Source organism: Streptomyces sp. NPDC052301 (assembly GCF_044593395.1).
Taxonomy (GTDB): domain Bacteria; phylum Actinomycetota; class Actinomycetes; order Streptomycetales; family Streptomycetaceae; genus Streptomyces.
Genome location: NZ_JBIUBE010000010.1, coordinates 228314 through 285245 on the forward strand (window position 1 = coordinate 228314; position 56932 = coordinate 285245).

48 protein-coding genes (2 of these 48 cut by a window edge) are annotated in these 56932 nt (G+C 71.4%); 19 read left to right on the top strand and 29 right to left on the bottom strand.

Annotated elements, in window-relative coordinates; translation table 11 throughout:
* From hflX to miaA, 6 genes are all read right to left on the bottom strand, one after another.
* Positions 1-1467 carry the 5' portion of a GTPase HflX gene (gene hflX, locus ACIHEJ_RS27650; protein WP_400139432.1) on the bottom strand. The gene continues 24 nt to the left of window position 1, outside the view, so 1467 of the gene's 1491 nt are visible here — the first part of the coding sequence; its start codon is at positions 1465-1467; its stop codon lies off the left edge, out of view.
* A gap of 158 nt (positions 1468-1625) precedes the next feature.
* Positions 1626-3119 carry a M1 family metallopeptidase gene (locus tag ACIHEJ_RS27655; protein ID WP_400139434.1) on the bottom strand — a complete coding sequence of 498 codons (1494 nt, stop codon included), beginning with the start codon at positions 3117-3119 and terminating at the stop codon, positions 1626-1628.
* A gap of 85 nt (positions 3120-3204) precedes the next feature.
* Positions 3205-5451, bottom strand: coding sequence for a RelA/SpoT family protein (locus ACIHEJ_RS27660; protein ID WP_400139436.1), 2247 nt, complete (start codon positions 5449-5451; stop codon positions 3205-3207).
* A 284-nt stretch (positions 5452-5735) separates the two neighbouring features.
* Entirely contained in the window at positions 5736-6605 is an 870-nt protein-coding gene (dapF, locus tag ACIHEJ_RS27665) for a diaminopimelate epimerase (protein WP_400139438.1), read from the bottom strand.
* A 52-nt stretch (positions 6606-6657) separates the two neighbouring features.
* Positions 6658-7251 carry a hypothetical protein gene (locus tag ACIHEJ_RS27670; protein WP_400139526.1) on the bottom strand — a complete coding sequence of 198 codons (594 nt, stop codon included), beginning with the start codon at positions 7249-7251 and terminating at the stop codon, positions 6658-6660.
* Positions 7252-7358: 107 nt separating this feature from the next.
* A complete protein-coding gene (gene miaA, locus ACIHEJ_RS27675; protein ID WP_400139440.1) occupies positions 7359-8297 on the bottom strand; it encodes a tRNA (adenosine(37)-N6)-dimethylallyltransferase MiaA in 939 nt (312 codons plus the stop codon).
* Positions 8298-8479: 182 nt separating this feature from the next.
* Here miaA and ACIHEJ_RS27680 point away from each other — a divergent pair, with 182 nt between their 5' ends.
* Both ACIHEJ_RS27680 and ACIHEJ_RS27685 read left to right on the top strand, forming a co-directional pair.
* On the top strand, positions 8480-8767 hold the full coding sequence (locus ACIHEJ_RS27680) for a hypothetical protein (protein ID WP_400139442.1): 288 nt from the start codon (positions 8480-8482) through the stop codon (positions 8765-8767).
* A 24-nt stretch (positions 8768-8791) separates the two neighbouring features.
* Complete coding sequence (locus tag ACIHEJ_RS27685; protein WP_400139444.1) at positions 8792-9067, top strand: antitoxin; 276 nt, start codon at positions 8792-8794, stop codon at positions 9065-9067.
* Between the two features lie 318 nt (positions 9068-9385).
* Here the strand turns inward: ACIHEJ_RS27685 and ACIHEJ_RS27690 are convergent, their stop codons facing one another.
* Together ACIHEJ_RS27690 and miaB are read right to left on the bottom strand one after the other, a co-directional pair.
* A complete protein-coding gene (locus tag ACIHEJ_RS27690; protein WP_400139446.1) occupies positions 9386-10117 on the bottom strand; it encodes a class III extradiol dioxygenase subunit B-like domain-containing protein in 732 nt (243 codons plus the stop codon).
* 224 nt (positions 10118-10341) lie between these two features.
* A complete protein-coding gene (miaB, locus tag ACIHEJ_RS27695) occupies positions 10342-11871 on the bottom strand; it encodes a tRNA (N6-isopentenyl adenosine(37)-C2)-methylthiotransferase MiaB (protein ID WP_400139448.1) in 1530 nt (509 codons plus the stop codon).
* Positions 11872-12034: 163 nt separating this feature from the next.
* Here miaB and ACIHEJ_RS27700 point away from each other — a divergent pair, with 163 nt between their 5' ends.
* From ACIHEJ_RS27700 to ACIHEJ_RS27710, 3 genes are all read left to right on the top strand, one after another.
* Complete coding sequence (locus ACIHEJ_RS27700) at positions 12035-12394, top strand: DUF6204 family protein (RefSeq protein ID WP_400139450.1); 360 nt, start codon at positions 12035-12037, stop codon at positions 12392-12394.
* 103 nt (positions 12395-12497) lie between these two features.
* Entirely contained in the window at positions 12498-12935 is a 438-nt protein-coding gene (locus ACIHEJ_RS27705) for a MarR family winged helix-turn-helix transcriptional regulator (protein ID WP_400139452.1), read from the top strand.
* A 241-nt stretch (positions 12936-13176) separates the two neighbouring features.
* Positions 13177-14622: a hypothetical protein gene (locus ACIHEJ_RS27710; RefSeq protein WP_400139454.1), complete on the top strand. Its 1446-nt coding sequence runs from the start codon at positions 13177-13179 to the stop codon at positions 14620-14622.
* Positions 14623-14796: 174 nt separating this feature from the next.
* On the opposite strand, the gene ACIHEJ_RS27715 is transcribed toward ACIHEJ_RS27710, so the two are convergent.
* On the bottom strand, positions 14797-15225 hold the full coding sequence (locus ACIHEJ_RS27715) for a MazG nucleotide pyrophosphohydrolase domain-containing protein (protein ID WP_400139456.1): 429 nt from the start codon (positions 15223-15225) through the stop codon (positions 14797-14799).
* Positions 15226-15373: 148 nt separating this feature from the next.
* Here ACIHEJ_RS27715 and ACIHEJ_RS27720 point away from each other — a divergent pair, with 148 nt between their 5' ends.
* Complete coding sequence (locus tag ACIHEJ_RS27720; protein ID WP_400139458.1) at positions 15374-16372, top strand: TAXI family TRAP transporter solute-binding subunit; 999 nt, start codon at positions 15374-15376, stop codon at positions 16370-16372.
* On the opposite strand, the gene ACIHEJ_RS27725 is transcribed toward ACIHEJ_RS27720, so the two are convergent.
* Together ACIHEJ_RS27725 and ACIHEJ_RS27730 are read right to left on the bottom strand one after the other, a co-directional pair.
* Positions 16369-17784, bottom strand: coding sequence for a sensor histidine kinase (locus ACIHEJ_RS27725; protein WP_400139460.1), 1416 nt, complete (start codon positions 17782-17784; stop codon positions 16369-16371). The two genes, ACIHEJ_RS27720 and ACIHEJ_RS27725, sit on opposite strands and share 4 nt — an antisense overlap.
* Positions 17785-17793: 9 nt before the next feature.
* Positions 17794-18480 (bottom strand): response regulator transcription factor, encoded by a 687-nt coding sequence (locus ACIHEJ_RS27730; protein WP_400139462.1) that lies wholly within the window; start codon positions 18478-18480, stop codon positions 17794-17796.
* Between the two features lie 291 nt (positions 18481-18771).
* Here ACIHEJ_RS27730 and ACIHEJ_RS27735 point away from each other — a divergent pair, with 291 nt between their 5' ends.
* From ACIHEJ_RS27735 to ACIHEJ_RS27770, 8 genes are all read left to right on the top strand, one after another.
* Complete coding sequence (locus tag ACIHEJ_RS27735) at positions 18772-19548, top strand: amino acid ABC transporter ATP-binding protein (protein WP_400139464.1); 777 nt, start codon at positions 18772-18774, stop codon at positions 19546-19548.
* 79 nt (positions 19549-19627) lie between these two features.
* A complete protein-coding gene (locus tag ACIHEJ_RS27740) occupies positions 19628-20461 on the top strand; it encodes a glutamate ABC transporter substrate-binding protein (protein ID WP_400139466.1) in 834 nt (277 codons plus the stop codon).
* Positions 20462-20584: 123 nt separating this feature from the next.
* Entirely contained in the window at positions 20585-21250 is a 666-nt protein-coding gene (locus ACIHEJ_RS27745) for an amino acid ABC transporter permease (RefSeq protein ID WP_400139468.1), read from the top strand.
* Positions 21247-22149: an amino acid ABC transporter permease gene (locus ACIHEJ_RS27750; RefSeq protein WP_400139470.1), complete on the top strand. Its 903-nt coding sequence runs from the start codon at positions 21247-21249 to the stop codon at positions 22147-22149. The genes ACIHEJ_RS27745 and ACIHEJ_RS27750 overlap by 4 nt, the downstream gene beginning before the upstream one ends.
* A 177-nt stretch (positions 22150-22326) precedes the next feature.
* On the top strand, positions 22327-23931 hold the full coding sequence (locus ACIHEJ_RS27755; protein ID WP_400139472.1) for an FAD-dependent monooxygenase: 1605 nt from the start codon (positions 22327-22329) through the stop codon (positions 23929-23931).
* A 78-nt stretch (positions 23932-24009) separates the two neighbouring features.
* The gene (locus ACIHEJ_RS27760; RefSeq protein WP_313960178.1) at positions 24010-24096 is read left to right on the top strand and encodes a putative leader peptide; all 87 of its coding nucleotides are present in this window, start codon (positions 24010-24012) and stop codon (positions 24094-24096) included.
* A 75-nt stretch (positions 24097-24171) separates the two neighbouring features.
* Positions 24172-24726 (top strand): cysteine dioxygenase, encoded by a 555-nt coding sequence (locus tag ACIHEJ_RS27765; protein ID WP_400139474.1) that lies wholly within the window; start codon positions 24172-24174, stop codon positions 24724-24726.
* Positions 24723-25136: a rhodanese-like domain-containing protein gene (locus ACIHEJ_RS27770; RefSeq protein ID WP_400139476.1), complete on the top strand. Its 414-nt coding sequence runs from the start codon at positions 24723-24725 to the stop codon at positions 25134-25136. Before ACIHEJ_RS27765 ends, ACIHEJ_RS27770 begins: the two co-directional genes overlap by 4 nt.
* Positions 25137-25236: 100 nt before the next feature.
* Here ACIHEJ_RS27770 and ACIHEJ_RS27775 read toward each other — a convergent pair whose 3' ends face one another.
* The 3 genes from ACIHEJ_RS27775 to recA all read right to left on the bottom strand — a co-directional run bounded on the left by ACIHEJ_RS27775 (position 25237) and on the right by recA (position 30025).
* Positions 25237-27765, bottom strand: a complete 2529-nt coding sequence (locus ACIHEJ_RS27775; RefSeq protein ID WP_400139477.1) for an ABC transporter permease — start codon at positions 27763-27765, stop codon at positions 25237-25239.
* A 277-nt stretch (positions 27766-28042) separates the two neighbouring features.
* Positions 28043-28894: a recombination regulator RecX gene (recX, locus tag ACIHEJ_RS27780; protein WP_400139479.1), complete on the bottom strand. Its 852-nt coding sequence runs from the start codon at positions 28892-28894 to the stop codon at positions 28043-28045.
* 3 nt (positions 28895-28897) lie between these two features.
* Positions 28898-30025: a recombinase RecA gene (recA, locus tag ACIHEJ_RS27785; protein ID WP_400139481.1), complete on the bottom strand. Its 1128-nt coding sequence runs from the start codon at positions 30023-30025 to the stop codon at positions 28898-28900.
* Positions 30026-30362: 337 nt separating this feature from the next.
* Here recA and ACIHEJ_RS27790 point away from each other — a divergent pair, with 337 nt between their 5' ends.
* Positions 30363-31106: a hypothetical protein gene (locus tag ACIHEJ_RS27790; protein ID WP_400139483.1), complete on the top strand. Its 744-nt coding sequence runs from the start codon at positions 30363-30365 to the stop codon at positions 31104-31106.
* Between the two features lie 42 nt (positions 31107-31148).
* Here ACIHEJ_RS27790 and ACIHEJ_RS27795 read toward each other — a convergent pair whose 3' ends face one another.
* Together ACIHEJ_RS27795 and ACIHEJ_RS27800 are read right to left on the bottom strand one after the other, a co-directional pair.
* On the bottom strand, positions 31149-32399 hold the full coding sequence (locus tag ACIHEJ_RS27795; protein ID WP_400139484.1) for an AI-2E family transporter: 1251 nt from the start codon (positions 32397-32399) through the stop codon (positions 31149-31151).
* Positions 32400-32522: 123 nt separating this feature from the next.
* A complete protein-coding gene (locus ACIHEJ_RS27800) occupies positions 32523-32717 on the bottom strand; it encodes a DUF3046 domain-containing protein (protein WP_400139486.1) in 195 nt (64 codons plus the stop codon).
* A gap of 80 nt (positions 32718-32797) precedes the next feature.
* Between ACIHEJ_RS27800 and ACIHEJ_RS27805 the strand changes: the two genes are divergently transcribed.
* A complete protein-coding gene (locus tag ACIHEJ_RS27805) occupies positions 32798-33742 on the top strand; it encodes a hypothetical protein (protein ID WP_400139488.1) in 945 nt (314 codons plus the stop codon).
* Between the two features lie 34 nt (positions 33743-33776).
* On the opposite strand, the gene ACIHEJ_RS27810 is transcribed toward ACIHEJ_RS27805, so the two are convergent.
* The 3 genes from ACIHEJ_RS27810 to ACIHEJ_RS27820 are packed head-to-tail and all read right to left on the bottom strand — an operon-like array spanning position 33777 to position 35850.
* Positions 33777-34085, bottom strand: coding sequence for an AzlD domain-containing protein (locus tag ACIHEJ_RS27810; RefSeq protein ID WP_400139490.1), 309 nt, complete (start codon positions 34083-34085; stop codon positions 33777-33779).
* Positions 34082-34882 (bottom strand): AzlC family ABC transporter permease, encoded by an 801-nt coding sequence (locus ACIHEJ_RS27815; RefSeq protein WP_400139528.1) that lies wholly within the window; start codon positions 34880-34882, stop codon positions 34082-34084. Before ACIHEJ_RS27815 ends, ACIHEJ_RS27810 begins: the two co-directional genes overlap by 4 nt.
* A 50-nt stretch (positions 34883-34932) precedes the next feature.
* Positions 34933-35850, bottom strand: coding sequence for an AraC family transcriptional regulator (locus ACIHEJ_RS27820; RefSeq protein ID WP_400139491.1), 918 nt, complete (start codon positions 35848-35850; stop codon positions 34933-34935).
* Positions 35851-35982: 132 nt separating this feature from the next.
* Here ACIHEJ_RS27820 and ACIHEJ_RS27825 point away from each other — a divergent pair, with 132 nt between their 5' ends.
* The 3 genes from ACIHEJ_RS27825 (at position 35983) to ACIHEJ_RS27835 (ending at position 42730) form a co-directional block, all read left to right on the top strand.
* Entirely contained in the window at positions 35983-40974 is a 4992-nt protein-coding gene (locus ACIHEJ_RS27825; RefSeq protein WP_400139493.1) for an ATP-dependent helicase, read from the top strand.
* 70 nt (positions 40975-41044) lie between these two features.
* Positions 41045-41890: an Fpg/Nei family DNA glycosylase gene (locus ACIHEJ_RS27830; RefSeq protein ID WP_400139494.1), complete on the top strand. Its 846-nt coding sequence runs from the start codon at positions 41045-41047 to the stop codon at positions 41888-41890.
* Between the two features lie 75 nt (positions 41891-41965).
* Positions 41966-42730: an SDR family NAD(P)-dependent oxidoreductase gene (locus tag ACIHEJ_RS27835; RefSeq protein ID WP_400139495.1), complete on the top strand. Its 765-nt coding sequence runs from the start codon at positions 41966-41968 to the stop codon at positions 42728-42730.
* Here ACIHEJ_RS27835 and ACIHEJ_RS27840 read toward each other — a convergent pair.
* The 10 genes from ACIHEJ_RS27840 to ACIHEJ_RS27885 form a co-directional block, all read right to left on the bottom strand.
* Positions 42678-42956 carry a hypothetical protein gene (locus ACIHEJ_RS27840; RefSeq protein WP_400139496.1) on the bottom strand — a complete coding sequence of 93 codons (279 nt, stop codon included), beginning with the start codon at positions 42954-42956 and terminating at the stop codon, positions 42678-42680. The two genes, ACIHEJ_RS27835 and ACIHEJ_RS27840, sit on opposite strands and share 53 nt — an antisense overlap.
* Before the next feature lie 111 nt (positions 42957-43067).
* Positions 43068-43538, bottom strand: a complete 471-nt coding sequence (locus tag ACIHEJ_RS27845; RefSeq protein ID WP_400139530.1) for a Dps family protein — start codon at positions 43536-43538, stop codon at positions 43068-43070.
* A 208-nt stretch (positions 43539-43746) separates the two neighbouring features.
* Positions 43747-44121: a helix-turn-helix domain-containing protein gene (locus tag ACIHEJ_RS27850; RefSeq protein ID WP_400139498.1), complete on the bottom strand. Its 375-nt coding sequence runs from the start codon at positions 44119-44121 to the stop codon at positions 43747-43749.
* A 109-nt stretch (positions 44122-44230) separates the two neighbouring features.
* Positions 44231-44776, bottom strand: a complete 546-nt coding sequence (locus ACIHEJ_RS27855; protein ID WP_400139500.1) for a CinA family protein — start codon at positions 44774-44776, stop codon at positions 44231-44233.
* Positions 44773-45543 (bottom strand): CDP-diacylglycerol--glycerol-3-phosphate 3-phosphatidyltransferase, encoded by a 771-nt coding sequence (gene pgsA, locus ACIHEJ_RS27860; protein ID WP_400139502.1) that lies wholly within the window; start codon positions 45541-45543, stop codon positions 44773-44775. The genes ACIHEJ_RS27855 and pgsA overlap by 4 nt, the downstream gene beginning before the upstream one ends.
* The gene (gene rimO, locus ACIHEJ_RS27865; RefSeq protein WP_400139504.1) at positions 45540-47012 is read right to left on the bottom strand and encodes a 30S ribosomal protein S12 methylthiotransferase RimO; all 1473 of its coding nucleotides are present in this window, start codon (positions 47010-47012) and stop codon (positions 45540-45542) included. Before rimO ends, pgsA begins: the two co-directional genes overlap by 4 nt.
* Positions 47013-47107: 95 nt before the next feature.
* On the bottom strand, positions 47108-47950 hold the full coding sequence (locus tag ACIHEJ_RS27870) for a helix-turn-helix domain-containing protein (RefSeq protein WP_400139506.1): 843 nt from the start codon (positions 47948-47950) through the stop codon (positions 47108-47110).
* Between the two features lie 278 nt (positions 47951-48228).
* Positions 48229-50985, bottom strand: coding sequence for a DNA translocase FtsK (locus tag ACIHEJ_RS27875; RefSeq protein ID WP_400139508.1), 2757 nt, complete (start codon positions 50983-50985; stop codon positions 48229-48231).
* A 124-nt stretch (positions 50986-51109) separates the two neighbouring features.
* Entirely contained in the window at positions 51110-51790 is a 681-nt protein-coding gene (locus ACIHEJ_RS27880; RefSeq protein ID WP_400139510.1) for a two-component system response regulator, read from the bottom strand.
* A gap of 274 nt (positions 51791-52064) precedes the next feature.
* Positions 52065-56932, bottom strand: partial view of a HAMP domain-containing protein gene (locus tag ACIHEJ_RS27885; RefSeq protein ID WP_400139512.1) — the 3' portion only. Its footprint extends 592 nt past the window's final position; 4868 of the gene's 5460 nt are visible here — the last part of the coding sequence; its start codon lies beyond the right edge, outside the window — the gene reads right to left on this strand; its stop codon occupies positions 52065-52067.

The window sequence follows — 56932 nt, forward strand, 5'->3', positions numbered from 1 at the left end:
GGGCGCCAGGTCGGCCGCAAGCTCCTCGTGCACCCGGACCTTGAGCAGGGTGCCCTCCGCGGTGTGCTCCTCGGAGATCACCTCACCCTCGGTGTGGGCGCGGGCCACGAGCTTGCCGTGGGTGTACGGCACGAGCGCCTCGATCTCGACCGAGGGACGGGGCAGCTCGTTGTCGATCAGGGCGAGCAGCTGGTCGATGTTCCGGCCGGTGCGGGCCGAGACGGCGATCGAGCGCTTCTCGACCCTGAGGAGTCGCTGGAGGACCAGCGGGTCGGCCGCATCCGCCTTGTTGATCACGACGATCTCGGGCACGTCGGTGGCGCCCACGTCCCGGATCACCTCGCGCACGGCGGCGAGCTGCTCCTCCGGGTTCGGGTGCGAGCCGTCCACCACGTGAAGGATCAGGTCGGAGTCACCGACCTCCTCCATCGTGGAACGGAACGCCTCGACCAGGTGGTGGGGCAGATGCCGGACGAAGCCGACGGTGTCCGCCAGCGTGTACAGCCGGCCGCTCGGGGTCTCCGCCCGTCGGACGGTCGGGTCCAGGGTCGCGAACAGGGCGTTCTCGACCAGGACCCCGGCGCCCGTGAGGCGGTTGAGCAGGGAGGACTTTCCGGCGTTGGTGTAGCCCGCGATGGCGACGGACGGCACCTTGTTGCGCCGGCGCTCCTGACGCTTGATCTCGCGGCCGGTCTTCATCTCCGCGATCTCCCGGCGCATCTTCGCCATCTTCTCGCGGATCCGTCGCCGGTCCGTCTCGATCTTGGTCTCACCGGGGCCACGCGTGGCGAGACCACCGCGACCGCCACCCATCTGCCGGGACAGCGACTGACCCCAGCCTCGCAGCCTCGGCAGCATGTACTGCATCTGCGCGAGCGCGACCTGCGCCTTGCCCTCTCGGGACTTGGCGTGCTGGGCGAAGATGTCGAGGATCAGGGCCGTACGGTCGATGACCTTGACCTTGACGACGTCTTCGAGCTGGATCAGCTGGCCGGGGCTCAGCTCACCGTCGCAGATGACGGTGTCCGCGCCCGTCTCGAGGACGATGTCCCGCAGCTCGGCGGCCTTGCCGGAGCCGATGTAGGTGGCCGCGTCGGGCTTGTCGCGGCGCTGGATGACGCCGTCGAGCACCAGCGCGCCGGCGGTCTCGGCGAGGGCGGCCAGCTCCGCGAGGGAGTTGTCGGCGTCCTGCGCGGTGCCGGTGGTCCACACGCCGACGAGCACGACCCGCTCCAGGCGGAGCTGACGGTACTCGACCTCGGTGACGTCCTCCAGCTCGGTGGAGAGGCCCACGACGCGGCGCAGCGCGGCGCGCTCGGAACGGTCGAACTGTTCGCCGTCACGCTCGCCGTCGATCTCGTAGCTCCAGGCGACGTCCTCTTCCATCAGGGCATCGGCCCGAAGGCCCTCGGGATAGGCGTGCGCGAGGCGCTTGGCGTCCTGGGAAGGGGAAGAAGAGGAGGTCATTGGATCCTTACGTCGATGGGAATGCCGTGGCGGCGCCGGGACGACGGTCACCGGGACCGCTCGTCCTGTTCAACGCACGAGTACCCCGGGAGATTCCCGTGTCCCGTGTTGCGCCGACCCGAAGATGGTCGCACGGGTCGGCACACCCCGTCACCGTCTTATTCACGGGCCGGGGCCTTGGCGGGCTGCGTGCTCTTCCAGTCCGGGTGGCCCGGCATGGGCGGGGTCTTCGCGCCGTAGAGCCAGCCCTGGAAGAAGCCGCTCAGGTCACGGCCGGACACCATCGAGGCCAGCTGCACGAAGTCGTCGGTGGTGGCGGTGGAGTCCCGGTGTTCACGGACCCAGATCCGCTCCAGCCGCTCGAAGGCGGGACGGCCGATCTCCTGCCGGAGGGCGTAGAGGACGAGCGCGGCACCGTCGTAGATGTTGGGCCGGAAGATGCCGATCTTCTGGCCGGGCGCGGGAGGCTTGGGCCGGGCGGGCGGCCCGTCGGCCTCGCGCCAGCGGTCGGAGGCGCCGTAGGCGGCCTTCATCCGGTCCTCCATGGGCCGGTGCGCCTTCTCCTCGGCGTACAGCTCCTCGTACCAGGTGGCGTGCCCCTCGTTCAGCCAGACGTCGGACCAGGTGCGGGGGCTGACGCTGTCGCCGAACCACTGGTGGGACAGCTCGTGCACCATGACCGACTCGATGTACCACCGGGGGTAGGCGGGGTCGGTGAACAGGTTCTTCTCGAACAGCGAGAGGGTCTGGGTCTCCAGTTCGAAGCCGGTGGAGGCCTGGGCCATGAGCACGCCGTAGGTCTCGAACGGGAACCGGCCGACCTTGCTCTCCATCCAGGAGATCTGGCCGGGTGTCTTCGCCAGCCAGGGTTCGAGGGCCTTGCGGTCGCTGCTGGGCACGACGTCACGCATCGGCAGCCCGTTCGGTCCCTCGCGGTGCACCACGGCGGAGCGGCCGATGGACACCTGGGCGAGCTCGGTGGCCATGGGGTGTCGCGTGCGATAGGTCCAGGTGGTGGTGCGTCCGGCCCGGTCCGCTCCGGCGGGCAGGCCGTTGGCGACGGCGGTGTAGCCGTTCGGGGCGGTGATGTGGAAGGTGAACATCGCCTTGTCGGACGGGTGGTCGTTGCACGGGAAGACCAGGTGGGCGGCGTCGGCCTGGTTGGCCATGGCGAGGCCGTCGGAGGTGCGCACCCAGCCGCCGTCCTGGTCCCGGCCGGTGACGGGGTCGCTGGTGTGCCGCACGGTGATCCTGGTCCAGCGGCCCTCTCTGAGGGGACGGGCCGGGGTGACGACCAGGTCCTCGCCGGCACCGGCGAAACCGGCGGGACGGCCGTCGACCGCGACGGACTTCACGGTGCCGTGCGCGAAGTCGAGGTTGATGCGGTCCAGGTCGGCGGTGGTCCAGGCGTCGATGGTGGTGACGGCCTGCAGCGGCTTGTCATTGCTGCCGGGGTAGGTGAGGGAGAGGTCGTACGACGCCACGTCGTAGCCGGGGTTGCCCAGGTGGGGGTAGAGCCGGTCGCCGACGCCCAGGGGCTCGGCCGGGGCCGCGGCGGCGAGGAGGCAGACGGAGACGGCGGAGGCGAGCAGGGCCGCCTTCCGATGCCGGGAGATCCCGGGCTTGAGCCGGGGGCGCGGGGTGAGCAGCATGGACCACCGCTACCAGTGCGCACCCGCGCTACGGCGGCGACGCGCGCCCGGCCCACTCGAACGGGTTGGCCCGAGGAGGCCGTCTTCAGGAGGCCGGTGCCTGGTGCTGGGCCCGGCTCACGTCGTACACGCCGGGCACGTCCCGCATGGCGCGCATCAGGGCGGGCAGGTGGGCCGCGTCGGGGAGCTGAAGGGTGTAGGTGTGCCGGACCCGCTGCTGGCTGGGCGGCTCGACGGTGGCGGAGACGATGTCGCCTCCTGCTGAGGCGATCGCCTCGGTGAGGTCGGCCAGCAGATGCGGGCGGCCGAACGATTCAGCGACCAGTGTGACCCGGCACCCGGTGGTCTCGCCCCAGCGCACGCCGACCTCCGCGCGCCCCCGGCTCTTCATGTGCGCCACCGCGGCGCACTCCGCCCGGTGCACGGTCACCACTCCCCCGCGGACCGCGAAGCCCGTGATCTCGTCCGGTGGCACGGGCGTGCAGCACCCGGCGAGCCGTACGGCGGCCCCGGACCGGTCCACGATCACCTCGGCGCCCCGGGGCCGGGAGGCGGGGGCCGCGGGGCGGCCGGAAGCATCGCTCTCGCCGGTCCCGCTCACCGCGGCACGCGCGGGCGCCGTGCCTGCGGCGGGGGCGGGGCGGGGGCCGCTGCCCCCGGCGGGTTCGCGGCGGGGGTCGCTCGCCTCGTCGGTGTCGGTGCCGCCGCCGGGGTGGGTCGCCAGCCAGCGCTGGATGGCGATGCGGGCGGCCGGGGTGTGGGCGTGCTCCAGCCATTCCCGGGAGGGCTCGGATGCGGGGTCCTGGCCCATGAGGAGCTGCACGGTGTCACCGTCCTTCAGGACGGTGCTGAGGGTGGCCAGGCGGCCGTTGACCCGGGCGCCGATGCAGGCGTGCGCGTCCTCCCCGTACTGGGCGTAGGCCGCGTCCACACAGGTGGCGCCCTCGGGCAGGCCCAGGGTGCCGCCGTCGGGGCGGAAGACGGTGATCTCGCGGTCCTGGGCGAGGTCCTCGCGGAGGGTGGACCAGAAGGTGTCGGGGTCCGGCGCGGCCTCCTGCCAGTCGAGGAGACGGGAGAGCCAGCCGGGGCGGGTGGGGTCGGCGCGCTCTCCGTCGGCGGGGTCGTCGCAGGCTGGGGTGTCGGACGCGGGGGCGTACGGGTTGCCCAGCGCGACGACGCCGGCCTCGGCGACCTTGTGCATCTGGTGGGTGCGGATGAGGACCTCGACGACCTGGCCGTCGGCCCGGGCGACGGCGGTGTGCAGCGACTGGTAGAGGTTGAACTTCGGTACGGCGATGAAGTCCTTGAACTCCGAGACGACCGGCGTCATACAGGTGTGCAGTTCGCCGAGCACGCCGTAACAGTCCGCGTCCTCTCCCACCAGCACCAGCAGGCGGCCGAAGTCGGTGCCGCGCAGCTGTCCGCGTTTGCGGGCCACGCGGTGGACGGAGACGAAGTGCCGGGGACGGATGAGGACTTCGGCCTGGATGCCGGCCTCGCGCAGCACCCCGCGCACCTCGTCGGCCACCTCGGCGAGCGGATCGTCGGGGCGGGCGGCGTTCGCGGCGATGAGTTCCCTGGTGTGGTCGTACTCCTCGGGGTGGAGGATGGCGAAGACCAGGTCTTCCAGTTCGGTCTTCAGGGCCTGCACGCCTAGACGCTCGGCGAGCGGGATGAGGACATCGCGGGTGACCTTGGCGATCCGCGCCTGTTTCTCCGGGCGCATCACGCCGAGGGTCCGCATGTTGTGCAGACGGTCGGCGAGTTTGATCGACATCACGCGCACGTCGCTGCCGGTGGCGACGAGCATCTTGCGGAAGGTCTCCGGTTCGGCGGCGGCTCCGTAGTCGACCTTCTCCAGTTTCGTGACGCCGTCGACCAGATAACGAACCTCCTCCCCGAACTGTTCCCGCACCTGCTCCAGCGTCACATCGGTGTCCTCGACCGTGTCGTGCAGCAGGGAGGCCGTCAACGTGGTGGTCTCGGCGCCCAGTTCGGCGAGGATCAGGGTCACCGCGAGCGGGTGCGTGATGTACGGCTCGCCGCTCTTGCGCATCTGGCCGCGGTGCGAGGACTCCGCGAGCACGTAGGCGCGGCGCAGCGGGTCGAGGTCCGCGTCGGGGTGGTGTGCGCGGTGCGCCTCGACGACGTGGCTGATGGCGTCGGGCAGTCTGCCGCGGCCGGCGGGGCCGAGCAGCGCGGCCCGGCCGAGGCGACGCAGATCGAGCCGGGGGCGGGACTTCCGGCGGACCGTCACCGGCAGCGCGGCCGCAGCGGACGCCGCGGGCGCTACCGGGCCAGGCGTCGCAGGGTTCGTGGCCTCCGCACTCATGGGCACCTCCGGCTCGTGGACCGGCGGACGGGGCCCCAGGGCGCAAGCGGCTCAGGGATGGCGACGTTCCCCCGTCCGTGCCGGTGCTTGATGCTATCGAGCCCACCACGTGCGGTAGACCGCCTCTCGCCGAGCGTGAAACGGATCACCCATTCGAGCGACGGGAAAGAGGTTTAGGCTTTGCGCCACGCGCGCTGCGCTCGGCCGGGGTTTCGAACGGCCCCAGTGACGCATCACCGCTGATCCGGACGCCCGAAGCCGTTGTCCGGAGCGCCTGCGCCGGCTCAGCCGATGGCGTTTTCCAGCCAAGCGCCGTCGATCTCGCCCTCGGCGACGATCACGGCGGGTCCGGTCATCTCGATCTCGCCGTCGGGCCGTTCGGTGATGACCAGGCGTCCGCCGAGCACGTCGACCGTGTACGTGACCGGGGTGCCCGTCACGGCCGGGTCGACGCCGTCGCGGCGGGCGGCGGCCACGGCCACCGCGCACGTACCCGTGCCGCACGAGCGGGTCTCGCCGGCACCACGCTCGTGCACCCGCATGGCCACGTGGCGGGGGCCGCGGTCGATCACGAACTCCACGTTGACCCCGTCCGGGTAGGCCTCTGCGGGGCTGACCGGCGGCGCGGCGTACAGGGTGCCCGCGTGCGCGAGGTCGTCGACGAAGGCGACCGCGTGCGGGTTGCCCATGTTCACGTTGCGCGCTGGCCAGCTGCGCTCGCCGACCCGCACCGTGACGTCGCCCTCCGGGAGGCGGGCACGGCCCATGCCGACGGTGATGTCTCCGTTCTTGGCGATGTGGACGGTCCGCACGCCCGCGCGCGTGGCGATCGCGAGGTCGCCTTCGGCCACATGCCCGGCGTGCTGGAGGTAGCGCGCGAACACACGGACGCCGTTGCCGCACATCTCGGCGATCGAGCCGTCGCCGTTGCGGTAGTCCATGAACCACTCGGCCTCGGCGGCCATCTCCCGGGCCTCCGGATGCCTCGCGGACCGCACCGCGTGCAGCACCCCGTCGCCACCGATGCCCGCCCGGCGGTCGCACAGCGCGGCGACGGCGGCCGGGGTCAGCTCGAGGGCGTTGTCGGGGTCCGGGAGGATCACGAAGTCGTTCTCCGTGCCGTGCCCCTTGAGGAAGGCGATCCGCGTGCTCATTCCTCGATCGTACGGGAGCGCTCCGCCCGGGGGCCGGTGGGAGGTGGGTGCCTCAGCGGAGTCTCGCGACGCGCCAGACGGCGAGAACCACCACCACGGCGACCAGCAGCACGTACCCGAGCACCACCCGCCAGTCCACCCGGCGGCCGGAGCCGCGCGGGGGCAGCCCCGGCCAGGTGTGACCGACCCTGCGGGCGGCCATCATGCCCCAGCCCGCGGCACAGGAGCAGATCAGCAGGCCGAGCATGGCGATCACAGCACCGCTGTCGCCGAAGTCGAAGGCGAGCGGGAAGGCGAACATCAGGGAGCCCACGGCGGAGAGCCCCACGATCGGCGCGAGCTGCCAGATCCGCAGCCGGCGCTGCGGACGCAGCTCGACCTCGACCTCCAGCCCGTCCGGGTACATCTCCTCGGGCGCCGGGCCGTCGGCGGTCACGCCGCTCGGGATCTCGTCGGGGCCGTCGTCGGTCAGACGGTCCTCGGCCAAGCGGTCCTCCGTCGGACGGTCCGTGTCCAGTCCGTCGGAACCCAGTCCGCCGGTGCCCAGCCGGTCCGCGGTCATGCGGTCGTCGGCCCGGTCCGGGTCGTCACTGTCGGTGGTGACGTGTTCGGCACTTCGTGCGGTGTCGCGAGGGCCGGCCTCCATCGCCACGCGCCCTCCCAACTAGGCTCCACTTGGTCGATCGAAGCTCGATGATGGCACGGCCCCGGAGGCCGGGATGACCGGCGGCGCATCCCGATGCCATCACGTGATCAGGCTGTAACCGGTCGCTCGACCAACGTCAGGGCCTGGTCCGGAAGTTCCCCGCGGTCCGCCGCGGCCCCGCTGAGCCAGTGCACCCGGGGATCGCGCCGGAACCACGAATCCTGGCGGCGCGCGAAGCGCTTGGTGGCACGTACGGTCTCCGCGCGGGCCTCCGCTTCGCTGCACTCCCCGGCGAGCGCCGCGAGCACCTGCTGGTAGCCCAGCGCGCGCGACGCCGTACGCCCTTCGCGCAGGCCCTGCGCCTCCAGCGCGCGCACCTCGTCCACGAGACCCGCTTCCCACATCCGGTCGACGCGCCGCGCGATGCGGTCGTCCAGTTCCGGACGCGCCACGTCGACACCGATCTGGACGGTGTCGTAGACGGAGTCATGGCCGGGGAGGTTCGCGGTGAAGGGCTGACCGGTGATCTCGATGACCTCCAGGGCCCGGACGATACGGCGGCCGTTGCTGGGCAGGATGGCGCGGGCGGCATCGGGGTCGGCGGCGGCCAGGCGCGCGTGCAGCGCGCCCGAGCCGCGCAGCGCCAGCTCCTCCTCCAGGCGGGCCCGGACCTCGGGGTCGGTGCCGGGGAACTCCAGGTTGTCGACGGCTCCGCGCACGTAGAGGCCGGAACCGCCGACCAGAATCGGCCAGCGGCCCGCGGCGAGCAGGGCGTCGATCCGGGCGCGGGCCAGCTTCTGGTACTCCGCGACCGAGGCGGTGACCGTCACGTCCCAGATGTCCAGCAGGTGGTGCGGGACACCGGCGCGCTCCTCCGGCGTCAGCTTGGCGGTGCCGATGTCCATCCCTCGGTACAGCTGCATGGAGTCCGCGTTGACGACCTCCCCACCGAGTTGCTGGGCCAGGAAGACACCCAGATCGGACTTACCGGCCGCGGTGGGTCCGACGACGGCGATGACGCGGGGGGCGGGGAGTGCACTGCTCACCGCACCAGTCTCGCAAACCTCCGGGCGGGGTCTCGAACGAGTTACGTGACAGTGCGCGCGCCTGGTCGTTGCCCGTGGCGAGATACCGCCCCTGGTCCACCGGAGGCGGTGACCCCGGCGGCGCAACCGTACGCACCGGGTGACGCGGGAATTCGCCCGCACGAGTACCGTATGGAGTGGATATGGGCGTGTTTGCACGACTTCTCGGCAGGTCGAAGGCGGCTCAGGAGGCGTCGGCCACCGAGGCTCAGGCCGGCACGGAACCGACCGGGGCCGAGGCGGAGGCAGCGGAGTCGGCGGAGGGAGCCGGGACGGCGGAGGCTGAGGCATCGGCCGAGGACGAGCGCGAGGACGTGACGGCTCGGTCGGACGCCGGTACGGACGAGGCCTCTGAGGGCACCGGGATCCCGAAGCAGCAGTCCGCCGGGGAGGCCGCCGACAGCGAGGCCGGCGAGGGCGCCCGCAGGTAACGGTCCGGCGAGGGAAGGTGGACCATGGGTCTGTTGGACAACATGAAGGCCAAGCTCGGCCCGGCCCGGGACAAGGTGTCGGACCTCGCGCGGCAGCACGGGGACAAGGTCCAGCACAGCATCGACAAGGCCGCGAAGGCCGTCGACGATCGGACCAAGCACAAGTACAGCGACAAAATCCATGCGGGTACGGGCAAGGCCAAGGAGGCGATGGACCGCCTTGCGCACAAGGAGGGTCCGCAGACGGCCACCGACCCGACGCCCCCGACACGGCCGGAGGGTCCACCGCCTACGTCATGAGGCTCTCGGCAGGATGATCGGCGGACGGCCGCGGAGCGGAACGGCTCCCGGCCGTCCGCCGTTTCAGCCGTCCGCCGTCCGCCGTCCGTCCGGCCGTACGTGTGTCGTTCAGGGTGTCCGCCGTTTCAGGCCTTCACCGTTCTGGGTATCCGCCGTCCGGGCTTTCGCCGCCCTGGGCATCCGCCGTCCCGCCGGGCCCCGTTCTGCCGGGCCTCGTTCTGCCGGGCCACGTTCTGCCGTACGCCGTCCGGGCGTACGCCGTCCGGGCGTGCGTGGTTTCACGTGCCCACCCGCCCCGCCGCCGGGTGCACGGCGCGGCTACGACCAGGTCGCCACCAGGTACCCCACGCCGTACGGCGCGTCCTCGTACAGCAGGGCGCCGCTCAGGCCGGCGCCCTCGGCAGCCCCGGCCAGGACCTGCCAAGGAGCCCGGCCCGCGGCCTTCAGCTCGGCCGCCAGGTCGGCGTCCAGCGCCTTCACGGCCGCCACGTCCGCCGCTCCCAGCGCACGCGCGACCTCCGCGTCGAAGGGTGCCGCCCGCTCGTCCAGATACCCCGGCGCCTTGACCGAGCGGCATGCGCTGGCGTCTCCCATCACCAGCAAGGCCACCCGTCCCGCCCGGGCGGCGATCTCCCTTCCGCTGTGGATGCACCGCTCGGGCGCGAGAGGTTCCCCCACGCCGAGTCCCTCGATCGGGGCATCCGCCCAGCCGGTGCGCTCCAGCAGCCAGGCGCCGACGGCCAGCGAGGTCGGCAGCTCGCTCCCGGCGGCGTGATCAGGGGCATGATCAGTGTCGAGGGCCGAGCCCAGGCGTACGGTCAGGTCCACGCCGAATCCGCGGAAGCCGCCCGGCGTCCCCTGCGCGAACGGCCCGCGCCCGGTCTGTTCGGCGGGTCCGACGACCACCAGCAGGTCCGGGCGTGCGGCGGCGAGCACGCCGAGCGCGTCCACGCAGGCCGCGCGCGCGGCGTCCAGTTCGGGCGCGGCACCGGCGGCGACCTCGGGCACGAGCAGTGGGGGGCAAGGGCAGACTGCGGCGGCGACAAGCATGATCGGCAGGGTAACGCCGTCGCCCCGGGGGACGGCACTCCGGGGCGACAGGGGCCGGCACTCCGGAACCGGTACTCCGGGCGACGGGACGCGGCACTCAGCGGCGGCCGGAACGAACCTCGGGCGAGCGGTCCGGACGTCCCTGGCAGCGCGACGAGACCCTCCGGCACGGCGGGCGGTCCCTCACCGCCGCGCCCGCGCCCGGTGTGCCCCTCGTGTGCTGGTCAGTCGCAGCCGCAGCCGGTGCCCGTGGCGGCCGGCAGCGGAGCCGGTACGCCGATCTTCGGCAGGCCCAGCATGACACCCGCCGGCTTGGCGTTCTGGGCGGCGTTGCGCTTCTCCCATGCGTCACCCGCGCGCGTACGGCGCACGTCGAGGACGGAACCCTCGGCGAGGAGGTGGTGCGGGGCGGCGTACGTCACCTCGACGGTGACCACGTCACCGGGGCGCACCTCCTGCTCCGGCTTGGTGAAGTGGACCAGCCGGTTGTCGTGAGCGCGGCCGGACAGGCGGTGGGTGGCACCGTCCTTGCGGCCCTCGCCCTCCGCGACCATCAGCTCCAGCGTGCGGCCGACCTGCTTCTTGTTCTCCTCCCAGGAGATCTCCTCCTGAAGGGCGACGAGCCGCTCGTAACGCGCCTGGACGACCTCCTTGGGGATCTGGTCGTCCATGGTCGCGGCCGGGGTGCCGGGGCGCTTGGAGTACTGGAAGGTGAAGGCCTGCGCGAACCGGGCCTCACGGACGACGTGCAGGGTCTGCTCGAAGTCCTCCTCGGTCTCGCCCGGGAAGCCCACGATGATGTCGGTGGTGATCGCCGCGTGCGGGATGGCGGCGCGGACCTTCTCGATGATGCCGAGGTACCGCTCCTGCCGGTACGAGCGGCGCATCGCCTTCAGGACCGTGTCCGAGCCGGACTGCAGCGGCATGTGCAGCTGCGGCATGACGTTCGGGGTCTCGGCCATGGCGGCGATGACGTCGTCGGTGAAGTCGCGCGGGTGCGGGGAGGTGAAGCGGACCCGCTCCAGGCCCTCGATGCCGCCGCAGGCCCGCAGCAGCTTGCTGAACGCCTCGCGGTCGCCGATGTCGGAGCCGTAGGCGTTGACGTTCTGCCCGAGCAGCGTGATCTCCGAGACGCCCTCGGCGACCAGCGCCTCCACCTCGGCGAGGATGTCGCCGGGCCGGCGATCCTTCTCCTTGCCGCGCAGGGCCGGGACGATGCAGAAGGTGCAGGTGTTGTTGCAGCCGACGGAGATCGACACCCAGGCCGCGTAGGCGCTCTCGCGCCGGGTCGGCAGGGTGGAGGGGAACGCCTCCAAGGACTCGGCGATCTCGACCTGCGCCTCCTCCTGCACGCGCGCGCGTTCCAGCAGGACCGGCAGCTTGCCGATGTTGTGCGTGCCGAAGACGACATCCACCCAGGGCGCCTTCTTCACGATGGTGTCGCGGTCCTTCTGCGCCAGGCAGCCGCCGACCGCGATCTGCATCCCCGGCCGCGACGCCTTCCTCGGCGCGAGCCGGCCGAGGTTGCCGTACAGGCGGTTGTCGGCGTTCTCCCGGACCGCGCAGGTGTTGAACACGACCACGTCCGCGTCCCCGTCCGCGCCCTCGGGGGCCCGCACGTATCCGGCGTCCTCGAGCAGCCCCGCCAAGCGCTCGGAATCGTGGACGTTCATCTGGCACCCATAGGTGCGGATCTCGTAGCTCTTGGGTGCGTGAACGTCCACTGCGGGGCTCCGGTCGCTGCTGCTGGTCATGCCTCAAGGGTAGGCGGTCCCCGAGAGGCCTCTGTCCCGGCTGCCGGGGGGGGCGCACGCCCGGTACGACAGGGGCCGGGTCCCCGGGACGGGCCTGTCGGGGGGCCGGCGGCCTCCCGAAACCCGGTGGAGGACCTGCGCCCGCTGTGCCTAAGGTCGCGAGATGAGTACTCGCACCTTCCGGATCACTGTCCGAGGCGCCTTCGACGGCCTCACCGACGAGCAGCGGGCCGCGCTGCTGGCCGACGCCGCCCAGCACGACGTGCTGCGCGCCGCTTTCACCACCGAGGGCACCCTCACCTACGACATCGCCGCCCGGCCGGCCTTCGTCTTCCGCTTCGCCGCCGCCGGTGAGGAAGAGGAGGACATCCTCGAAGCCACCGAGCACGCCGAGGAGGCGGCGCGGGCGTGGCTGAACGAGCGGGGCTACGGCTTCAAGAACCTCCGCTCCACCGCCGAGGACCTCTCCCGGGCACCGCTGGGCAAGCGGCAGCGGCGGGCAGCACGCGCGACCGGCTTCTGACCTCGGCCATAAACTTGAGTAGTCAAGGAGTTGACAATGAAAGCAGTGAAGGCAACGAACAGGACAGGGGAATCAACGTGACGGGGGAGGGTGAAGGCCGGCCATGAGCGAGGCCCTGGACGCTTCTCTGCGGTTGATGCGGGCCCAGGCCGCGCTCGTACGGCGATTCGACGCCAGGCTGAGCGGTCTGCACGGGGTCAGCCTCGCCGACTTCACCCTGCTGCTGCGGCTGAGCCAGGCTCCCGGCGGGCGGATGCGCCGGGTCGACCTCGCGGAGACATTGGGACTGACTGCCTCGGGGGTCACCCGGGGGCTGGCCCCACTGGAGCGGATCGGGCTGGTGAGCCGCGAACCGGACGCCCGGGACGCGCGCGTGGCCTACGCGTCGCTGACCGGCACGGGCCGGGAGCTGCTGCGGGAGATGCTGACGACGGCGGAGGAGACCGCGGCGGAACTCTTCGCGGCGCCGGGCTGGAGCACACAGGACATCACGGGGTTGGCGAGCCTGCTCAGCCGTCTCGGCGGCACCGGCCTCTTTTGAGCACCAGGACGAGCACACGGATTCCGGTCACCGCCCGAGCACCAGGATTGCGGTCACCGTCACCCACGGCTTGAACTCGGCGTGGTTCAGGTCACGTTGAGTTGTGGCTGGAATGTGAGGGGCCTATGCGCATGCACGTGGCATGCTCATGGCCCATCACCGAGTTACCGATCGGTTCTACCTGTGAGTAGCCCGATCGTCGGTGCCTCTCTGCCACCCCCCACCTTCTTCAGGACCGACCTTGCGCAGACGCACGAGGCACAGGCGTACCCTGCTGCCCGCCTTCGCCGTGACCACCCTCTTCCTCGCCGCGGCCTGCTCCTCGCCCGCGCCGCACGCCGAACAGTCGACGGCCGCTCAGCAGGTGCGGACCACGGCCTCTCCCTCCGACGGTACGCATCACTCGCTCACCGTCGCCGCCGCTCCCGCCGCGACCGCGACCGCCACGGCAGGTCCGACCGGCTCCGCACGGCGGGCGCACCGGACCACGCTCACCGTCAGTTCGTACGACGGCCGCACCCGACGGGCCGTCATCGCCAACAGGCCTTCTCATCAACCCGGTCGGACGAACTCACCCACCCCTCCCGCGCCCTCCCCCACCTCCTCCGGCCCCTCGCACCAGGCCACCGTGGGTGACGTGATCGCCAGCGCCCCCGCGCCGGGGGCGCCGCACGGACTGCTCGCCAAGGTCACCAAGGTGCTCGGCGAGACGGACCACGGCACCGAGGTGCAGACGGAACCGGCCACCCTCAACGCGCTGTTGGGCGACGACACGGCGAAGGGGGCCGTACCGGTCGACCCCTCGTCCTTCGCCGTCGACAAGCTGTTGCCCGATGTGAAGGTGTCCTGGTCGAAGGCCGGTGACGTGCACATCGGCCCCAAGGGGGCGAAGGTGCCGCTCGGCAGCCTGCGGCTCGACGTGCGTGCCCAGGTGCCGACGGCGGCGGACACCCCGGCCTCGGCCACTGCCTCCGTGGACGGCTTCGTCCAGGTCGCCCCACAGGTCGACTTCGCCTACGGCGGCACCGGAACCGACGCGGCGCCCGGCTCCGCGTACCTCGGTGTGTCCGGCAAGTGGACTTCCGGCTGGGCGGTCAAGGGCCGGGCGGCGGCCACCGGCACTCCGCTGCGTATCCCGTTCGCCAAGCTGCACGCCGACCCCGTCCTGCAGGTCGGCCCCGTCCCCGTCGTCGTCAACCTCGACCTGACCTGCTACGTCCAGTTCAGCGGCGACGGGAAGGTCACCGTCGACGTCGAACAGAGCCTCAAGGGCGGCTTCACCGCGGGCGGCACCTTCGCCCCGACCAAGGGCTGGACTCCGGTCAGCTCCTCGGACCTGTCGAGCACGCCCGTACACGCCTCCGTCACCAGCGCCGGGAGCGTGAAGACGGCACTCGGTGCCGAGGCCTCGGTGGGCCTCTACGGCACCGTGGGCGTCACCGCCGACCTGGCCCCGTACCTGCGCGGCGAGGCCTCCGCCTCCGTCTCCTCGGACGGCGGCGGGGCCGACGCCAAGGCCGACTGGGCCGTGTACGGCGGCCTCGACCTCTCGGGCACCCTGCGCATCCAACTGTCCGTCTTCGGCACCCCGATCATCCAGCGGAACGTCCCCCTGGGCGCCCTGCACCGCGAGTGGAAGCTGGCGGGCGGCACTTTGTCGGGGCAGGCAGCACGAGGGAGCCGGTAGGCCGGGAGGCGCGGTCCCGCCCGGGCGCGTGCGTCACGTCCGGGCGGGCGGCGTTTCCCAGTGGGAGGTGCCTCCCGCGTGCGCCGGTGGAGAGGCCTTCTGCGGGCGCGCATTGAAGGCGCAGTCCGAGGCCCGGGCCGCCAAGCCCCGGCACGCAGACCCCGGCGCGCACCCCTAGCCGCGCCCGGTCGAGGCACCCTGCTGCGCCGCCGGTGTCCAGCCCTGTCGGCGCAGTACGGCCGACACGTCCGGGGCCCGGTAGTGCTCGCCCTTGAGGACCTTGCCATCGGCCCGGCGGGCGACCTGTCCGTCCGGGCCGAGCTTGCTCATGTTGGCGCGGTGGATCTCGGCGATCACCTCGTCCAGGTCGACGCCGTGGACCAGGGCGGTGCCGTACGCCACGTAGACCACGTCCGCCAGCTCGTGCGCGAGCCGGTCCAGCGGGCCCTCGACCGAGACCTCGGCGACCTCCGCGGCCTCCTCGGCGAGCAGCTCCCCGCGGTGCGCGGCGAGTTGGGGTGCCACCTCCGTCGGCGTACTGCGGGCGTCGAGGCCGAAGGCGAGGTGGAACTCACGGACGAGGTCGGCGGGCGAAGAACTCATACGGCGACTCTAACGGCCACCACTGACACCCCCCGCCGCCCCGCGTCCCTGCCACTGCCCCTCACATGCCCGCTCCCCGCCCATCGGGCACCCCGACGAAGTGACCCCGGCCCTGTTCAGCGCAGCGTCGCGCTGGCAGGATCACCGCATGTCCAAGGTGTTCCCCCGTGTCAGCAGGCGTCGAGCGCTGCAGTGCGCGTCCGTCGGTGTGGTGGCTCTCGGGCTGCTGATGTGGTGGCTGCTGCCCCTGGGCGAGAGGCCGCCGAGCGGGACGATCGTCTTCAGCACGGGCTCGCCCCGGGGGGTCTACCAGGAGTACGGCGAGCGGCTGCGCAGCGAGCTGCGCAGGGACATGCCCGGTCTCAAGGTGAAGCTGCTCGACAGCGCCGGCTCGCAGGAGAACGTCCAGCGCGTGGCGACCGGCAAGGCCGACTTCACCATCGCGGCGGCCGACGCGGTGGAGGCGTACGAACTGGCGCACGGCGCCGGCGCCGGACGGCTGCGCGGTGTGGCCCGGCTCTACGACGACTACGTGCACCTCGTCGTACCGACGGATTCGGACGTCCGCAGCGTCGCCGACCTGCGGCACAAGCGGGTGGCGACGGGGTTGCCCGACTCCGGGGTGCGGCTGATCGCCGACCGGGTGCTGAAGGCCGCCGGCATCGACCCGAAGAAGGACATCACACCGGTCGCGGACGGCATCGACACCGGTCCGGACCAGCTGGAGCAGGGGAGGATCGACGCCTTCTTCTGGTCGGGTGGGCTGCCCACGAAGGGGTTGGTGGCGCTCGCGAAGAAGGCGGCCTTCAAGTTCGTACCGATCGACGGGGACGTCGTCACCCGGCTGCACGGCCAGGGCGAGGAGGCGCGCTACTACCGGGCCGCCAACATCCCCGAGTCGGCCTACCCCGCCGTACAGCAGGGCACCGAGGTGCCGACGATCGCCGTGTCCAACGTGCTGATGACCCGCACGGACGTGGATCCACGGCTGACGGAATGGATGACCCGTACGGTGATCAAGAGCCGCGACGGCATCGGCGCCCACGTCCACTCCGCCCAACTGGTCGACGTACGCACCGCCATCTACACCGACCCGCTCCGCCTGCAGGAGGGCGCCCGGCGCTACTACCGGTCGGTGAAGCCCTAGTCCGCGGGATCGCTCTGCGCGTGTCGGGGCACGCTGACCGTCACGCGCAGCCCCTTCGGCTCGTGGTGGGCGTAGGCGATGGAGCCGCCGCCCGCCGCGAGCAGGGCGCGGGTGATGGACAGGCCCAGACCCGAGCCCTTGATGTTCTGATGGCGGCCGCTGCGCCAGAAACGGTCGCCCACGCGCGCGAGTTCCTCGTCGGTGAGACCGGGCCCGGTGTCCGTGACGACGACGGTCGAGGCGTCGCCGTCGGAGGCGACGGTCACCGTGACCGTGCCGTCCTCGGGGGAGAACTTCACGGCGTTGTCGATGACCGCGTCCAGCGCGCTGGACAGGGTGATCGGGTCCGCCCAGGCGGTGGTCGGCGGGCAGTCACCGGTCAGCCGGACGCCCTGCGCCTCGGCAGTCGGTGCCCAGGCGGCGACCCGCTCCCCGGCCAGCGCGCCGATGTCGGTGAGCCGGAGGTCCGCCTCGGCGTGCTCGGCCAGCGCCAGGTCGAGCAGGTCGTCCAGGACCTGCGCGAGGCGCTTGCCCTCGGTGCGGACCGAGGCGATCTCCTCGTTTCCCTCGGGGAGTTCGAGGGCGAGCAGTTCGATGCGCAGCAGGAGCGCCGCGAGCGGGTTGCGCAGCTGGTGCGAGGCGTCGGCGACGAAGGCGCGCTGCTGCTCCAGCACGTCCTCGACGTTGTCCGCCATCTCGTTGAACGAGCGGGCGAGCCGTCTGAGTTCCGGCGGTCCGCCGGCTGCGGCGACCCGGGACTTCAATCGGCCGGTGGCGATGTCGTGGGTGGTGGCGTCCAGGACCCGCACGGGCCTGAGCACCCAGCCGGTCAGCCGCAGCGCCGCGCCGACGGCGAGGAGCATCGCCGCGCTCTCGCCGGCCGCTATCAGCAGCCAGCCGCGCAGCATCTGTGAGCGCATCTGTCCGGTGGGCGAGTCGGTGACCACGACCGCCACCACGTCCCCGTCCCGGATCACCGGCGAGGCGACGACCAGCCGGCTGCGCTGCCAGGGCCACACCTGCCGCGGGTCGTGACTGCGCCGGCTGAGCAGCGCCTCGTCGAACGCCTCGCGCACCTCGCCCTTGTGCGGTACGAACCAGTCGCCGGGTGCGTTGGCCATGGCTGAACCGTTGCGGTAGAAGACGCCCGCGCGGATGCCGTAGACGCCGTAGTAGCTCTGCAGTTCGCTGCGCAGCGCCTCCCAGCGCTCGTCCGTGCTGGTGCGCCGGGGTCCGCTGGGACCGTCGGTGACGAACTGGGCGAGCGCCGCGAAGCGTGCCGTGTCGTCGATCCGGTCGACGACGACCTTCTGCTGCTGGGCGGCGGCCACACTGAGGGCGAGCGGGACGCCCAGGGCGAGCAGGACGGCCGCCAGCAGGACGATGAGCAGCGGCAGGAGGCGTGCGCGCACCCGTCCCCGCTAGGCGGCCGGGGCGACGAGCCGGTAGCCCACGCCGCGTACGGTCTCGATCAGCGCGGGCATGCGCAGCTTGGCGCGCAGGGAGGCGACGTGCACCTCCAGGGTGCGTCCGGTGCCCTCCCAACTGGTGCGCCAGACCTCACTGATGATCTGTTCCCGCCGGAAGACCACGCCCGGGCGCTGGGCGAGCAGGGCGAGCAGATCGAACTCCTTGCGGGTCAGTTGGACGACCGAACCGTCCACGCTGACCTGCCGGGTGGGCAGTTCGATGCGGACGGAACCGAGGTGCAGGGCGCTGTCGCCGCCGCTCGCCGGGTCCTCGTGGACGGTGCGCCGGCTGACGGCGTGGATACGGGCGAGGAGCTCTCCGGTGTCGTACGGCTTGACCACGTAGTCATCGGCGCCCAGGTTGAGCCCGTGGATGCGGGAGCGGACGTCGGAGCGCGCGGTGACCATGATCACCGGGGTGCTGGTGCGCTTGCGGATCTTGCCGCAGACCTCGTAGCCGTCCTGGTCGGGCAGGCCGAGGTCGAGCAGTACGACGCCGAAACCGGCGCCCTCGGGGACGAGCGCCTGCAGGGCCTCCTCGCCGCTGCGCGCGTGGGTCACGTCGAAGCCGTGCCGGGCGAGGACGGCGGACAGGGCCGCGGCGACGTGGTTGTCGTCCTCGACGAGCAGCAGTCTCATCCCGGCCCCCTCCGGTTCAGCGGTCGTACGGTCTTGGTTCTCATCCGACTCGTAGCGCACACGCGCGCGTGCACCATGGAAGTGACGCCGATGGACAAGGACGGCGTCAAGAGGCTTCCGGTTGCCCGGCGCTTCCGTTATCCGGCCGATACGCGCGCGCGGGACAAGTGCTACGACACGTGTCCGATTGCTATCGGATCGTGATGCTCAGATCTCCCTCAGATGTGATGACGCAGGTCACAGCCGCTCACTACTGTCCTGCGAAACCGAGGAGGACGGAGCCCGAGAGCGATGACCAAAGTATCGGTGGCCAAGGAAGACGGGGCCGCTTCCGACGAACTGGTCGTCCTGAAGAGCGTCAACAAGCACTTCGGCGCGTTGCATGTGCTCCAGGACATCGACCTGACGATCGCCCGCGGCGAGGTCGTCGTGGTCATCGGGCCCTCCGGGTCCGGCAAGTCGACGCTGTGCCGCACCATCAACCGCCTGGAGACGATCGACGCAGGCACCATCACGATCGACGGCAAGCCGCTGCCCCAGGAGGGCAAGGAGCTGGCCCGGCTGCGGGCCGACGTCGGCATGGTCTTCCAGTCCTTCAACCTCTTCGCGCACAAGACCGTGCTCGAGAACGTGATGCTCGGTCAGCTCAAGGTCCGCAAGGCGGACAAGAAGCAGGCCGAGGAGAAGGCACGGTCGCTGCTGGACCGGGTCGGTGTGGGCACGCAGGCCGACAAGTACCCCGCGCAGCTGTCCGGCGGCCAGCAGCAGCGCGTCGCCATCGCGCGGGCCCTGGCGATGGGCCCGAAGGTCATGCTCTTCGACGAGCCGACCTCGGCGCTCGACCCCGAGATGATCAACGAGGTCCTCGAGGTCATGCAGCAGCTCGCCCGTGAGGGCATGACGATGGTCGTGGTCACCCACGAGATGGGCTTCGCACGCTCGGCCGCGAACCGGGTGGTCTTCATGGCCGACGGCCGAATCGTCGAACAGGCTGCGCCCGACCAGTTCTTCAGCAACCCGCGCAGCGACCGGGCCAAGGACTTCCTGTCCAAGATCCTGCACCACTGACGGTGCGGGCCCGGCTCCCGCACGCCCAGGGTCGCTTTTCCAACGGACCTCGTTCCTCACCATTCGAAGGATGTTCAGCATGAAGCTCCGCAAGGTCACCGCCGCGTCGGCCGTCGTACTCGCCCTCACCGTGGGCGCCACCGCCTGTGGCGGCAACAAGTCGGACAGCGGCTCGGACGGCGGCAAGAAGATCAAGATCGGTATCAAGTTCGACCAGCCCGGTCTCGGCCTGAAGCAGCCCGACGGTTCCTACTCGGGCTTCGACGTGGACGTGGCCACGTACGTCGCCAAGGAGCTCGGTTACAAGGCGAGCGACATCCAGTTCGTGGAGACCAAGAGCGCCGACCGCGAGAACGCGCTGGCTCGCGGTGACGTGAAGTTCATCGCCGCGACCTACTCGATCACCGACGAGCGCAAGGCCAAGGTCGACTTCGCCGGCCCGTACCTGCTGGCCCACCAGGACCTGCTGCTCAAGAAGAGCTCGAAGATCGTCCAGGCCAAGGACCTCAACGGCAAGAACCTGTGCTCCGTGACCGGTTCCACCTCGGCCCAGAACATCCAGAAGACGATCGCTCCGAAGGCCAACCTGAAGGAGTACAGCACCTACTCGGAGTGCATCGCGAGCCTCCAGAGCGGTGCCGTGGACGCGGTGACCACCGACGACTCGATCCTCGCGGGCTTCGCCGCGCAGGACAAGTACAAGGGCCAGTTCAAGCTCGCCGGCCTGAAGCTGAGCAACGAGAACTACGGCGTCGGCGTGAAGAAGGGCGACTCCGCGACCCTCGACAAGATCAACAAGGCGCTGGAGAAGATGGTCAGCGACGGCTCCTGGAAGGCCGCCGTGGCGAAGAACTTCGGCCCGGCGAACTACAAGAACGAGCCCGCGCCGAAGATCGGCCAGATCGTCAAGTAACGCGGAACTCCGCCGGCGCTCATTCCGGCGGGTGACGCAGGGTCCGAAGGCGCGCCGCCTCCGCTGTCCCGGCGGCGCGCCCTGCCCTCCACGTACGCCACACACCCGGAAGCGCGGGAGATCGTGTTCGACTTTCTTCAAGGTTACGACGTCCTAGGGGCGTTCTGGATGACGGTGAAGCTCACCGCCCTCTCCGCGGTCGGCTCCCTGGTCTGGGGCACCCTGCTGGCCGCGATGCGGGTCAGCCCGGTGCCGCTCATGCGCGGGTTCGGCACGTTCTACGTGAACATCGTCCGCAACATCCCGCTGACGATCATCATCCTGTTCACCTCGCTCGGTCTCGCCGACATCTTCCGGGTGACGCTGGGCGCTTCCGACTTCAAGGTCCAGGGCTTCCGCCTCGCCGTCCTCGGGCTCATCGCCTACACGGCCGCGTTCGTCTGCGAGGCGATCCGTTCCGGCATCAACACCGTGCCGCTGGGCCAGGCCGAGGCCGCCCGCGCGATCGGACTGAACTTCACTCAGACCCTGCGTCTGATCGTGCTGCCCCAGGCGTTCCGCTCGGTCATCGGCCCGCTGGCCAACGTTCTGATCGCCCTGACGAAGAACACCACCGTCGCGGCCGCCATCGGCGTCGCCGAGGCCGCGACCCTGATGAAGACCATGATCGAGAACGAGGCCCAGACGCTGGCCATCGGCGCCGTCTTCGCCCTCGGGTTCGTGATCCTCACCCTGCCCGTCGGACTGCTCCTGGGCTGGCTCGGCAACCGACTGGCGGTGAAACGATGAGTTCCGTCCTCTACGACACTCCCGGCCCGCGCGCCAAGCGGCGCAACGCGCTCCTCTCCGTCGTCTTCGTCGTCCTGCTGGCCGCGCTGGTCTGGTGGGTCTGGCGGACCATGGACGACAAGCAGCAGCTGAAGTGGGCGCTGTGGCAGCCGTTCACCACGTCCGAGGCCTGGACGACGTACCTCCTGCCCGGCCTCGTGAACACCCTGAAGGCAGCGGCGCTGGCCATGGTCATCGCCCTCCCGCTGGGCGCCGTCTTCGGTATAGCCCGCCTGTCGGACCACCGTTGGGTGCGCATCGTGGCGGGTGTGGTGGTCGAGTTCTTCCGGTCCATCCCGGTACTGCTGCTGATGCTGTTCGCCAACGAGTTCTACAACCGCTACACGCAGGTCACCAGCGACGACCGGCCCCTCTACGCGGTGGTCACCGGCCTGGTGCTCTACAACGCCTCGGTGCTCGCCGAGATCGTCCGGGCGGGCATCCTCTCCCTGCCCAAGGGGCAGACGGAGGCGGCGTACGCGATCGGTCTGCGCAAGGGGCAGACGATGAGCACCATCCTGCTCCCGCAGGCGGTCACCGCGATGCTGCCGGCCATCGTCAGCCAGCTCGTCGTCATCGTGAAGGACACGGCGCTCGGCGGTGTGATGATCGGGTACGGAGAGCTGCTCAGCGAGCGCGGCACGCTCGCGGCCAACTACGCCAACGTCATCGCCAGCTTCATCGTCGTCGCTGCCGTCTACATCGTGCTCAACTTCGCCCTGACGTCCTTCGCGAGCTGGCTGGAGCGGCGGCTGCGGCGCAGCAAGCGCAGCACGGGTGCGGTGCTCGGAGCGGAGGACATCGAGGAGATGAACCCGGCGGCGGTGAACGGCGGCTTCGGCGCCGGAACCTACGCCTGACGTCTCGACAGTCACCTGTACGGCTCCCAGGGGCAGTGGCATGATCGCCACTGCCCCTGGTCGCTTGACGCAAACTCTGCCAATGGGTTGCATACGTTGTGTGATCGTGCACCCCGCTCCACCTTCCTGTTCACTTGTCTCCGTCAGGGCATCGTCACGGGCAGGGGGCGCCACGCCGTGGACCCGGTGATCATCGTCGGAGCGGGGCCCGTCGGGCTCACCCTCGCCCTGGGGCTGGCCCGCCAGGAGGTGCCGTCCGTCGTCCTGGACGAGGGGCCGGGCAAGGACGAACCCCGCCCGGCACGCACGGTCGTCCTGCGCGAGGACACGGCCGCCCTCCTGGAGCGGCTGACCGGAGCGGCACTCGGTGAGCAGGGCGTGCGCTGGGCCGGATGGCGCTCCCTGCGGCGCAAGCAGGTGATGAGCGAGGTCACCTTCGACGAGGCGGGCCCCGCGGCCCCGCTGCACGTCGCCCAGCACGTGCTGACCACCGCCCTGCGCACGGCCATCGCCGACGAGCCGCTGGTGAAGGTGGTCGTGGACAGCCGCCTGGACGCGATCGAGCAGGAGCGTTCCGGTGTCATCGCACACACCCGTGGCGACAAGGGCACTTGGTGGCGCGGAAGTCACCTCGTCGGCTGCGACGGTCCCCGCTCGACCGTGCGCAAACTCCAGGACATCCGCTTCCCGGGCCGTACGGCGGTGGAGCGGCACGCGGTGGCCGCGCTGCGTGCGGAACTTCCCGGCCAGGGCCGGGCGTTGCTCCATCGGATGCCGCCGTGGCGGCAGTCCGGGCCCTCGGCCGGAGAGGTGACCGCCCGCCCCCTCCCGGACGGTGTGTGGCGCCTGGACTGGCTGCTGCCACCGGGCAAGGACCTGGTCACGCCCGAGGCCCTGCTGGCCCGGATCCGCGAGACCCTCACGGGGTGGACGGGCGCCTCCGCACCGGCGTACGAGCTGCTCGACACCGGTGTCCACACGGTGCACCACCGGCTGGCCCGCCGCTGGCGGGTCGGCCGGGTCTTCCTCGCCGGGGACGCGGCCCACCTGCTGGGCGCGCTCGGCACCCAGGGGCTGGACGAGGGGCTCAGGGACGCGGACAACCTCGCCTGGAAGCTGGGGCCTGCCTGGCACCACGGCTCGCACGAGGCGCTGCTGGACAGCTATCAGTCGGAGCGCCGTGCGGTCGTCGCGGCCCGGCTGCGCGCCGCCGACCAGGTGCTGCCGGTGCTGCGCGGGGGTGGCGGCCTGCGGCAGATCGTCCCGGGCGCCTCGCGGGGGCACGACGCGCTGCTCACGGACGGGCATCTGGGGCGCGGCCCGGTGGGAGCGCCGGGGGCGTACGCCGACTCGCCGCTCGCACCCCGGCATCTGGAGGCCGAGATCGCGGTCGACACCCCGCCGGGCACGCCGGTCACCGACGTACGGGTCACGGCGGAGGACGGTTCCTTCGTTCAACTGCGCGATCGGCTCGGCCGCGGTGCCCTGCTCGTCGTGCTGATCGCGCCGGGTACGGGCGTGTGGGACCGCAAGCACTGGGTGTCCGCCGGGGTGATGCCGCGGCTCGCGGCTGCCGTGACCGCGCTGCCGTGCCGGGCCGAGTTGCTGGTCGCCGAGAGCTACCCGGGTGCGCCGGCGCACAGCGTGCTGCTCGTGCGCCCGGACGGCCACCTGGTCACCGCGCTGAGCGGAGTCCGGCCGGCCGACCTGTACGCGGCGGCCGAGGCCACCATGGGCGGCGCGGTGAAGGAGGAGGCGCAGGCCGGCTCCGGCGCGCGCTGACCGTGGGTCCCGTCGCCCCGCGGTCCACATGGTGACAGTGAGTTGACCACGCTGCGGCCGCATGCTGTACTCCGGATCGTGACCGACACCTGTGTACGCCTGTGGCGGAGGGTCCACATGGACCTCGTCCGCTATGCGGGCTGCGTGTGTCGTCCGTCCTGCTGAACTTCGCATCCCCCTTCTCCGGGCGCCGTCGCGCGCCCGTTCGGCGAACCTTCTCCAGGCCTCAGGACGGTGTACGTGTCTGTCTCCTCTCCTTCCGCGTCCCCTGCTCCTTCCGCGTCCCCTGCCGCCGTGGGCTCGACGCCCACCCAGGCGGACCTCCTCGACTTCGTGCGGCGTACGGCCGCCGACGCCGAGCTGATCGCCTCCCTTCCGCTCGACCCCGAAGGCCGCACCTGGGTGCGGTTGAACGGGCCGGGCGGCAGCGAGGCCTGGCTGATCGGCTGGCCGCCCGGCACCGGCACCGGCTGGCACGACCACGCCGACTCGGTCGGCGCCTTCCTCACCGCCGCGGGCGAACTCACGGAGAACTCGCTCGCCGCGCGGCTGCCGAGCGACGGCTGGAAGACCCTGGAACTGACCGAGGACGTGGACCGCGAACGCCGGCTGCCCGCCGGTCAGGGCCGCGCGTTCGGCCGTCACCATGTGCACGAGGTGCTCAACGAGTCGCCCGACCGACACGCGATCTCCGTGCACGCCTATTACCCGCCCCTGCCACAGATCCGTCGCTACAGTCGCGCCGGCCAGGTGTTGCGCCTGGAGCAGGTCGAGCGCCCGGAGGACTGGCAATGAGCGCCACCACCCGTCGACCGCCGGTCGGCATCGACACGTTGCTCGAGCGGGTGCGCGCGGGCTACCGGCGCATCGAGGCACCGGAGGCGCACAAGGCGGCGCAGAGCGGTGAGGCCCTGCTGGTCGACATCCGGTACGCGGCCCTGCGCGAGCGCGACGGTCTGATCCCCGGCGCCCTGGTCGTGGAGCGCAACGAACTGGAATGGCGCCTCGATCCCCAGGGCAGCCACCGCCTCCCGGAGGCCACCGGGCACGATCTGCGGGTCGTGGTGATCTGCAACGAGGGCTACGCCTCCAGCCTCGCCGCCGCCTCGCTCCACCAACTGGGCCTGCACCGGGCGACTGACCTGGTGGGCGGCTTCCAGGCGTGGCGGGCGGCGGGACTGCCGGTGGAGCCGGTACGGCGATGACGGTACGGCGATGACGGTACGGCGATGACGGTACGGGGCGCTGCCGACGGTACGGGTGACGTACGGTCGGCAGCGCCCCGCTGCTCCCTCTTCCTTGACGCTATTCCTGTGCCGTGGCCACTGTCACCGCCCGCACCCGCAGCGCCGCACGCCCCGGGACGGCACCGGCCATCAGCGCGAGGAGGCCGGCCACCGCGACGACGCTGACGTAGAGCAGCGGAGTGACGCTGGGGGCCGCGCGGCCGGTCATGCCGAGGCTGAAAGCGGTGAGCACGGCGAGAGCGATTCCGCTGCCGAGTGAGGTGGCGAGGAGCAGCACGGACAGCGTCTCGGTGCGCAGCATGCGCAGCACCTGACGGCGGGTCGCGCCGGCAAGGCGCAACAGGGCGAACTCCCGGACACGTTCGGCGACCGACATGGCGAGGGTGTTGACGACGGCGATGGCGGTGAACGCCAGGACGAGTCCCATGGCCAGGTAGTTGACCTCGGCGTTCGTCTGCTGCTGCTCGGCCTGCAGGTTGTCGGCGGCGGCCGGCGAAAGAATCCTCAGCCCCGGGAACTCACGGAGCGTAGTCGCGAGTTGTGTCTGTGTACGGGCTGTGCCGACGAGGACCGAGGAGGCGAGCGGGTTGTCGACGTGGCGGACGATGAGGTCATGCGCGAAGGTGAGGTCGCCGAAGCCGAGACCCCGGGCATAGACGGCGGCGACGGTGAGCGTGGCGGGCGTGCCGTCACCGAGCGTGACTTTCAGGGTGCTCCCGAGCTTCAAGTGGTTGTGACTGGCAGCCAGTTGACTGACGGCGACCGTTCCGGGGGCGAGCCGGCCGAGCGAGCCGGCGGTGACCTTCGGGTCCCACGTGCGGGTCAGCCCGGCCGGGGTGACGCCCTGCGCGGGGTACTTGTCGAGGCCGACGCGGACGGTCGTGCGGATCACTTCGGTGACGGTGTCGTGCTGGGCGCGCAGCCGCTGTGCGGCCTCTGCGGGGACACCGGGGCCGGGGGCGGCGACCACCCAGTCCGCCCTGACACCGTCACGTGCCTGGGTGCGGGCGGCGTCGCCGAGGGTGGACTGGACGAACAGGACCGTGCAGGTCATACCGATGAGCAGGGTGAGAGGGGTGACGACGGAGGCCATGCGGGCGGCGTTGGCGCGCAGGTTGGCGGTGGCGAGCCTGCCGCCGTGACCGGTGAGCCGGAGCGGTCCGGCGAGGAGCAGCGCGGCCGTCCTGACCAGAAGGGGACCGAGGAGGGCGACGGAGGTGGACAGGATGATGACGGCGAGGAAGGTGACAGGGGTCGAGGCGGCCTCGGTGCGCAGGACACTGAGGACGGCGACGAGGACGCCTCCTCCGGCGAGCAGCAGCAGCCCGGCCGCGATCCGGCCCCAGGCGGGGCGGGCGCGCTCGGTCCTGGCCTCGGCGAGGGCCTCGGCGGGGCGGATCCTCGCGACCCTTCGGGAGGCGATCCGGGCAGCGGCCCAGGCTCCGAACAGGGTGGCGGCGAGGGCGGCGAGCGGTGGGAAGGCGCTGACGGTGCGCTCCAGCGTGGCGGGTACGGCGCCCAGGGCGACGAACCGGGAGTACAGCCAGCCGCCCAGCGGCAGCCCGAGCAGTGCGCCGGCCGTGCCCGCCGCCGCGCCGACGATCAGTGCCTCCCGGCCGAGCAGCGTGCGGATCTGTCCGGGCGTGGCGGCGATGGCGCGGAGCAGAGCGAGTTCGCGGTGGCGCTGCTGGACGGTGAGCGCGAAGGTGCCGACGACCACGAGTACGGCCACCAGCAGCGAGGTGCCTCCCATGGCAGCCCCCATGCTGACCAGCCGGACGCGGGCGGCGGCCGCGTCCAGGAACTCGACGGGTCCGCGGGCGTCTCCGGTGCCGACCTGGGCGGTGGTGCCGTGCAGCGCCCGGACCACCTCCTGCCGCACTCGCTCGGGGTCGGCGCCCTTGGCCGGCAGCACACCGAACGCGGTGACCTGCCCCGGGTGCGCGGCCAGCCGGCGGGCCTCTGCGGCGGAGAAGAACAGGGACGTCTGGTGGCGTACGGCGGTGGCCGGGGCGGCGATACCGGTGATCCGGTACCGGCGCGGGGCCTGCGTGGACTGCACGGTGAGACGGTCACCGGGGCGCAGGTGCGCCCGCGCGGCAAGGTAGTCGTCGACGACCAGGTCCCCGTCGGAGGTGGGCGGGCTGCCCGCGGTCAGCCGGTACGGCGTCAGCGCGGCCGATTCCCAGGCGTGTCCGTAGGCGGTACGGCCCCCCGTTCCGGCCGGGGTCGACGGCTCGGCGAGGAAGGTGAGTTCGGGCACTACCCGGGCCGTACCGGGGAGGTCGGTGATTCTGCTGCCCAGGCGGGCGGGGAGCCAGGCGCGCTCGGCGATGGGCTTCGCCTTGTGCTTGACCTTGGTCTTGCCGTGCTTGTGCTTGACGGTGGTCTGGTGGACGTACTGGTCGCCGGAGACCACCACGGGAGTGGCGGCGTAGCGCTCGGTGGGGATGGTGCCGCGCAGGCCGGTGTCGAGCAGCGTGCCGCAGGCGGTGATCAGGGCGGCAGCACACATCAGGGCGAGGAAGGCGCCGAGAAAGCCGGCCTTTCGGGCGCGGACTGTCCGGAGGGCGTAACGCAGCATCATCGGGGCGGGCTCTCTTCTGTTGCGCGTATGGGGTGTGTCGTACGCGGTCGGCCTCGGCTGGTGCGTGCCGTGGTCCGGAGCGTGCGTACAGAATCGCCCGCGCGGAGGTGGGAGAGCACTGCGGTGGTCCGGCGTCTTCGCCGGGGGTTAACCCCACTGCATGGCGTGCCCATGACATGCTGCCCCGGCCGGTGAGCCTGCGTGGCACACCGGTGGACTTCCGGCCGGTCCCGCCCCGCCCGGCCGGTCCCGCCCCGCCCGGCGGGTCGCTCGGCCGTCAGAAGTCCCCGTCGCCGAGGAAGTCCGCGTCCTCGCCCTCTTCCTCCAGTGCCTGACGGACGACTCGGAGGGCCATGCCCTCCGGGTAGCCCTTGCGGGCGAGCATGCCGGCGAGGCGGCGGAGCCGCTTGTCACGGTCGAGGCCGCGGGTGGCGCGCAGTTTGCGGGCGACGAGGTCGCGCGCGGTCGCCTCCTCCTGCTCGGAGTCGAGCTGGGCGACGGCCTCGTCGATCAGCGTCGAGTCGACCCCCTTGGTGCGCAGCTCCTGGGCGAGTGCGCGCCGGGCGAGCCCCCGGCCATGGTGCCGGGACTCCACCCAGGCGTCCGCGAACGCGCCGTCGTCGATGAGGCCGACCTCTTCGAACCGCGACAGCACCTCCTCGGCCACGTCCTCGGGGATCTCCCGTTTGCGCAGGGCGTCCGCGAGCTGCTTGCGGGTGCGCGGGGTCCCGGTGAGCAGGCGCAGGCAGATCGCCCGGGCCCGCTCAGCCGGGTCCCCTGAAGACTCCCCCCGCTCGGCCCTCGACGAGGAAGGGGCGCCTTCGTCCTCACCGGGCGCGTCCCCGAAGCCGCGCCTCCGCCGACCGCCGCGTCGCCGCCCGCCTCGCGGACCGGCGTGGTCCCCGGAGCCACGGCCGGGCGAACCGCCCCCGTACGGCTCGTCGTCCGCGCCGTTCGGGTGGATGCCGTCGCCCTCCCGGGCACCGGCCGAGCGGTGCGCGCCGTACTCGTCACTCCCGTACCCGCCGTCACCGTCCTTGGCGGAGCCCCCGTGGTCCCCGGTGCCCCTCCCCCGTGGGGCACCGGGGGTGGCGTACTCGTACTCGGCCCAGTCGGTTCGTCGTGTCACGGGTCAGCTCTTGGCTGCGGCGGCCTTGGGCTTGGTGGCCTTGGCGGCTGCCGTGGCGGGCGCCGTCTTGGCGGAGTCCTCGGCCGCGGTGGTGACCGCCGCGTCCGTGCCCGGCTCGGCGGCGGGCTCCTCCGGCCGGACACCGACGCCCAGCTTCTCCTTGATCTTCTTCTCGATCTCGTTGGCCAGGTCGGGGTTGTCCTTGAGGAAGTTGCGCGCGTTCTCCTTGCCCTGGCCGAGCTGGTCGCCCTCGTACGTGTACCAGGCGCCGGCCTTGCGGACGAAGCCGTGCTCCACGCCCATGTCGATCAGGCCGCCCTCGCGGCTGATGCCCTGGCCGTAGAGAATGTCGAACTCGGCCTGCTTGAAGGGCGGCGCGACCTTGTTCTTGACGACCTTGCAGCGGGTGCGGTTGCCGACCGCCTCGGTGCCGTCCTTCAGGGTCTCGATGCGGCGGATGTCGATACGCACCGATGCGTAGAACTTCAGCGCCCGGCCACCGGTCGTGGTCTCCGGAGAGCCGAACATCACGCCGATCTTCTCGCGGAGCTGGTTGATGAAGATCGCGGTCGTCTTGGACTGGTTGAGCGCACTGGTGATCTTCCGCAGTGCCTGGCTCATCAGGCGGGCCTGGAGACCGACGTGACTGTCGCCCATTTCGCCCTCGATCTCCGCGCGCGGGACGAGGGCGGCGACTGAGTCGATGACGATGAGGTCGAGGGCTCCGGAGCGGACCAGCATGTCCACGATCTCCAGGGCCTGCTCGCCGTTGTCCGGCTGGGAGAGGATCAGGTTGTCGATGTCGACGCCGAGCTTCTTCGCGTACTCGGGGTCGAGAGCGTGCTCCGCGTCCACGAACGCGACCTGGCCACCGGCCTTCTGGGCGTTGGCCACGGCGTGCAGGGTCAGGGTCGTCTTACCGGAGGACTCCGGTCCGTAGATCTCGACGACACGGCCGCGCGGGAGGCCACCGACACCGAGGGCGACGTCGAGCGCGGTCGACCCGGTCGAGATGACCTCGATGGGCTCCTTCGACCGCTCGCCCATGCGCATGACCGCGCCCTTGCCGAATTGCCGTTCAATCTGTGCGAGCGCGGCGTCGAGCGCCTTCTCGCGGTCGGTTCCTGCCATGGGTTCCACCCGGTTTGCTTGAGTCGATCGCTTCACGTCAAAGACGCTAACGCCTGCCACTGACAATGCGCCCCGACGCAGGCCCAGCCTGTGGATAACCGAGGTACTTCTCCCCGCAAATCGGGACGAAGTCTCTTGTCGAAAGCCTCGCCTGAGCCTCAATGAGAATGGATGTTCGATTTTGGTGTCAAGCGCGCCACGTCAGCGCCCCGAGGCGATGCGCGGAAGCGAGGCCACCCGCCGGGACCGGTGGCCGAGTGCCCTGCTCCCGGCGGCGTAGCGCGGCTGCCTTCGGCCGGACGACGACCTCACGGCCCGCTCCCGGGAGCCTTGGGCCATGAAGATTCCGCGCGCCACCGACCGTCTCTGTCATGCGACGGGGCTTTTCCTCGCCCTGTCAGGACTTGCGCACCTGGTGGTGTTCGCGGTCGACGGCGGCCCATGGGACGGCCCCGTCTCCTGGCGCAAGCCCGCCACCTTCGGGCTCTCCTTCGGGCTGACGCTGATGGCGATCACCTGGGTGACGTCGTATCTGCGGGTCGGCGCGCGGCTGCGCTCGGTCCTGCTGCTGGTCTTCGCCGCCGACTGCGTGACGGAGGTGGGCGGCATCACCCTTCAGGCATGGCGCCGGGTGCCCTCGCACCTGAACATGGAGACACCCTTCGACACAGCGGTGTCCATGACCCTCGCGGTGGGCGGCGGCATCCTGGTCGCCCTGCTCACCGTCTTCGCCGTAGCGTCTTTCCGGCACCGCCCGACGGGCCCGGCAGGCATGCCCCTCGCCGTCCGCTCCGGCTTCGCGATCCTGCTGGTGGCGCTGGCCTCGGGTGCGGCGATGATCGCGCGCGGTGTCGTGCTGACCCGGACCGGCCACCAGGAGGCGGCCTATCACTCGACAGCCCCGCTCAAGCCGCTGCACGGCGTGAGCCTGCACGCGGTCCTCGTCCTGCCCCTGCTGGCCCGGCTGCTGTCCCGCTCCGCCTGGAGCGAGCCGGTACGCGTGCGGATCGTCACCACGGCGGTGGGCTGTTACGCGGCGGCCGTCGCCGGAGCGGGGGTGTGGGCGGTGCTCATCTTCTGAGCGCCTGACGACGCCCGGGGACCGGGGCGCGACCGAACCGGCCTACGACGACTCCTCCAGGCCGGGCCCGGGCCGCCCGTCCCACAGCCGCCGCACGCGCGCGATCAGCCCCGGACCCCCTGGCCCGCGGCGGTGCCCGTGCACCCGCGGGTCGTCCGTGACGGCGTACCGCTTCACGTAGGCCCCGAGGAACGCCTGCAGGGTGGCCACGGCGGGGATGGCGATCAGCGCGCCGACGGCGCCCAGCAGCGCGGTGCCGGCTATGACCGAGCCGAAGGCGACCGCCGGATGGATGTCGACCGTCTTGGCGGTCAGCTTGGGCTGCAGCATGTAGTTCTCGAACTGCTGGTAGACCACGACGAAGACCAGCACCCACACCGCGTACCAGGGATCCACGGTGAACGCGATCAACATGGGCAGGGCGCCCGCGAGGTACGTCCCGATGGTGGGGATGAACTGCGAGACCAGGCCCACCCAGACGCCGAGCACGGGCGCGTACGGCACGCCGAGGGCCTGGAGAAGGATGTAGTGCGCGATGCCGGAGATGAGCGCCATGAGGCCGCGCGAGTAGAGGTAGCCGCCCGTCTTGTCGACGGCGATCTCCCAGGCGCGCAGCACCTCGGCCTGGCGGGCCGGCGGCAGGACGGAGCACAGGGCGCGGCGCAGCCGGGGACCGTCGGCGGCGAAGTAGAACGAGAACAGCCCGACCGTCAGCAGCTGGAACAGCCCGCCGAGCACCTGGGCGGACACGTCGAGGACACCGGCCGCGCTGTTCTGCGCGTACTTGCGCAGCCAGTCGGAGTGGAGCAGGCCCTCCTGGACGTCCACTCTTCTGAGCTGCGTGTGGAACGTCTCGTTGATCCAGTGGATGAGCGAGTCGAGGTACTCCGGGAATCCCTCGACCATCTTGATGATCTGTCCGGCCAGCATGGAGCCGAGCAGGGTGACGAACCCGGCGACGACGATCGTCAGCCCGAGGAAGACCAGGAAGGTGGCGAGCCCTCTGCGCATGCCGCGGGCGGCCATCCGACTCACCGCGGGCTCGATCGCAAGGGCCAGGAAGAACGCGATCAATATGTTGATCAACAGCCCGGTCAGCTGGTGGAAGGCCCAGCTGCCCAGCTGGAACGTGGCGATCAGTGCGAGCGCGAGCACCATGGCGCGCGGCAGCCAGCGCGGCATGCGGGCGGCCGGAGCGGCGGTACCGGGGGCCGGAGGCCGGTCGGGCGGTGCCGTACCGGTCGGTGTCGTGTGCCGGGTGGGCGACTCGTTGTCCTCGTCAGTGCGTGCCACGGGCCCAGTGTCACCCACGTCGCCGACAACCGGCGCCCACCTGCGGTTTTCGTGACAGATCAGTGGCGTAGCGTGCAGCTCTTCCCGGACGATCAGAACATTTCGGTCACGCTGGGGCCCGCGTCAGCGCCTCTCGCCCGGCACGTTCATGACCGTGCAGACGACGCGCCAGACGTCCTTCGCTTCCCAGCCGGCGTCCAGCGCCTCCTTCACCGTGCGTCCGCCCAGCTCCGACATGACGTGATCACGCGCGAAGGTGTCGGCGTACCCCGGACCGAAGTGTTCCGCCATCCGCTGCCAGAAGACCGTCAACCGCATGACTCCAGTATCCCGCCCCTGAGGGTGGGCCCCGCCCGGGAGGGCCTTGGGAGAACGCTTTCCGCCCTACGGTCTGACGCATGTCCGAAACCGGAGCTTCCCCACTCCCTGCCACGCCCCCCGCGCGCTCCCCCCTGTTCCGCGCCGAACAGTTCGTGTGGCTCACCGCGCGCGTGCTCGAGCAGCGCCTCTTCGCGTACCACTTCCTGAACGGCACCGCGGACGCGGTGGAGACGGCACTGGACGCCTATCGCAACGAGGACGGCGGCTACGGGCACGCACTGGAGCCCGATCTACGCGGACCCGTCAGCCAGCCCCTGCACACCGCGCACGCCCTGCGGGTCCTGGACGCCGTCGGGCGCTGCGGCGGGCAGCGGGCGGAGCGCGTGTGCCGCTATCTGACCTCCGTCTCGACCGCCGACGGTGCCCTGCCGGCGATCCACCCCGGCCAGCGCGGCTATCCGACGGCGCCCTTCGTCCCGGTCGTCGACGACCCACCCAGCGAGCTGCTCGGCACCGGTCCGGTGGTCGGGCTGCTGCACCGCAACGAGGTGTGGCACGCCTGGCTGTTCCGGGCCACGGACTTCTGCTGGCAGGCGGTGGAGACCCTGGACAAGTCCCATCCCTACGAGGTGGAGGCCGCCGTGGCCTTCCTCGACTCCGTTCCCGACCGCCCGCGCGCGGAAGCCGCCGCCGACCGGCTGGGCCGCCTGGTGCGAGACCAGCGGCTCGCGGCGCTGGACCCGGACCGGCTCGAGGCGTATCCGGTCGCATCCGGCTACGCCCCGGGCGAGCACCACTTCCCGCACGACTTCGCCAGGACTCCGGACTCGCTCGCGCGCGCGTGGTTCACCGACGACGAGATGGCGCGCTCCCTGGACCGGCTGGCCGCCGAGCAGCAGGAGGACGGCGGCTGGCCGGTCCGCTGGCGCCACTGGGCACCGGCGCCCGCGCTGGAGGCACGCTCCATGGTCACGATCGAGGCGCTGCGCACGCTGCGGGCCCACGGCCGTTTCGTGGGCTGAGCCTGCTCCGGCCGCTCCCCCGGCAGATCCGCGTTCACCCGCCGAAAGCCCGTACGCCCGCCGTCACCACCACCGCGGCGGTGACCACCAGCAGGAACGGCGCACGCAGCACGAGAGCGGCGGCGGCCGCGCCGAGCCCGGCGGCCCGGGCGTCCAGCACGAGCGCGTGCCCGTCGGCAAACGTCTGCTGCGCGGTGAGCGCGGCGAGGAGGGCGACCGGCAGCAGGGCGGCGAGCCGCCGCACGACCGGCCGCTCCAGCGCGCCGGCCGGCACCAGCAGCCCGGCGAGCTTGACGGCGTAGCAACCCAGGACGGTCACGGCGATCGCGATCCAGGTGTTCACCGGTCCTCCTCCGATCCTTCCGGTACGCCCGACGCGGCGGGTCCTGCCTGTACGCCCGATACGGCGGCCCTCTCGACCCCACCCGGTGTGCCCCCTCGTGCGCGCCCCCTGCGCCGGCCCTCGACACAGAGCGCCACCGGTGCCGCCAGCGCCGCCGCCAGGACCGGCACGCCGGCCGGCAGGACCGGGAGCAGGCCGAGACCCAGCAGCACCGCGAGGCCCGCTGCCGTGCGCTCGGTGGACGTCTTCAGCATCGGCGCGAGCAGGGCCAGGAACACGGCAGGGCCGGCTGCGTCCAGACCCCACGCGCGCGTGTCGCCGATGGCCTTGGCGCCCAGCACGCCGAGCAGCGTGGTGAGGTTCCACAGCACGTACAGGGAGAGCCCGGTGACGGTGAACCCGATGCGCGCGGCGCGCCGGGTCGGCTGTGCCAGGGTGACCGCCGTGGTCTCGTCGATCACCCACTGGGCGGCGAACGGCCGCACCGCGCGCGGAAGGGCGAGCACCTGCGACAGGCGCAGCCCGTAGAAGGCGTTGCGCACACCCAGGAAGAAGGCGCCGGCGGCGGCCGTGAACGGGCCGCCCCCGGCGGCGAGCGCTCCGACCAGGGCGAACTGGGAGGCGCCGGTGAACACCAGGAGGCTGAGCGCGCAGCTCTGGAGCAGCCCGAGTCCGCTGCCGGCCGAGGTCACCCCGAAGGCGAATCCGGACAGGCCCACGGCGACGCCGACCCCGAGGGCGTCCCGCACCACCGCCTTGTCCGGCTTGTCCGTGTTCTGTGCACCGTCGGCGGTCATGTCGGCGCGTGCTGTCTGCTGTGCCACGCCCCGGACGCTACGGGTGGCCGTCAGCCCGCGTCTTGTACGTTCTTGCGCTCACGCTGGTAGGCGCCCGGGGGCACGCCGACGATCCGGGCGAAGTGCCGGGTGAGGTGGGGCTGGTCGGTGAAGCCGACGGCGACGGCTGTGTCGGCCGGTGTCGTCCCCGCGTCCAGCAGCAGCCGTGCGCGGCGCACGCGGGCGTCGGTCAGCCAGGTGTGCGGCGGCATGCCGTGGACGTCACGGAACGCCCGAAGCAGCGCGAAAGGGCTGGTCCCCAGGTCGGTGGCGAGCTGTTCGAGCGTCGGCGGCGCGGCCATCCGCTCCTCCAGCACGGCACGCGCGCGGTCGGCGACGCGGGCCCCGGCCGGCCGTGTCCGCCGCTGCGGCAGCGGTCCGCCGTTGAGGCGCAGCAGCCGGGTCACGACGACCCGCAGCAGGGTGTCGGCGGCGAGCGCGTTGCCCTCGTCGGCGGCGCGGAGCACCTGGTGGACCAGGCGGACGGTGTAGGGGTCGTCGAGGACGGGGCTGACGAAGCCCGGGGTGCCCCGGATGGTGGTCGTCTCGGCGGCGATCGCGGCGACCAGCTCGGGCGAGGGGTAGACCGCGCCGTACAGCCAGCCCTCGGGGACGCCGGCCCGGCCGGTGTGCGGGGTGTCCGGGTTGACCAGTGCGAGGGCTCCCGCGCCCACGGACACGTCGGAGCCGCGGTGCTGGAAGATCTCGACGCCGTCGGCGACGGCCGCGATCACGAAGTGCTCGTGGGTGTGCCGCACGAAGGTCTTGTGTATGTACCGGGCCCGCAGCAGATCGACCCCGGGCAGCTCCTCGTACCGCCAGTGCCGCGCCCGCTCCGCCGGCCGCCGGCCCCGGTCCTCGCCCCGCCGGTCCTCGCCGGGCCGGCCCTCACCCGACCGGTCCCCGCGCCGTCCCGCTGTACCCGCCATGCCCCCATTCTCCGCCCCACCATCCGGAACCCTTTCCGCCCCACCGCCCGGAACCAGCCGCCGCTCCCGCCCTGCGGCACGACGTCTGCGCAGGTCAGCCCGATTGTCAGTGGCCGGGTGCAGGATGGACGCATGGTCAGCTCCGCACATCGAGCCCTCGACGGCTTCTCCCCCGCGACCCGCGGCTGGTTCACGGGGGCCTTCTCCGCGCCCACCGCGGCCCAGGCCGGCGCGTGGCAGGCCATCGGGGAGGGCTCGGACGTGCTGGTGGTCGCGCCGACCGGCTCCGGCAAGACGCTGGCCGCGTTCCTCGCCGCCCTGGACCAGCTGGCCTCGACCCCGCCGCCGGCCGACCCGAAGAAGCGCTGCCGGGTGCTCTACGTGTCACCGCTGAAGGCCCTCGCCGTGGACGTCGAGCGGAATCTGCGCAGCCCGCTGACCGGCATCCGCCAGGAGTCCGTGCGCCTGGGACTGCCCGAGCCCGAGGTCAAGGTCGGCATCCGCTCCGGCGACACCCCGGCCGCCGAGCGTCGCGCGCTGTCCACGCGCCCGCCGGACATCCTGATCACCACGCCCGAGTCGCTGTTCCTGATGCTGACCTCGGCCACGCGGGACGCGCTGACGGGCGTGGAGACAGTGATCCTGGACGAGGTGCACGCGGTCGCGGGCACCAAGCGCGGTGCGCATCTCGCGCTCTCCCTCGAGCGACTGGACGAGTTGCTGCCGGCACCGGCCCGCCGGATCGGCCTGTCGGCGACCGTCCGCCCGGTGGACGAGATCGCCCGGTATCTGTCCCCGCGCAGGAAGGTGGAGATCGTCCAGCCGGAGTCCGGCAAGGAGTTCGACCTCTCCGTGGTGGTTCCCGTCGAGGACATGGGCGAGCTGGGCGGCTCACCCGCGACCGACGCCGGCGAGGGCGCCGAGCGGCCGTCCATCTGGCCGCACGTGGAGGAGCGGATCGCCGACCTCGTCCAGGCCCACCGCTCCACGATCGTGTTCGCCAATTCCCGTCGGCTGGCGGAGCGCCTGTGCAACCGGCTCAACGAGATCGCCTACGAGCGCGCGACCGGCGAGACCCTGGACGAGCACCACGGCCCCGCCGAGCTGATGGGCGGCTCGGGCGCGGCCCAGGGCGCACCGCCGGTGATCGCCCGCGCGCACCACGGCTCGGTCTCCAAGGAGCAGCGCGCCCTGGTCGAGGAGGACCTGAAGGCCGGGCGCCTGCCCGCGGTGGTCGCCACCTCCAGTCTCGAACTCGGCATCGACATGGGCGCCGTCGATCTCGTCGTCCAGGTCGAGTCCCCGCCGTCGGTCGCCTCCGGGCTCCAGCGCGTCGGCCGCGCGGGCCACCAGGTCGGCGCCGTCTCCACCGGTGTCGTCTTCCCCAAGTACCGCGGTGACCTGGTCCAGGCGGCCGTGGTCACCGAGCGGATGCGCTCGGGCTCGATCGAGTCCCTGAAGGTGCCCGCGAATCCGCTGGACGTGCTCGCCCAGCAGTTGGTCGCCATGACGGCACTGGACACCTGGCAGTTCGACGACCTGCTCACCGTGGTCCGCCGCGCGGCCCCGTTCGCCTCCCTGCCCGAGTCGGCGTTCACGGCGGTGCTCGACATGCTCGCCGGCCGCTACCCGTCCGACGCGTTCGCGGAGCTGCGCCCGCGCGTGGTGTGGGACCGCGTGGCCGGCACCGTCACCGGCCGGCCGGGAGCCCAGCGGCTCGCCGTCACCTCCGGCGGCACGATCCCCGACCGCGGTCTGTTCGGGGTGTTCCTCGCCGGATCCGACCCCAAGAAGGGCGGCGGCAGGGTCGGCGAGCTGGACGAGGAGATGGTGTACGAGTCCCGGGTGGGGGACGTCTTCACGCTGGGCACGAGTTCCTGGCGCATCGAGGACATCACCCGCGACCGCGTCCTGGTCTCCCCCGCGCCGGGCGTGCCGGGCCGGCTGCCGTTCTGGAAGGGCGACCAGCTGGGCCGCCCGCTCGAGCTGGGCCGCGCGGTGGGCGCGTTCCTGCGCGAGGTCGGCTCCCTGCCCAAGGAGGAAGCCCGGCCGCGCCTGCTGGCGGCGGGCCTGGACGCCTGGGCCGTGGACAACGTGCTGTCGTACCTGGCCGAGCAGCGTGAGGCCTGCGGCCATGTCCCGGACGACCGCACGATCGTCGTGGAGCGCTTCCGCGACGAGCTGGGTGACTGGCGGGTCGTCGTCCACTCCCCCTTCGGCGCCCAGGTCCACGCCCCCTGGGCGCTCGCGCTCGGCGCCCGTCTCTCCGAGCGGTACGGCATGGACGCGCAGGTCATGCACGCCGACGACGGCATCGTGCTGCGCCTGCCCGATGCCGACCTGATGGGCCTGGACCTGCTCGACCAGGAGCCGGTGAAGGCCGGCGCGGAGTACGACAGCGAGCAGGCGCCGGTCGGCGCGGCGGACGTCGCCTTCGACAAGGGCGAGGTCGACCAGATCGTCACCGACCAGGTCGGCGGCTCGGCGCTGTTCGCCTCCCGGTTCCGCGAGTGCGCCGCCCGCGCGCTGCTGCTGCCGCGCCGCAACCCCGGCAAGCGCACCCCGCTGTGGCAGCAGCGCCAGCGCGCTGCCCAACTGCTGCAGGTGGCGAGCGAGTTCGGCTCCTTCCCGATCGTCCTGGAGGCGGTCCGCGAATGCCTCCAGGACGTCTTCGACGTCCCCGGGCTCGTGGAGCTGATGGGCGACATCGAGTCCCGCAAGGTGCGTCTGGTCGAGGTCACCACTCCGGAGCCGTCCCCGTTCGCCCGCTCCCTGCTCTTCGGGTACGTCGCCCAGTTCCTGTACGAGGGGGACTCCCCGCTCGCCGAGCGCCGGGCCGCCGCTCTCTCCCTGGACTCCCGGCTGCTGGCCGAGCTGCTGGGCCAGGCGGAGCTGCGCGAGCTGCTCGACGCGGAGGTCCTCACCGAGCTGGAGCGGGAGCTCCAGTGGCTCACCGAGGACCGCCGTGTCAAGGACGTGGAGGGCGTGGCCGACGTGCTCCGCCTGCTCGGCCCGCTGACCGACGCCGAGCTGGTCGCGCGGGGTGCGGACCCACAGTGGGCGCGGGAGCTGGCCGGCGCCCGCCGGGCCATCAAGGTGCGCATCGCGGGCGCCGACCACTGGGCGGCGGTCGAGGACGCGGGCCGGCTGCGCGACGCGCTCGGCACCGCGCTGCCCGTCGGTGTCCCCGAGGCGTTCACGGAGCCCGTCAAGGATCCGCTGGGCGACCTCCTGGCGCGGTACGCCCGCACGCACGGCCCGTTCACGTCGGCCACGGCGGCGGCCCGCTTCGGTCTGGGCGTCGCGGTCACCGAGGGCGCCCTCCAGCGTCTCGCCGCGGGCGGGCGCGTCGTCCAGGGCGAGTTCCACCCGGCGGGCATCGGCCAGGAGTGGTGCGACGCGGCCGTACTGCGTCGTCTGCGCCGCCGTTCCCTGGCCGCGCTGCGGCACGAGCTGGAGCCCGTACCGCCCGCCGCCCTCGCCCAGTTCCTGCCGCAGTGGCAGCACATCGGCAAGGGACACGGGCTGCGCGGCATCGACGGACTGGTGCGCGCCGTCGAACAGTTGCAGGGCGCCTCCGTGCCCGCTTCCGCGCTGGAGAAGCTGGTCCTGCCCTCGCGCGTCGCGCACTACACGCCGTCGATGCTCGACGAGCTGACCGCGGCGGGCGAGGTGGTGTGGGCCGGGGCCGGCGCCCTGCCCGGCAAGGACGGCTGGGTCTCCCTGTATCTGGCGGACGCGGCCCCGGTGCTCCTCCCACCGCCGCATCCGCTGGAGCTGACCGCGCTCCACCAGTCCGTGCTGGACGCTCTCTCCGGCGGCTACGGCCTGTTCTTCCGCCAGATCGCCGACCAGGTGCGCGCCACCACCCACCCCGACGTCACCGACCCCCAGCTGGCCGACGCGCTCTGGGACCTGGCCTGGTCGGGGCGGCTCACCAACGACACCCTGGCGCCGATGCGTTCCCTGCTGGGCTCGGGCCGTACGGCCGGCTCGACCGCCCACCGTGCCAAGCGCACCGTCCCGCGCGGACGCTACGGCTCCCTGACGGCCGCCGCGCGCACGGCCTCCCGCACCGGGCCGCCCACCGTCGCCGGTCGCTGGTCCCTGCTGCCCGCGGCCGAGCCGGACGCCACCGTGCGCGCCCACGCGCTGGCCCGCACCCTGCTCGACCGGCACGGCGTGGTCACCCGGGGCGCGGTCGCCGCGGAGGGCGTCGAGGGCGGTTTCTCGGCGGTCTACCGCGTGCTGTCCGTCTTCGAGGAGAGCGGGCAGGCCAGACGCGGTTACGTCGTCGAGGGCCTGGGCGCGGCCCAGTTCGCCATGGACGGCGCGGTGGACCGGCTCCGCGCGGTGTCCAACGCCCGGGACCGGAGCGAGGGCCTGCCCGCCCCGGCTGCCGGGAGCGGCTTCGCGGAGCCGGGGTGGCCGAACGGTTTCGCCGCCCCGGGCGCCCCAGGCGGCTTCACCGACGGCGCCCGGCACGGCCACGCACCCTCCGACGCCTTCGACGGAGCCGACGGCGGCTTCGCCCACCCCGGTCTCGACGGCGACTTCACCTGGCCTCCGACGGACCCCTCTCCGGCTCCGGGCGAATACGTCTCCCCCCGCGACCTCGCCGACCCCTTCGCCTCCCCCGGCTACGGCGGCCCCCGAGGAGGCGGCACCACCGGTTACGGCTCGGCCGCGACCCGGCGCCACGGCAACGGCCGTGACGGCGGTCCGCAGCCCGATCCCCGTGCCGTGGTCCTCGCCGCGGCCGACCCCGCCAACGCCTACGGCGCCGCCCTCCCGTGGCCGGAGCCACCGGCCGGTGCCGGACACAAACCGGGCCGCAAGGCCGGCTCGCTGATCGTGCTGGTGGACGGCGAGCTGACGGTCTACATGGAGCGCGGCGGCAAGACGCTGCTGGCCTGGCCCGCCGCCCCGGACACCGCGGCCCCGGACGATCCCCGCCTCCGTACGGCCGCCGAGGCCCTGGCCGCGGCGGCCCGCGCGGGCTCGCTCGGCACGGTCACGGTCGAAAAGATCAACGGCGCCCAGGCCCTGACCTCACCCGTCGGCACCCTGCTGGAAGCGGCGGGTTTCGTGGCGACCCCACGCGGCCTCCGCCTGAGAGCCTGAGGAGCCCCGTCCATCCACCACCACGACACCACCGAACCTCCGCCTCCCCCCGTCGTGGCACCCTTGACGCATGCCCGAAGGTGACACGGTCTGGCAGGCCGCGCGGCGGCTGCACGAGGCCCTCGCGGGCAAGGTGCTGACACGCAGCGACTTCAGGGTGCCGAAGTACGCGACGGTCGACCTCACCGGCCGTACCGTGCTCAACACGATCCCGCGCGGCAAACACCTGCTCACCCGGTTCGAGGGCGGCCTCACCCTGCACACCCACCTGCGCATGGAGGGGGCCTGGAAGGTGTTCGGTGCGGGCGAGCGCTGGCGGGGCGGGCCGGCGCACCAGATCCGGGTGGTGCTCGGCACCACCGACCGCACCGCCGTCGGCTATCGCCTCCAGGTCCTGGAGCTGCTGCGCACGACCGACGAGGAGCGGGTCGTCGGCCACCTCGGCCCCGATCTGCTCGGCCCGGACTGGGACCCCGAGCGCGCGCTGGCCAACGTCCTCTCCGACCCCGCCCGGGAGCTCGGCGAGGCCCTGCTCGACCAGCGCAATCTCGCCGGCATCGGGAACGTGTACAAGAGCGAGCTGTGCTTCCTGCTGGGCGTCACGCCCTGGCTGCCGGCCGGCGCCCTCCCCGCGGACCGCGCCGAGAAGCTGCCCGCCCTCGCCAAGAAGATCCTCGAAGCCAATCGCGACCGCCCGGTCCGGCAGACCACCGGCCTGCCCCGGCCCGACCTGTTCGTGTACGGCCGCGCGCCCCGCCCCTGCCTGCGCTGCCACACCTCGGTCCGCGTGGCCGACCAGGGCGACGGCACCCAGGAACGCCCCACGTACTGGTGCCCCGCCTGCCAGATCGGCCCCGCTCCCGCCCCCGGTTCGGCACAGCGCTGGCGGGAGCGCTATCCCCGCCGGACCACCTGACGCCGAGTCACATCCGGAACGAGTCGTGTCGCACGTCAATTGACGGACCGTCAGAAACGCTCGTACGGTCCCTACATGCCCCTCACGGCGTACGACCTCACCGGACGCACCGCGTTCGTCACCGGAGCCGCCGGCGGTATCGGCCGGGCCTCCGCCGTCCTGCTCGCCGAGGCGGGCGCGACGGTGCACTGTGCCGACCGGGACGCGGACGGCCTGCACGGCACGGCCGCGCTGGTCAAGGACCGGGGCGGTACGGCCCTCGTCCACGTTCTCGACGTCACCGACCGGGCCGGGCTCGGCGAGGCCGTCCGGTCCTGCGAGCGCCTGGACGTGATGGCGGCGATCGCCGGGATCATGCACAGCAGCCAGGTGCTGGAGACCCGCGACGAGGACCTCGACCGGGTGCTGAACGTCAACTTCAAGGGTGTGCTGTACGCCTGCCAGGAGGCGGCCCGCCTGATGCTCGCCAGGAAGACCCGGGGCAGCATCGTCACGATGGCCTCCGGCGCGGTCGACACCGGAGGCGCCGGGCTGCTCTGCTACGGCGCGGCGAAGGCGGCCGTGGTCCAGCTGACCAAGACGCTGGCCACCGAGGTCGGCCGGCACGGCATCCGGGTCAACGCGATCGCGCCCGGCTGGGTCCGCACCCCCATGACCGACCGCCACGACCGCGATGCACAGGAGCATACCGAGGCCGTGATGGCCCGGATGGCACCGCTGGGTCGGGTGGGTGAGCCGGACGACGTCGCCCACGCGGTGCTGTATCTGGCGTCGGACGCCTCGGTGTTCACGACAGGTCAGATACTTCGCCCGAACGGGGGTGTGGCGATGCCCTGGTGACGACCCCCGCCCGCCAGGCGGCCGACCACCGGCCCGCCTCCAGGGCGCCGTTCGCCCCCCGCTTGGGCACACAGTGCACGGGCAGCAGACTCAGCCCCCACCCGCCGGTCACGACGGCCCCTTCCAGCACTCCCGCACCCTGCCCCAGGGCGAGCCGCAGCGCGGCCCACCACCACACCGCCCCGAGTCCCAGCGCCACCGCCCTGCGCACGTTGCGCCCCACCATGGCGTCACCTCCAGCCGGACGCTAGAACCCCACCTGCCCGGCACGGGAGGCGCACCGACGGGCTCACCGATGCAACGCCGGTCACCACGGAGCAGAGCCCGCCGTACCTCGCTACGCGTTCTCCGCCTGGAACATCCAGTGGTGCTTCTCCAGGTCCGCGGTGATCCCGATGAGGAGGTCCTGGGAGACCGGGTCCGGCTGCCCGGTCGCTTCCACGCGCTCCCGCATCCGGGTGATGACCGCGCCCAGGGCGTTCACCATCGCCCCCACCGCGTCGGCGTCCTTGATCCAGCCCGCCGGGGTGGCTCCGATGCCGCTGTCGGAGGCCACCGTGGCGGCGCGCCCGTCCGGAGGGACCCCCAGCGCCGAGGATCGCTCGGCCACGGTGTCGGAGTGAGCGCGCGCGGACGTCACGACCTCGTCCAACTGAAGGTGGATGGAGCGGAAGCGGGGCCCGACGATGTTCCAGTGGATCTGCTTGCCCACCAGAGCGAGGTCCACCAGGTCGACGAGGGCGCCCTGCAGCGCCTCGGACACCGCCTTCAGTTCCGCGTCACCCAACGGGCTCTTCACGACGTACATCCGCTTCCTCCGGTGCTCGGGCGCCGCCATCACGTCCCTCCACCATGACCGCACCACCCGAACACGGCAAATGCACCCATAACGGGTATTGCAGTCCGCAGTCCATGAGAGGTGGAAAAGGCAGAGGCCCCGGCCGCCTCCCCAGGTCTACCTGGAGAGGCCACCGGGGCCTCGCTCGTATCGGGTCGCTGGGCCGCGTACGCGAACCTCAGGCGGCGACCACGTCCACCGCCTCCGCGGGCGCCTTGATGGTCACCCGTTCCGGTGGCACACCGGTCACCGACACGGAACCCAGCATCGGACGGACCGACGCGGGCACGGGCTCGGCGACCGCGGCGGACTGGGCCAGTTCGGCGAGCGCCAGCTCGTCGCTCACTTCTCGCATGAGTTCCGACATCCGTACGTCCAGCGCGTCGCAGATGGCGGAGAGCAGCTCGGAGGAAGCCTCCTTCTGCCCCCGCTCCACCTCGGAGAGATAGCCGAGTGAGACTCGGGCGGACGAGGAGACTTCGCGCAGAGTACGGCCCTGGCGTTGGCGCTGCCGACGCAGCACGTCACCCAGCAGGCGACGGAGCAGAATCATCGGTGGCTCCCTCCTCGGACCGCGTAGCCGCATCCTTCTCGCCCCACCGTACCGCCTCGCGCCGCGGCCGTGCGGGGAGCGATGTCGTGTTCACTCAGGGCTGCAAACATCAAAACCCCCCGTTCCGTTCCGTATCCTGTGCCCGCTCATTCCCAGTCTGTTCGCCCACGAGCTCCTTCAGGAGCAGGGCGAGTACGCTCCGTACACTCTCCATACGAATTTCCGCACGGCTGCCGTTCAACCGCAGCGCCTCGACTTTTCCGCCACCGGCAGAACCCGGCCGGGCGGTCAGCGGTCCGTCGACGGCCACGAAGACCGTCCCGACGGGCTGTCCGTCCTGCGGATCGGGGCCTGCGACCCCGGTGGTCGCGATGCCCCAGTCGGCGCCCAGAGCCTTGCGCACCCCGGCCGCCATCTGCACCGCGACCTGCGGATCCACCGCTCCCCGCTGCTCCAGCAGGGTGGCGTCGACGCCCAGCAGCTCGTGCTTCAGCTCGGTGGCGTAGGCGGTGACCGAGCCCCGGAACACCTTGGACGCTCCGGGTACCCCGGCGATCTCAGCCGCTACCAGACCACCGGTCAGCGACTCGGCGACAGCGAGGGTCTCGCCGCTCACCGTCAGTAGCCGCACGAGTTCGGTGGCCTGAGTGCTCACGCTTCCTTCTCCTCCAACGCCGCCGCACGCTCGGCGATTCCCCGCCGACGCAGCACAATGGCCTGTCTCACGTAGTCGAGGCCGGTCACGACGGTGAGGACGACCGCCGCGGCCATCACCCAGAACCTCAGAGTGGCCAGCCACCCCGTCAGCGCCAGGACATACATCCCGACGGCCACGCCCTGGGTCAGGGTCTTGAGCTTCCCGCCCCTGCTGGCGGGAATCACGCCGTACCGGATGACCAGAAAACGCAGCAGCGTGATGCCGAGTTCCCGGCCGAGGATCACGCCGGTCACCCACCACGGCAGATCGCCCAGGGCGGACAGACAGATGAGCGCCGCTCCCATGATCGCCTTGTCGGCGATGGGGTCGGCGATCTTTCCGAAGTCCGTGACCAGGTTGTAGGTGCGCGCCAGGTGCCCGTCGAACAGGTCGGTGATCATGGCGACGGCGAAGGCCGCCCAGGCCAGCGAGCGCCAGGCCGGGTCATAGCCGCCGTCCGCCAGCATCAGCGCCACGAAGCCCGGCACCAGGACCAGCCGGAGCATCGTCAGCAGATTGGCGACGTTCCAGACGCTCGCCTGGTTGACCGCCGCGGCCGCGATCTTCCCGCCGCGCGCGGGCCTGGCGTCGGCCGTCCCGTCGGAGCCAGGGGCAGGAGCGGAGCCGGAGACCTCGGACGCCACACCGTCGGCAGCGGCGCCGGAACCCGGCGCGCCGTGCGCACCGGAGGAGCCGCCCGCGGCGGATGCCGGGACTCCGGTCATCTGCCCGCCTCCTCGCTCCATGCGGGCGAGCCGGTCAGCGGCTCGGCCACCAGGTCGACACCTTCCGTACCGACCACCTTCGCCTCGACCATACGTCCGACGGCGAGGCCTTCGCCGCTCGTGAGGAGCACCTGGCCGTCCGTCTCCGGCGCCTGGTGCGCGGCGCGGCCGTAAACGCCCTCCTCCTCGTCCACGGACTCCACCAGGACGTGCACGGATTCACCGACGCGCTCCTCGGCACGCTGGGAGACGAGTTCCTCGGCCAGCCGGGAGATCTGGGCGAGACGCTCGGCGACGACGTCCTCGTCGAGCTTGTCGTCGTACGTCGCCGCCTCCGTGCCCTCCTCGTCGGAGTAGCCGAAGACACCGATGGCGTCCAGCCGGGCGCCGTTCAGGAAGCGCTCCAGCTCGGCCAGGTCCGCCTCGCTCTCGCCGGGGAAGCCGACGATGAAGTTGGAGCGCACGCCGGCCTCGGGGGCCTTGGAGCGGATGGTGTCCAGCAGCTCCAGGAAGCGGTCGGTGTCACCGAAGCGGCGCATGGCGCGCAGCACGCCGGGCGCGGAGTGCTGGAAGGACAGGTCGAAGTAGGGGGCGACCTTCGGCGTGGAGGTCAGTACGTCGATCAGCCCCGGGCGCATCTCGGCCGGCTGCAGGTAGCTGACGCGCACCCGCTCGAGGCCGTCGACCTCGGCCAGCTCCGGCAGCAGCGACTCCAGCAGGCGGATGTCGCCCAGATCCTTGCCGTAGGAGGTGTTGTTCTCGGAGACCAGCATGATCTCCTTCACGCCCTGCTCGGCCAGCCACCGGGTCTCGTTCAGCACGTCGCTCGGCCGGCGGGAGATGAAGGAGCCGCGGAAGGACGGGATGGCGCAGAAGGAGCAGCGCCGGTCGCAGCCCGAGGCGAGCTTGACCGAGGCCACCGGGGCGCCGTCCAGCCGGCGGCGCAGGGGCGCGCGGGGGCCGGAGGCGGGCGCGACGCCCTCCGGGAGGTCGGCCGGGCCGTGGCCGGGCAGCGCGACGGACGCGGCCGTCTCCTGCCGTTCGGCCGGGCTGATCGGCAGCAGCTTGCGCCGGTCGCGCGGGGTGTGGGCGGCGTGGATGCCGCCGGACAGGATGGTCTGCAGGCGGTCGGAGATGTCGGCGTAGTCGTCGAAGCCGAGCACCCCGTCGGCCTCGGGCAGTGCCTCGGCCAGCTCCTTGCCGTACCGCTCGGCCATGCAGCCCACCGCCACGACGGCCTGGGTTCTCCCGTGGTCCTTGAGATCGTTGGCCTCGAGGAGGGCGTCGACGGAGTCCTTCTTCGCGGCTTCGACGAAGCCGCAGGTGTTGACCACGGCGACATCGGCGTCCGCGGCGTCCTCGACGAGCTGCCAGCCGTCCGCCTCCAAACGGCCTGCGAGCTCTTCGGAGTCCACCTCGTTACGAGCGCAGCCAAGAGTGACGAGTGCGACGGTACGGCGTTCAGGCATGGGCTCAAGACTACTTCGTCTCACCGACAGCCCACGTCGACGGGGTTGGCCGATCTTGGCCGACCCCGTCACACCGGTGCCCCGCCCGGGAGCCGTCAGCCCGCGACCGGGTCGCCCTTGGTGTAGGTCAGGCGCTGCACCGCGCCCGGCCGGAAGTTGTCGTCGATCTTCTTGCCGTTGACGTAGAGCTCGATCGCACCGGCGTCACCGAGGATCAGGTTGATCTTGGTGCTGTCCTGGAAGGTCTTGGAGTCGCCCTTCTTCAGCAGGCCGTCGAAGAGCATGCGGCCGTTGTGGTCCTTGGCCGAGATCCAGCTGCGCCCGTTCGGGGCGCTGACCTGAACGGTCACCTTGTCCTGGGGGGCCGCGGCGATGGCGCTGTCGGAGGGCTCGCCGGTCGGCGCGGCGGGCTTGTCCTTCGTGGGCGTGGGCGAGGCCGGCTTGCTGGTGGCGGGTGTGGAGCCCTCGGCGACGGACGACTTCGCGTCGCTGCCGGTGCCGCCGCTCTTGAACGCGGTGAACCCGACGAAGCCGATCACGACGACGATCGCGGCGACCATCGCCGCGGTCCAGTTCGGACCGCGCCGCTCAGGACGGATCCGCTCGGCCTCGAACAGAGGTGCTGCCGGAGTGGGTGCGGGACGGCCGCCGTGCTCGGCTTCATACTGGGAGATCAGCGGCCCGGGGTCGAGGTGGACGGCCTTGGCCAGCGTGCGGATGTGCCCGCGTGCGTACACGTCGCCGCCACATGGCGCGAAGTCGTCCGCCTCGATGGCGTGCACGATGGCGATGCGGACACGAGTGGCGCTGCTGACGTCGTCCACGGTGAGCCCGGCTGCGATCCGCGCCTGCTGGAGGGCACGGCCCACGGAGGTACGGGTTTCCTGGGACTCGTCTTGGAAGGGACGCTCGTCTTCAGGGGAGTTGCCGATGGACACGGGGGCGCCTTTCGAGCGTGTAGCCACCTGTGCTGGAAGCTCAGTCTAGGGGGGGTACGAAAGGGTGGGGCAACCGGGCGGTCGTACTTTGTACGCCATCGGAATGGCCGGACACTCCGAGGGCTGGACAGGCTGTTACCCAGGATCGGGAGGCCTACCTGTCCTCTCGCTCAACTTGACGTACGGCAAAGGGAAACGGTTGCTCGCCGCTCTCTAACGGGTGGATCACGACGAGGCACCGCCCGGCGCAACGCGCGCCCACCGGACGGCTCTTAGTACTATCCCTCGGATTCCCCTCGAATCATCGCGAGCACGCCGTCCAGTTCGTCGGGTTTCACCAGAACGTCCCGCGCCTTGGACCCCTCGCTGGGCCCCACGACGTTGCGGGACTCCATGAGGTCCATGAGGCGCCCGGCCTTGGCGAAACCGACGCGCAGCTTGCGCTGCAGCATGGAGGTCGACCCGAACTGCGTGGAGACGACCAGCTCGGCCGCCTGGCACAACAGGTCGAGGTCGTCGCCGATGTCCTCGTCGATCTCCTTCTTCTGCTTGGTGCCCACGGTGACGTCGTCCCGGAAGACCGGCGCCATCTGGTCCTTGCAGTGCTGGACGACGACCGCGACCTCGTCCTCGGTCACGAACGCGCCCTGCATACGGGTCGGCTTGTTCGCGCCCATCGGCAGGAAGAGGCCGTCACCCTTGCCGATCAGCTTCTCGGCGCCGGGCTGGTCGAGGATGACCCGGGAGTCGGCGAGCGAGGAGGTGGCGAAGGCCAGCCGGGAGGGCACGTTGGCCTTGATCAGACCGGTGACCACGTCGACCGACGGGCGCTGGGTGGCGAGCACCAGGTGGATGCCGGCTGCGCGCGCGAGCTGCGTGATGCGCACGATCGCGTCCTCGACGTCCCGCGGGGCGACCATCATCAGGTCGGCGAGTTCGTCGACGATCACCAGCAGGTACGGGTAGGGCTGCAGCTCCCGCTCGCTGCCCTCCGGCGGTTTGACCTTGCCCTCGCGGACGGCGCGGTTGAAGTCGTCGATGTGCCGGTAGCCGTACGCGGCGAGGTCGTCGTACCGGAGGTCCATCTCGCGGACGACCCACTGCAGCGCCTCGGCGGCCCGCTTGGGGTTGGTGATGATCGGCGTGATCAGGTGCGGGATGCCCTCGTAGGCGGTCAGCTCGACCCGCTTGGGGTCGACCAGGATCATCCGGACGTCCTCCGGGGTCGCCCGCATCATGACCGAGGTGATCAGACAGTTGATGCAGGACGACTTGCCGGAGCCCGTCGCACCGGCGACCAGCATGTGCGGCATCTTCGCCAGCGAGTGCATCACGTACCCGCCCTCGACGTCCTTGCCGAAGGCGACCAGCATCGGGTCGTCGTCCTCGGCGGACTCCGCGAGGCGCAGGACGTCGCCGAGGTTGACCATCTCGCGGTCGGTGTTGGGGATCTCGATGCCCACCGCGGACTTGCCGGGGATGGGACTGATGATCCGCACGTCCGGACTGGCGACCGCGTACGCGATGTTCTTGGTCAGCGCGGTGATCCGCTCGACCTTCACGGCGGGGCCCAGCTCGACCTCGTAGCGGGTGACCGTCGGGCCGCGGGTGAACCCGGTGACGGCCGCGTCGACCTTGAACTCGGTGAAGACCTGGGTGAGCGAGGCCACGACCGCGTCGTTGGCGGCGCTGCGCGCCTTGCCGGGTCCGCCGCGCGTGAGCAGGTCGAGCGACGGCAGCGCATAGGTGATGTCACCGGAGAGCTGGAGCTGCTCCGCGCGCGCGGGCAGGTCGCGGGGCTCCTCGGGGGCCTTCTTGGTGAGGTCGGGGACGCTGCCGCCGACGAGCTTCTCCTGTTTGGGGCGCGCTGCCGGGACCGGGGAGGGAGCGGGAGCCGGCTCGGGCTGGGGCACGGGCACCGGGGTGGTGTCCTCCCGGTCACCGACGCTGACGCCCTGGGTGAGGTCGGCGACGAGCGGGGACGGCGGCATGCCGTGCAGGACGGCACCGTCGAGCGCGGCGGCGGCTGCCGCCGCCACGTCCACGGCGTCCATCTGGCGCTGCAGATCCGGCTGGGGCACCGCGGAGCGCCGGGGGCGGCCTCGGCGCTGCGAGAGCGCCTCCTCCTCGGCGCTGGCCGGGTCGTACGACTGGGGGGCGCTCGAGCGCTTCCGGGGGCGCGCGGGCAGCGCCTCGCGCCACTGCTCGTCGTAGCGCGCGTCGTCCTCGGGGAACTCCTCCGCCTCGTGGTCGTGCAGCACCCCCAGGCGTACGCCGAGCATCCGCAGCCGCTGCGGGATGGCGTTGACCGGGGTGGCGGTGACCACGAGCAGACCGAAGACGGTCAGCAGCACCAGCAGGGGTACGGCGAGCACCTCGGTCATGGCGTACGTCAGCGGGGTCGCCGCCGCCCAGCCGATGAGGCCGCCGGCGTCCCTTATGGCCTGCATGCCGTCGCTGCGTGCGGGTGAGCCGCAGGCGATGTGGACCTGGCCGAGCACGCCGATCAGGAGCGCGGACAGGCCGATCACGATCCGGCCGTTGGCCTCCGGCTGCTCCGGGTGCCGGATGAACCGTACGGCGATCACCGCGAGCAGTATCGGCACCAGCAGGTCGAGCCGGCCGAAGGCACCGGTGACCAGGATCTCCACCAGATCGCCGACGGGGCCCTTCAGGTCGGCCCAGGTGCCGGCCGCGACGATCAGCGCGATACCGAACAGCAGCAGCGCCACGCCGTCCTTGCGGTGGGCCGGGTCCAGGTTCCTGGCGCCCTGCCCTATGCCGCGGAAGACGGCGCCGACGGCGTGCGCCAGGCCGAGCCAGAGGGCGCGCACGAGCCGGTACAGGCCCCCGGTCGGGCTCGGCGCCGGCTTCGGGGGCGCGGACCTCTTCACCGCTTTCTTCGCGGGCGCCTTCTTGGCCGGGACCTTCTTGGCCGGGGCCTTCTTCGCTACGGCCGCCCTCGCCGGAGCCTTCGCGGGAGCGGCCGCCTTCTTGGCGGGCTGCTTCTTGGCTGCGGAGGGACGTGAGGCCATAGGTGTGAGATTACCGGTGGAGACGACAGCGGACACGCGTGCCCACAGCTTCACCCGTTCGTGTCGCCCTTGCCGAGGCGCAGAACTGACGCGGGCTCATGGGCAACTGTGGTCCCGTCCCGTGTCAGTTCTGGGACGGCACCGGCGAGCCGCCCGGGCCTGCACCCGGCTCCAGCGCGTCGAGCGCGCGGCGCAACCCGGTGAGTTTGCGCTCCAGATGGGCCGCCGTGGCCACCGCGGCAGCGTCCGCGGAGTCGTCGTCCAGCTGCTTGGACAGCGCCTCGGCCTGCTCCTCGACGGCCGCGAGCCGCGCGGACAGCTCGGCGAGCAGCCCCGCCGACTCCTTGCCGCCGACCGCGCCCTTGTTGCCGCCCTCCAACTGCAGCCGCAGGAGTGCCGCCTGCTCCCGCAGCTGGCAGTTCTTCATGTACAGCTCGACGAACACCGAGACCTTCGCGCGCAGCACCCACGGGTCGAACGGCTTGGAGATGTAGTCCACCGCCCCCGCCGCGTAACCCCGGAAGGTGTGGTGCGGGCCGTGGTTGATCGCCGTGAGGAAGATGATCGGGATGTCCCGGGTCCGCTCCCGCCGCTTGATGTGCGCGGCCGTCTCGAACCCGTCCATGCCCGGCATCTGGACGTCCAGCAGAATGACCGCGAAATCGTCCGTGAGCAGTGCCTTGAGCGCTTCCTCCCCGGACGATGCCCGTACCAGCGTCTGATCGAGCGCAGAGAGGATCGCCTCCAGCGCCAGCAGATTCTCCGGCCGGTCATCGACCAGGAGGATCTTGGCCTTCTGCACCATGGCCCGCCCTCCTCGCCCCGGCGGTACACCGGGCGCCGCCCCAGGGGACGACTCCGTTTCGCCGCCCGTCCTTGTGCCGGTCATCGTAGCCGCACCCCGCCTGTCGCCACACCCTGTCACCGCGATGTCACTGTGCACGTAACGGAAACGCGGGACGAGCCCGGATGGTTCCCGGAATCCCGCGTTCCCATACGTTGACAGCCACCTTAAGCAGGCAACTCCCCGCACACCCCGCAGGTTCCCGCGGTGTTCACATCCCGGTCGGCGGATCCCGTCACTTTCCGCCCATCCACTGCTGCATCACCGCCAGCAGATGGTCCGGGTCGACCGGCTTGGTGACGTAGTCGGAGGCACCCGACTCGATCGCCTTCTCCCGGTCGCCCTTCATCGCCTTCGCCGTCAGCGCGATGATGGGCAGCCCCGCGAACTGCGGCATCCTGCGGATCGCCGTGGTCGTCGCGTACCCGTCCATCTCGGGCATCATGATGTCCATCAGGACGACCGCCACGTCGTCGTGCTGTTCCAGGACCTCGATGCCCTCGCGGCCGTTCTCCGCGTACAGCACCGACAGCCCGTGCTGCTCCAGCACGCTGGTCAGCGCGAACACATTACGGATGTCGTCGTCGACGATCAGCACCTTCTGGCCACCGAAGCGCACCCCGCGCGCGGACTGCGGCGCGCTCTCCTGCTCCGGCACCACCGTCCACTGCTCGGTCCGCTGCTCGCCCTGCGGCAGGCCCCGGCGACGGCGCCGGAAGAGCGCCGCGGGACCGTTCTGCGTCTCCCGGTACGACTTCACCTCAGCCGGGGTCTCGATCTCCACGGCGGACAGCTCCGAGGACTGCTCCGCCTGCGAGGCGACCAGCTCGCCGGCTTCAAGCGGGGGCACCGACTGCTGGTAGCCCTGCGGCGGCAGCTCGCTCGGGTGCAGCGGCAGATACAGCGTGAACGTCGAGCCGCGGCCCGGTTCGCTCTGTGCGTGGATCTCACCGCCGAGCAGCTGGGCGATCTCCCGCGAGATCGACAGGCCGAGGCCGGTGCCGCCGTACTTGCGGCTGGTCGTGCCGTCCGCCTGCTTGAACGCCTCGAAGATGACCCGCATCTTGCTGGCCGCGATACCGATGCCGGTGTCCGTCACCGAGAACGCGATCAGCTCGCCGTCCGGATCGGTCAGCGAACCGGCCTCCAGCAGCTGCTCCCGGATCTTCTGCGGCACGTTCGCGCCGGCCGGCCGGATCACCAGCTCCACCGATCCGGAGTCGGTGAACTTCACGGCGTTGGACAGCAGGTTGCGCAGCACCTGCAGCAGCCGCTGCTCGTCGGTGTGCAGGGTCGCGGGCAGCTCCGGGGACACCCGTACGGACAGGTCCAGGCCCTTCTCCGCGGTCAGCGGCCGGAAGGTGGCCTCGACGTAGTCCACGAGCTGGACGAGCGCGATCCGCGTCGGGGAGACGTCCATCTTGCCCGCCTCGACCTTCGACAGGTCGAGGATGTCGTTGATCAGCTGCAGCAGGTCGGAGCCCGCGCCGTGGATGGTCTCGGCGAACTCCACCTGCTTCGGCGAGAGGTTGCCCTCGGCGTTGTCGGCGAGCAGCTTGGCCAGAATCAGCAGCGAGTTCAGCGGGGTGCGCAGCTCGTGCGACATGTTGGCCAGGAACTCGCTCTTGTAGCGCATCGACACCGCGAGCTGCTCGGCCCGCTCCTCCAGGACCTGCCGGGCCTCCTCGATCTCGGTGTTCTTCACCTCGATGTCGCGGTTCTGCCGGGCCAGCAGCTCGGCCTTCTCCTCCAGTTCCGCGTTGGAGGCCTGCAGCGCCTTCTGCCGGTTCTCCAACTCCTCCGAACGCTCCCGCAGTTGCTCGGTCAGTTCCTGCGACTGCTTGAGCAGCAGCTCGGTCTTGGTGTTGACCGAGATGGTGTTGACGCTCGTCGCGATCATCTCGGCGATCTGGTTGAGGAAGTCCTTCTGGATCTGCGTGAACGGCGTGAAGGAGGCCAGCTCGATCACGCCGAGCACCGTGCCCTCGAACAGCACCGGCAGCACGATCACCTGCGCCGGCGGAGCCTCCCCGAGCCCCGAGGAGATCTTCAGGTAGCCGCTGGGCGCGTTCTCCACGAGGATCGCGCGCCTCTCCTCGGCGGCCGTGCCCACCAGCGCCTCACCGGGCCGGAACGACGTCGGCATCGAGCCCATCGAGTAGCCGTACGAGCCCAGCATCCGCAGCTCGTAGTTCTCCTCGCCGGCACCGGCGTCGTTGCCGTCCATGAGCGGCATCGCCAGGAAGAACGCGCCGTGCTGCGCCGACACGACCGGCGTCAGCTCGCTCATGATCAGCGAGGCCACGTCCTCCAGGTCCCGGCGGCCCTGCATCAGAGCCGAGATGCGCGCCAGGTTGCCCTTGAGCCAGTCCTGCTCCTTGTTGGCGATCGTGGTGTCGCGCAGGTTGGCGATCATCTTGTTGATGTAGTCCTGCAGCTCCTGGATCTCGCCGGACGCGTCCACGTCGATCTTCAGGTTCAGGTCGCCACGGGTCACCGCGGTCGCCACGCGCGCGATGGCACGCACCTGCCGGGTCAGGTTCCCGGCCATCTCGTTCACCGACTCCGTCAGGTCCCGCCAGGTGCCGTCGACGTCACGCACGCGTGCCTGACCGCCGAGCTGCCCCTCGGTGCCCACCTCACGGGCCACACGCGTGACCTCCTCGGCGAAGCTGGACAGCTGGTCGACCATGGTGTTGATCGTCGTCTTCAGCTCGAGGATCTCACCGCGGGCGTCGATGTCGATCTTCTTCGTCAGGTCGCCCTTGGCGATGGCCGTGGTGACCATGGCGATGTTGCGCACCTGGCCGGTCAGGTTGGAGGCCATCTGGTTCACGGACTCGGTCAGGTCCTTCCAGGTGCCGGCGACACCCGGCACATGCGCCTGACCGCCCAGGATGCCGTCCGTACCCACCTCGCGGGCCACCTTGGTGACCTGGTCGGCGAACGAACTCAGCGTCTTCACCATCGTGTTGATGGTGTCGGCGAGCTGCGCCACCTCACCGCTCGCCTCGATCGTCACCTGCCGCGTCAGATCTCCGTTGGCGACGGCCGCGGCCACCTGGGAGATGTTCCGCACCTGCATCGTCAGGTTGTTGGCCATCAGGTTGACGTTGTTGCTGAGGTCCTTCCAGATGCCGGTGACGCCCGGCACGTGCGCCTGGCCGCCCAGGATGCCCTCGGTACCCACCTCACGGGCCACCCGGGTCACCTGCTCGGCGAAGCTGGACAGCTGGTCGACCATCGTGTTGACCGTCGTGACCAGCTCGAGGATCTCGCCCTTCGCGTCGACAGTGATCTTCTTCGACAGGTCACCCTTGGCGACCGCCGTCGTGACCTCGGCGATGTTGCGCACCTGGATCGTCAGGTTGTTCGCCATGAAGTTCACGGACTGCGTGAGGTCCTTCCAGGTGCCGGAGACACCCTGCACCTCGGCCTGACCGCCGAGGATGCCCTCCGTGCCCACCTCACGGGCCACCCGCGTGACCTCCTGGGCGAACGACGACAGCTGGTCCACCATCGTGTTCAGGGTGTTCTTCAGCTCCAGGATCTCCCCGCGCGCGTCCACGGTGATCTTCTGGGAGAGGTCACCGCGCGCCACGGCGGTGGCGACCTGCGCGATGTTGCGCACCTGGGCCGTCAGGTTGCCCGCCATGCCGTTCACGGAGTCGGTCAGGTCCCGCCACACACCGGCGACACCGGGCACCTGCGCCTGACCGCCGAGCCGGCCCTCGGTACCCACGTCACGGGCGACCCGGGTCACCTGGTCCGCGAAGGCGGACAGCTGGTCGACCATCGTGTTGATCGTGTTCTTCAGCTCGAGGATCTCGCCGCGCGCGTCGACGTCGATCTTCTGCGACAGGTCACCGCGCGCCACAGCCGTCGTCACCTGGGCGATCTGCCGCACCTGGGAGGTCAGGTTGCCGGCCATGAAGTTGACGGAATCCGTCAGCTCCTTCCAGGTGCCCGACACGCCGTCCACACGGGCCTGACCGCCGAGCCGGCCCTCCGTACCCACGTCCCTGGCCATCCGCGTCACCTGGTCGGCGAAGCTCGACAGCTGGTCCACCATCGTGTTCACGGTGTTCTTCAGCTGGAGCATCTCGCCGGAGACGTCCACGGTGACCTTCTGGGACAGGTCGCCGTTGGCCACCGCCGTGGTCACCTGGGCGATGTTGCGCACCTGCCCGGTGAGGTTGCGGAACGCAGTGTTGACGGAATCGGTCAGGTCCTTCCAGGCACCGGCAGCGCCGGGCACCTGCGCCTGACCACCCAGCTCACCCTCGACACCGATCTCCCGGGCGACCCGCGTCACCTCGGCACCGAACGCCGACAGCTGGTCCACCATCCCGTTGACGGTGTTCTTCAGCTCCAGCATCTCGCCGGCCACGTCGACCGTGACCTTCTGCGACAGATCACCGCTGGCCACGGCGGTCGTCACCGTGGCGATGTCCCGTACCTGCGTGGTCAGGTTCCGGAACACCGTGTTGACGGAGTCCGTCAGGTCCTTCCACGTACCGGCGGCGCCGGGCACGTTCGCCTGACCGCCGAGCCGCCCCTCCTCGCCGACCTCGTCCGCGACCCGCGTGACCTCGTCCGCGAAGATCCGCAGCGTCTCGGTCATTTGGTTGATCGTCTCGGCGAGCTGCGCGACCTCGCCGCGCGCGGGAACCGTCACCTTCTGCGACAGATCACCGTTGGCCACAGCCGTCGTGACCTGCGAGATCCCGCGGACCTGCGCGGTCAGGTTGCCCGCCATCGTGTTGACGGAGTCGGTCAGCTCCTTCCACACGCCGGCCACCTCGGGCACCTGCGCCCGCCCGCCGAGGATGCCTTCCGTGCCCACCTCCCGGGCCACCCGCGTCACCTCGGAGGAGAAGGCCGACAGCTGGTCCACCATCGTGTTGACGGTGTTCTTCAGCTCCAGCATCTCGCCGGCGACATGGACGGTCACCTTGCGGGACAGGTCACCCTTGGCGACTGCCGTGGTCACCAGTGCGATGTCCCGCACCTGGGCCGTCAGCCGGTCCGCCATCGTGTTGACGGACTCGGTCAGGTCCTTCCACGAACCGGACATACCGCGCACCCGGGCCTGCCCGCCGA

Excerpts from the sequence above, each read along its gene's own strand:
- ACIHEJ_RS27655 (WP_400139434.1), bottom strand. The coding sequence starts at position 3,119 with ATGCTGCTCACCCCGCGCCCCCGGCTCAAGCCCGGGATCTCCCGGCAT.
- ACIHEJ_RS27660 (WP_400139436.1), bottom strand. The coding sequence starts at position 5,451 with ATGAGTGCGGAGGCCACGAACCCTGCGACGCCTGGCCCGGTAGCGCCC.
- dapF (WP_400139438.1), bottom strand. The coding sequence starts at position 6,605 with ATGAGCACGCGGATCGCCTTCCTCAAGGGGCACGGCACGGAGAACGAC.
- ACIHEJ_RS27670 (WP_400139526.1), bottom strand. The coding sequence starts at position 7,251 with ATGGAGGCCGGCCCTCGCGACACCGCACGAAGTGCCGAACACGTCACC.
- ACIHEJ_RS27680 (WP_400139442.1), top strand. The coding sequence starts at position 8,480 with ATGGGCGTGTTTGCACGACTTCTCGGCAGGTCGAAGGCGGCTCAGGAG.
- ACIHEJ_RS27685 (WP_400139444.1), top strand. The coding sequence starts at position 8,792 with ATGGGTCTGTTGGACAACATGAAGGCCAAGCTCGGCCCGGCCCGGGAC.
- ACIHEJ_RS27690 (WP_400139446.1), bottom strand. The coding sequence starts at position 10,117 with ATGCTTGTCGCCGCCGCAGTCTGCCCTTGCCCCCCACTGCTCGTGCCC.
- miaB (WP_400139448.1), bottom strand. The coding sequence starts at position 11,871 with ATGACCAGCAGCAGCGACCGGAGCCCCGCAGTGGACGTTCACGCACCC.
- ACIHEJ_RS27700 (WP_400139450.1), top strand. The coding sequence starts at position 12,035 with ATGAGTACTCGCACCTTCCGGATCACTGTCCGAGGCGCCTTCGACGGC.
- ACIHEJ_RS27705 (WP_400139452.1), top strand. The coding sequence starts at position 12,498 with ATGAGCGAGGCCCTGGACGCTTCTCTGCGGTTGATGCGGGCCCAGGCC.
- ACIHEJ_RS27715 (WP_400139456.1), bottom strand. The coding sequence starts at position 15,225 with ATGAGTTCTTCGCCCGCCGACCTCGTCCGTGAGTTCCACCTCGCCTTC.
- ACIHEJ_RS27720 (WP_400139458.1), top strand. The coding sequence starts at position 15,374 with ATGTCCAAGGTGTTCCCCCGTGTCAGCAGGCGTCGAGCGCTGCAGTGC.
- ACIHEJ_RS27730 (WP_400139462.1), bottom strand. The coding sequence starts at position 18,480 with ATGAGACTGCTGCTCGTCGAGGACGACAACCACGTCGCCGCGGCCCTG.
- ACIHEJ_RS27735 (WP_400139464.1), top strand. The coding sequence starts at position 18,772 with ATGACCAAAGTATCGGTGGCCAAGGAAGACGGGGCCGCTTCCGACGAA.
- ACIHEJ_RS27740 (WP_400139466.1), top strand. The coding sequence starts at position 19,628 with ATGAAGCTCCGCAAGGTCACCGCCGCGTCGGCCGTCGTACTCGCCCTC.
- ACIHEJ_RS27750 (WP_400139470.1), top strand. The coding sequence starts at position 21,247 with ATGAGTTCCGTCCTCTACGACACTCCCGGCCCGCGCGCCAAGCGGCGC.
- ACIHEJ_RS27770 (WP_400139476.1), top strand. The coding sequence starts at position 24,723 with ATGAGCGCCACCACCCGTCGACCGCCGGTCGGCATCGACACGTTGCTC.
- ACIHEJ_RS27775 (WP_400139477.1), bottom strand. The coding sequence starts at position 27,765 with ATGATGCTGCGTTACGCCCTCCGGACAGTCCGCGCCCGAAAGGCCGGC.
- recA (WP_400139481.1), bottom strand. The coding sequence starts at position 30,025 with ATGGCAGGAACCGACCGCGAGAAGGCGCTCGACGCCGCGCTCGCACAG.
- ACIHEJ_RS27790 (WP_400139483.1), top strand. The coding sequence starts at position 30,363 with ATGAAGATTCCGCGCGCCACCGACCGTCTCTGTCATGCGACGGGGCTT.
- ACIHEJ_RS27800 (WP_400139486.1), bottom strand. The coding sequence starts at position 32,717 with ATGCGGTTGACGGTCTTCTGGCAGCGGATGGCGGAACACTTCGGTCCG.
- ACIHEJ_RS27805 (WP_400139488.1), top strand. The coding sequence starts at position 32,798 with ATGTCCGAAACCGGAGCTTCCCCACTCCCTGCCACGCCCCCCGCGCGC.
- ACIHEJ_RS27815 (WP_400139528.1), bottom strand. The coding sequence starts at position 34,882 with ATGACCGCCGACGGTGCACAGAACACGGACAAGCCGGACAAGGCGGTG.
- ACIHEJ_RS27820 (WP_400139491.1), bottom strand. The coding sequence starts at position 35,850 with ATGGCGGGTACAGCGGGACGGCGCGGGGACCGGTCGGGTGAGGGCCGG.
- ACIHEJ_RS27825 (WP_400139493.1), top strand. The coding sequence starts at position 35,983 with ATGGTCAGCTCCGCACATCGAGCCCTCGACGGCTTCTCCCCCGCGACC.
- ACIHEJ_RS27830 (WP_400139494.1), top strand. The coding sequence starts at position 41,045 with ATGCCCGAAGGTGACACGGTCTGGCAGGCCGCGCGGCGGCTGCACGAG.
- ACIHEJ_RS27835 (WP_400139495.1), top strand. The coding sequence starts at position 41,966 with ATGCCCCTCACGGCGTACGACCTCACCGGACGCACCGCGTTCGTCACC.
- ACIHEJ_RS27840 (WP_400139496.1), bottom strand. The coding sequence starts at position 42,956 with ATGGTGGGGCGCAACGTGCGCAGGGCGGTGGCGCTGGGACTCGGGGCG.
- ACIHEJ_RS27845 (WP_400139530.1), bottom strand. The coding sequence starts at position 43,538 with ATGTACGTCGTGAAGAGCCCGTTGGGTGACGCGGAACTGAAGGCGGTG.
- ACIHEJ_RS27850 (WP_400139498.1), bottom strand. The coding sequence starts at position 44,121 with ATGATTCTGCTCCGTCGCCTGCTGGGTGACGTGCTGCGTCGGCAGCGC.
- pgsA (WP_400139502.1), bottom strand. The coding sequence starts at position 45,543 with ATGACCGGAGTCCCGGCATCCGCCGCGGGCGGCTCCTCCGGTGCGCAC.
- rimO (WP_400139504.1), bottom strand. The coding sequence starts at position 47,012 with ATGCCTGAACGCCGTACCGTCGCACTCGTCACTCTTGGCTGCGCTCGT.
- ACIHEJ_RS27875 (WP_400139508.1), bottom strand. The coding sequence starts at position 50,985 with ATGGCCTCACGTCCCTCCGCAGCCAAGAAGCAGCCCGCCAAGAAGGCG.
- ACIHEJ_RS27880 (WP_400139510.1), bottom strand. The coding sequence starts at position 51,790 with ATGGTGCAGAAGGCCAAGATCCTCCTGGTCGATGACCGGCCGGAGAAT.